The organism is Paenibacillus sp. FSL H7-0940 (genome assembly GCF_037979415.1).
GTDB lineage: Bacteria > Bacillota > Bacilli > Paenibacillales > Paenibacillaceae > Paenibacillus > Paenibacillus amylolyticus.
In genome coordinates this window covers 4,094,387-4,152,057 of the sequence record NZ_CP150280.1, presented here as the reverse complement: position 1 = coordinate 4,152,057, position 57,671 = coordinate 4,094,387, and the positions used below count along the sequence as shown (strand labels likewise).

The 57,671-nt window shown below is 45.6% G+C and carries 43 protein-coding genes (1 of these 43 cut by a window edge); 28 read left to right on the top strand and 15 right to left on the bottom strand.

Annotation, left to right across the window (positions count from 1 at the left end):
• Positions 1–165: 165 nt before the first annotated feature.
• The 3 genes from MHB71_RS18480 to MHB71_RS18470 all read left to right on the top strand — a co-directional run bounded on the left by MHB71_RS18480 (position 166) and on the right by MHB71_RS18470 (position 2,295).
• Positions 166–402 (top strand): hypothetical protein, encoded by a 237-nt coding sequence (locus MHB71_RS18480; RefSeq protein ID WP_340027218.1) that lies wholly within the window; start codon positions 166–168, stop codon positions 400–402.
• 216 nt (positions 403–618) lie between these two features.
• The gene (locus MHB71_RS18475) at positions 619–1,671 is read left to right on the top strand and encodes an NAD(P)/FAD-dependent oxidoreductase (protein ID WP_340027217.1); all 1,053 of its coding nucleotides are present in this window, start codon (positions 619–621) and stop codon (positions 1,669–1,671) included.
• Positions 1,672–1,947: 276 nt separating this feature from the next.
• Positions 1,948–2,295 (top strand): hypothetical protein, encoded by a 348-nt coding sequence (locus MHB71_RS18470; RefSeq protein ID WP_340027216.1) that lies wholly within the window; start codon positions 1,948–1,950, stop codon positions 2,293–2,295.
• A 272-nt stretch (positions 2,296–2,567) separates the two neighbouring features.
• On the opposite strand, the gene MHB71_RS18465 is transcribed toward MHB71_RS18470, so the two are convergent.
• Both MHB71_RS18465 and MHB71_RS18460 read right to left on the bottom strand, forming a co-directional pair.
• On the bottom strand, positions 2,568–3,092 hold the full coding sequence (locus MHB71_RS18465; protein ID WP_340027215.1) for a hypothetical protein: 525 nt from the start codon (positions 3,090–3,092) through the stop codon (positions 2,568–2,570).
• Positions 3,093–3,406: 314 nt separating this feature from the next.
• Complete coding sequence (locus MHB71_RS18460; protein WP_340027214.1) at positions 3,407–6,526, bottom strand: glycoside hydrolase family 2 TIM barrel-domain containing protein; 3,120 nt, start codon at positions 6,524–6,526, stop codon at positions 3,407–3,409.
• A 105-nt stretch (positions 6,527–6,631) separates the two neighbouring features.
• On the opposite strand from MHB71_RS18460, the gene MHB71_RS18455 reads away from it, so the two are divergent.
• Complete coding sequence (locus MHB71_RS18455) at positions 6,632–7,486, top strand: AraC family transcriptional regulator (protein ID WP_340027213.1); 855 nt, start codon at positions 6,632–6,634, stop codon at positions 7,484–7,486.
• Between the two features lie 5 nt (positions 7,487–7,491).
• On the opposite strand, the gene MHB71_RS18450 is transcribed toward MHB71_RS18455, so the two are convergent.
• On the bottom strand, positions 7,492–9,546 hold the full coding sequence (locus MHB71_RS18450; protein ID WP_340027212.1) for a helix-turn-helix domain-containing protein: 2,055 nt from the start codon (positions 9,544–9,546) through the stop codon (positions 7,492–7,494).
• A gap of 495 nt (positions 9,547–10,041) precedes the next feature.
• Here MHB71_RS18450 and MHB71_RS18445 point away from each other — a divergent pair, with 495 nt between their 5' ends.
• The 7 genes from MHB71_RS18445 (at position 10,042) to MHB71_RS18415 (ending at position 16,176) form a co-directional block, all read left to right on the top strand.
• Positions 10,042–11,262, top strand: coding sequence for an amidohydrolase family protein (locus tag MHB71_RS18445; RefSeq protein WP_076251491.1), 1,221 nt, complete (start codon positions 10,042–10,044; stop codon positions 11,260–11,262).
• A gap of 61 nt (positions 11,263–11,323) precedes the next feature.
• The gene (locus MHB71_RS18440) at positions 11,324–12,490 is read left to right on the top strand and encodes a hypothetical protein (RefSeq protein ID WP_036668987.1); all 1,167 of its coding nucleotides are present in this window, start codon (positions 11,324–11,326) and stop codon (positions 12,488–12,490) included.
• 256 nt (positions 12,491–12,746) lie between these two features.
• Positions 12,747–13,682, top strand: a complete 936-nt coding sequence (locus MHB71_RS18435; RefSeq protein ID WP_340027211.1) for a helix-turn-helix domain-containing protein — start codon at positions 12,747–12,749, stop codon at positions 13,680–13,682.
• A 27-nt stretch (positions 13,683–13,709) separates the two neighbouring features.
• Entirely contained in the window at positions 13,710–14,198 is a 489-nt protein-coding gene (locus tag MHB71_RS18430) for a DinB family protein (RefSeq protein ID WP_074093953.1), read from the top strand.
• A 180-nt stretch (positions 14,199–14,378) separates the two neighbouring features.
• Positions 14,379–14,666, top strand: a complete 288-nt coding sequence (locus MHB71_RS18425) for a hypothetical protein (RefSeq protein WP_340027210.1) — start codon at positions 14,379–14,381, stop codon at positions 14,664–14,666.
• A gap of 174 nt (positions 14,667–14,840) precedes the next feature.
• Positions 14,841–15,533, top strand: a complete 693-nt coding sequence (locus MHB71_RS18420) for a hypothetical protein (protein WP_340027209.1) — start codon at positions 14,841–14,843, stop codon at positions 15,531–15,533.
• 121 nt (positions 15,534–15,654) lie between these two features.
• Entirely contained in the window at positions 15,655–16,176 is a 522-nt protein-coding gene (locus MHB71_RS18415) for a GNAT family N-acetyltransferase (protein WP_340027208.1), read from the top strand.
• Positions 16,177–16,229: 53 nt separating this feature from the next.
• Here MHB71_RS18415 and MHB71_RS18410 read toward each other — a convergent pair whose 3' ends face one another.
• A complete protein-coding gene (locus tag MHB71_RS18410; RefSeq protein ID WP_036611232.1) occupies positions 16,230–16,580 on the bottom strand; it encodes a hypothetical protein in 351 nt (116 codons plus the stop codon).
• Positions 16,581–17,017: 437 nt separating this feature from the next.
• Here MHB71_RS18410 and rhaD point away from each other — a divergent pair, with 437 nt between their 5' ends.
• The 8 genes from rhaD (at position 17,018) to MHB71_RS18370 (ending at position 31,256) form a co-directional block, all read left to right on the top strand.
• Positions 17,018–17,863 (top strand): rhamnulose-1-phosphate aldolase, encoded by an 846-nt coding sequence (gene rhaD, locus MHB71_RS18405; RefSeq protein ID WP_340027207.1) that lies wholly within the window; start codon positions 17,018–17,020, stop codon positions 17,861–17,863.
• Positions 17,864–18,141: 278 nt separating this feature from the next.
• On the top strand, positions 18,142–19,959 hold the full coding sequence (locus tag MHB71_RS18400) for an APC family permease (RefSeq protein ID WP_036669004.1): 1,818 nt from the start codon (positions 18,142–18,144) through the stop codon (positions 19,957–19,959).
• A gap of 343 nt (positions 19,960–20,302) precedes the next feature.
• Positions 20,303–21,265 carry a sugar ABC transporter permease gene (locus MHB71_RS18395; protein WP_076327280.1) on the top strand — a complete coding sequence of 321 codons (963 nt, stop codon included), beginning with the start codon at positions 20,303–20,305 and terminating at the stop codon, positions 21,263–21,265.
• On the top strand, positions 21,262–22,083 hold the full coding sequence (locus MHB71_RS18390; RefSeq protein WP_336759487.1) for a carbohydrate ABC transporter permease: 822 nt from the start codon (positions 21,262–21,264) through the stop codon (positions 22,081–22,083). Before MHB71_RS18395 ends, MHB71_RS18390 begins: the two co-directional genes overlap by 4 nt.
• Positions 22,084–22,461: 378 nt before the next feature.
• On the top strand, positions 22,462–23,820 hold the full coding sequence (locus tag MHB71_RS18385) for an ABC transporter substrate-binding protein (protein ID WP_340027206.1): 1,359 nt from the start codon (positions 22,462–22,464) through the stop codon (positions 23,818–23,820).
• Between the two features lie 187 nt (positions 23,821–24,007).
• Positions 24,008–25,162, top strand: a complete 1,155-nt coding sequence (locus MHB71_RS18380; RefSeq protein ID WP_053061476.1) for a copper amine oxidase N-terminal domain-containing protein — start codon at positions 24,008–24,010, stop codon at positions 25,160–25,162.
• Positions 25,163–25,734: 572 nt separating this feature from the next.
• A complete protein-coding gene (locus tag MHB71_RS18375) occupies positions 25,735–30,900 on the top strand; it encodes a 5'-nucleotidase C-terminal domain-containing protein (protein WP_340027205.1) in 5,166 nt (1,721 codons plus the stop codon).
• Positions 30,901–31,037: 137 nt separating this feature from the next.
• Positions 31,038–31,256, top strand: coding sequence for an immunity 17 family protein (locus tag MHB71_RS18370; RefSeq protein WP_017690054.1), 219 nt, complete (start codon positions 31,038–31,040; stop codon positions 31,254–31,256).
• Between the two features lie 623 nt (positions 31,257–31,879).
• Here the strand turns inward: MHB71_RS18370 and MHB71_RS18365 are convergent.
• Together MHB71_RS18365 and MHB71_RS18360 are read right to left on the bottom strand one after the other, a co-directional pair.
• On the bottom strand, positions 31,880–34,468 hold the full coding sequence (locus tag MHB71_RS18365; protein ID WP_340027204.1) for a glycine betaine ABC transporter substrate-binding protein: 2,589 nt from the start codon (positions 34,466–34,468) through the stop codon (positions 31,880–31,882).
• Positions 34,434–35,663, bottom strand: coding sequence for a glycine betaine/L-proline ABC transporter ATP-binding protein (locus tag MHB71_RS18360; RefSeq protein ID WP_036611218.1), 1,230 nt, complete (start codon positions 35,661–35,663; stop codon positions 34,434–34,436). The genes MHB71_RS18365 and MHB71_RS18360 overlap by 35 nt, the downstream gene beginning before the upstream one ends.
• Before the next feature lie 501 nt (positions 35,664–36,164).
• On the opposite strand from MHB71_RS18360, the gene MHB71_RS18355 reads away from it, so the two are divergent.
• Complete coding sequence (locus MHB71_RS18355) at positions 36,165–36,740, top strand: transcriptional regulator (RefSeq protein ID WP_036611216.1); 576 nt, start codon at positions 36,165–36,167, stop codon at positions 36,738–36,740.
• 128 nt (positions 36,741–36,868) lie between these two features.
• Here MHB71_RS18355 and MHB71_RS18350 read toward each other — a convergent pair whose 3' ends face one another.
• Positions 36,869–38,500 (bottom strand): helix-turn-helix domain-containing protein, encoded by a 1,632-nt coding sequence (locus MHB71_RS18350; RefSeq protein WP_340027202.1) that lies wholly within the window; start codon positions 38,498–38,500, stop codon positions 36,869–36,871.
• Positions 38,501–38,686: 186 nt separating this feature from the next.
• A complete protein-coding gene (locus MHB71_RS18345; RefSeq protein WP_340027201.1) occupies positions 38,687–39,973 on the bottom strand; it encodes a DUF5050 domain-containing protein in 1,287 nt (428 codons plus the stop codon).
• 278 nt (positions 39,974–40,251) lie between these two features.
• Between MHB71_RS18345 and MHB71_RS18340 the strand changes: the two genes are divergently transcribed.
• On the top strand, positions 40,252–41,238 hold the full coding sequence (locus MHB71_RS18340) for a Gfo/Idh/MocA family oxidoreductase (RefSeq protein WP_340030192.1): 987 nt from the start codon (positions 40,252–40,254) through the stop codon (positions 41,236–41,238).
• A 3-nt stretch (positions 41,239–41,241) separates the two neighbouring features.
• Here MHB71_RS18340 and MHB71_RS18335 read toward each other — a convergent pair whose 3' ends face one another.
• The 3 genes from MHB71_RS18335 to MHB71_RS18325 form a co-directional block, all read right to left on the bottom strand.
• A complete protein-coding gene (locus MHB71_RS18335) occupies positions 41,242–42,036 on the bottom strand; it encodes a MurR/RpiR family transcriptional regulator (protein WP_340027199.1) in 795 nt (264 codons plus the stop codon).
• Between the two features lie 136 nt (positions 42,037–42,172).
• Complete coding sequence (locus MHB71_RS18330; protein WP_340027198.1) at positions 42,173–43,006, bottom strand: ABC transporter permease; 834 nt, start codon at positions 43,004–43,006, stop codon at positions 42,173–42,175.
• Complete coding sequence (locus tag MHB71_RS18325) at positions 42,999–43,904, bottom strand: ABC transporter ATP-binding protein (protein ID WP_340027197.1); 906 nt, start codon at positions 43,902–43,904, stop codon at positions 42,999–43,001. The genes MHB71_RS18330 and MHB71_RS18325 overlap by 8 nt, the downstream gene beginning before the upstream one ends.
• Positions 43,905–44,351: 447 nt before the next feature.
• On the opposite strand from MHB71_RS18325, the gene MHB71_RS18320 reads away from it, so the two are divergent.
• Positions 44,352–46,187 carry an HSP90 family protein gene (locus tag MHB71_RS18320; RefSeq protein ID WP_340027195.1) on the top strand — a complete coding sequence of 612 codons (1,836 nt, stop codon included), beginning with the start codon at positions 44,352–44,354 and terminating at the stop codon, positions 46,185–46,187.
• Positions 46,187–47,236, top strand: coding sequence for a hypothetical protein (locus MHB71_RS18315; protein WP_340027194.1), 1,050 nt, complete (start codon positions 46,187–46,189; stop codon positions 47,234–47,236). Before MHB71_RS18320 ends, MHB71_RS18315 begins: the two co-directional genes overlap by 1 nt.
• Positions 47,237–47,388: 152 nt before the next feature.
• On the opposite strand, the gene MHB71_RS18310 is transcribed toward MHB71_RS18315, so the two are convergent.
• From MHB71_RS18310 to MHB71_RS18295, 4 genes are all read right to left on the bottom strand, one after another.
• Positions 47,389–49,596, bottom strand: coding sequence for a serine hydrolase (locus tag MHB71_RS18310; RefSeq protein WP_340027193.1), 2,208 nt, complete (start codon positions 49,594–49,596; stop codon positions 47,389–47,391).
• Between the two features lie 50 nt (positions 49,597–49,646).
• On the bottom strand, positions 49,647–50,417 hold the full coding sequence (locus tag MHB71_RS18305; protein WP_076251515.1) for a DUF3169 family protein: 771 nt from the start codon (positions 50,415–50,417) through the stop codon (positions 49,647–49,649).
• Between the two features lies 1 nt (position 50,418).
• The gene (locus MHB71_RS18300) at positions 50,419–50,628 is read right to left on the bottom strand and encodes a helix-turn-helix transcriptional regulator (protein ID WP_036669037.1); all 210 of its coding nucleotides are present in this window, start codon (positions 50,626–50,628) and stop codon (positions 50,419–50,421) included.
• 174 nt (positions 50,629–50,802) lie between these two features.
• Positions 50,803–52,053 (bottom strand): MFS transporter, encoded by a 1,251-nt coding sequence (locus tag MHB71_RS18295; protein ID WP_340027192.1) that lies wholly within the window; start codon positions 52,051–52,053, stop codon positions 50,803–50,805.
• 123 nt (positions 52,054–52,176) lie between these two features.
• Between MHB71_RS18295 and MHB71_RS18290 the strand changes: the two genes are divergently transcribed.
• From MHB71_RS18290 to MHB71_RS18270, 5 genes are all read left to right on the top strand, one after another.
• Positions 52,177–54,060 carry an ABC transporter substrate-binding protein gene (locus MHB71_RS18290; protein ID WP_340027191.1) on the top strand — a complete coding sequence of 628 codons (1,884 nt, stop codon included), beginning with the start codon at positions 52,177–52,179 and terminating at the stop codon, positions 54,058–54,060.
• Between the two features lie 163 nt (positions 54,061–54,223).
• Positions 54,224–55,423: a DUF4367 domain-containing protein gene (locus tag MHB71_RS18285; RefSeq protein WP_340027190.1), complete on the top strand. Its 1,200-nt coding sequence runs from the start codon at positions 54,224–54,226 to the stop codon at positions 55,421–55,423.
• A gap of 394 nt (positions 55,424–55,817) precedes the next feature.
• A complete protein-coding gene (gene alr, locus MHB71_RS18280) occupies positions 55,818–57,005 on the top strand; it encodes an alanine racemase (RefSeq protein ID WP_340027189.1) in 1,188 nt (395 codons plus the stop codon).
• 260 nt (positions 57,006–57,265) lie between these two features.
• The gene (locus MHB71_RS18275; RefSeq protein ID WP_017690037.1) at positions 57,266–57,547 is read left to right on the top strand and encodes a ribbon-helix-helix protein, CopG family; all 282 of its coding nucleotides are present in this window, start codon (positions 57,266–57,268) and stop codon (positions 57,545–57,547) included.
• Between the two features lie 3 nt (positions 57,548–57,550).
• Positions 57,551–57,671: the start of a type II toxin-antitoxin system PemK/MazF family toxin gene (locus MHB71_RS18270; protein ID WP_024630714.1), read on the top strand. Its footprint extends 230 nt past the window's final position; only the first 121 of its 351 coding nucleotides appear in the window; the start codon lies at positions 57,551–57,553; the stop codon falls past the right edge of the window.

Sequence of the window (57,671 nt, the reverse complement as noted above, 5' to 3'; positions counted from 1 at the left end):
GTCGGGCATATTGGATGTTTCTCTTGGAACTGATGTTATTTAAAGATTCGGTAATTCGCTCTAAATGTAGATTTGAAGCCCTGTGATTGAAACCTCGTTCCTATGGTTTCGTATGTACTGTGATACATAGAGAGCTTATCAGTAACGACTTGAGGAGGAAATGATTTGAGAAAGGGTACAAAGTGGACATTATGGATTCTGGGCTTGATGCTCGCTGCAATTTTTATTAACTTCTATATGAATCTATATAGCTTCGCTTATGCGCTAATTACCGTGCTGTTGCTTGCTTTTATGGGGTGGGGTTTCTTAGCGAAATTAAAGAACGACGTTCGTCAGCATGAAGATTACCATAGAAGAGAGCATCAGTATGCGAACGATGACATCGATAGATACACCAGGTAGAATTCAACCAACCTATCATACTTAGCACGTAGCATACATGAGAAGTTATAAGAAACTTGCCCTGAAATGATTAAAGGCTCCCGTGAGGGAGCTTTTTTAATGGATAATCTTGTAAAAGGAAGTAGTGATGTTTTTCTATTGCTAAACAGACAGTTGTTAAGTAAAATAAACATATGAACAAGTGCTCATATATTAAAACATAAAACGATATTGGGGATGATACATATGTACGATGTATTGGTTATCGGAGCTGGGCAGGCAGGCTTGGCAGCAGGTTACTATCTTCAACAGTCGGGGTTAACCTTTTTAATCGTTGATGCTGCCTCATCTATCGGGGAATCTTGGCGTAAACGGTACGATTCCTTGCGTCTTTTTACCCCACGAATGTATGATGGGTTACCGGGAATGCCGCTTAATGGAAATGAAAATAGCCTGCCAAGCAAAGATGAAATTGCAGATTATTTTGAAAACTATGCTAAACAAATGGAGCTTCCAATAAAGTTAAACTGTAAAATCTCCCGTCTCTCGAAGCAAGATGAGGTGTACTATGCTGAAACCAATGATGGAACGATTGAAGCGCGCAATATTATCGTTGCCACGGGGCCTTTCCAGACCAAAAATGTTCCTCATTTTGCTAAAGCATTATCCGAGCATGTGATTCAGCTTCACTCATCAGAATATAAAAATATCTCTCAATTGCTTCCTGGATCAACAGTAGTTGTAGGCGGAGGGAATTCAGGTGCCCAAATCGCCGTAGAGTTGACATCAGATGATAAGCAAACCGTATACATATCCATAGCTCGAAATATTACCTTTAGGCCTTTGCATATTATGAGACGAAGTATATTCTGGTATTTTGAAAAGCTCGGAATATTACGTGCAAGTGCAGATCGTATGGTTGGAAAATGGTTGAGAAATCAGCCTGAGTACGTATATGGCTATGAGTTAAAAGAATTGATGACCCAGGGAAAAGTTAACCTGCGCCCACGTGCCATTAATGCAATAGATGACCGCATCCTATATGAGGATGGTAGTGAGACACGAATAGACAATATTATCTGGGCGACTGGGTTTAAGCGAAATGATAGTTGGATCGATATCAATACTGCTTTTGATGCCCAAGGTGTAATTATACACGAGAGAGGCGTATCACCGGTTGCTGGATTGTACTTTGTAGGGCTACCTTGGCAAACATCACGGGGTTCAGCACTGTTGGGATGGGTTAAATACGATGCTCAGAAAATCGTTAATCATATCATTCAAAGGTAAGACACATTAAACTATATAAATTGAGCTAATCATTTACACGATAACGGAGAGGACAGAAAAAACCTGAAAAAGCAAAGCGTTCGCCTTTATCCCCGGATTTTCCCCTTCGGAAAAGGAATCAAAAAAATCTGGGGATAACAGCGATTGGAAGGTTATTCTGTCATCGTAGTGTCTGTGTAAATAACTTTAGTTCAACTTATATAGATTAGATATCAGGAATGATTAGCAAATATCATAACTCACATTTTTGGGTATATTCCTAAAAGGAGGGATATTATGAAATTATTTAAACTGCCAATGATTCTTTGTGTTATAGTGCTTGTATCTATTGTCTCAGCTTGTGGTGCGGATGATAGACTACACGGAAAGAGCGATAACTGGGATGTTTCTCTACAGAGATCAACAGGGAGCTATAGTATTACTTATATAGGTGATGAAAAGCGTATAAAAGATTTTGTGTTTGACCTTACCGGCAATAATATAAAACAACAGGGGAAGGCGCTTGAGGAGCAAGGGGTACCGTTCAGTATGTCGGGAACGGCTACTGAGGCGGAGAAAACGAAAGACCCGATTACCTTTAAAATGAGTTGGAACAATCAAAGCGAGACTGTAACTTTTGAGTGAAACTCGCATTCGGGAGGTGTTCATCATTGGTTTGGTGGCAACTATTAATTGCGTGGATATGCATTATTTGTTTGATGATCACATTCAAAGACAGGATCAGTAAATGGATATTGTACCCTGTATCGCTGTTTTGTATTGTGGTTACTTTGATATTAGGACTCTTTAATCCCTAAAAAGAAGAGATCAAAATTAAATTTACCTAATCATTTCTATAGTACATATCACACGTTAGGCCGTTCCTTCATGGAGCGGCCTTTTTGCACAATCGCATCTTATCTCGCAACAGTTATTTCAAAAGTAGAGTGCTCAGAATCCTGTACGCTGAAGCGATATTCTAATCCGTTGCGAATAGTCGCTCCATCAAAATCAGACTGATTCACATCACGATCCAATAGACTGATATCCTGGATGACATCTTGTGCATCGTTATACGTGTACTCACTATTGGTTGTGAGAATGAGTGTGGCGATAGCAGTCAAGAAAATTCCACCTGTTGGTTTACGCGTATCACCAGTTGCGGACAACCTGACTTCCTGTATGCTCTTATCTGCATTCGCTGCACCAACCAAATGTAACTCGTCATTGAATATATACTCGAAAGTGCCAGTGCCGTGCTCAGAAGAGTCTTGTATATTCAAGCGGGTAATACTCAACCCATTCAGTCGGTATTTGCCTACGACGCCATTAAACTTGTTTTTAAATTCATCGGTAGTCATGTGGAGGCCAGAAAGTTTAATCTGGGGTGAAGGGGTCTGATCTATTTCAGACTGAGTAGAGTTCGAAGATAAACTCAGCATCCCATACAAACCTATTGAAGCAATTGCAAAACAGGCCGTCGTTAGAAAAATATATCTGATCGGCAACCTATCACCTTTCCGAATAGATAAGATCATCAGAACAACAAATCCCAAGAAAGCGATCAAGCCAAGAATGAAGAGAGCGATAAACAGATATTGCAAAGTCTCACCTCGTAATAGAGTAATAGCTGGTAAAGATCTTTTCTTGCATCTCATTCATTATAATGTTCCCATGACAAAGTTCAAACTCCCACTATTCACTGCCCCAACAAAAAAAGCACTGCCGGCATGCTGCCAGCAGTGCTTGCTTGATGTTATACAGGTCTTACCGTAAAGGTGAAGTGATACGCGCGGTTGGCTGGCAAGGTGTATTCAGCGTGGGTACGTGCACCCCAGCTGTCATCTCCGCCAACACCCATTTGTTTGTAATTGATGCGTGCGATAGTCTGTGTGCTCTGAGGTAATTTGTACACATGGTCGTTTGCTTCCAGTTCCTCCGGTGTCCACGGCAACGCATTGATTTCAAATGGTATGGTGGCTTCAACATGAAGGCCAAGCTGACCATCCGCTGACGTAACTTCAGCAAAGCGTACATCCGTTTTGTTACCACACTCTTGTGGTTTCAGATATGGAACAAATTGATCTCGAACCGCACCTGTGTAATAACCGAGACGTGCACTGGTTAGACGGTCTGCATAATTGTCATGCGGGCCTCTGCCGTACCAAGAGATTGTATCCAAGCGGTTATTCAGTTGCAGCAACATACCGAATTCCGGTAGATCAGGTAAGCCTACGCCTGGAATAAGGGTTTGACTGATTTCCAATACACCATCCGCATCAATTCGGTATGTGATGGACAGCGTACATCCCGGATGTTGATCCCACATATAATCGCTCGTCACGAGAATGCCTTGCTCGTCTGCATGGTGCTCAAAGCGAATTAATCTGCTGGTAGCGTGAGCATCTCTCCAGAAGGCAGAACGCTCGTTCAGGCGGTTCCCCATATCATTGTCTGTCATGGCTCTCCAAAAATTCGGCCGGACAGGTGCGAGCAATTGCTCCTGATTGTTGATCTGATAGGATGTTAACGCGCCAGTGGCTGAATTGAAGCTCAACGTGACTTGGCCTGTAGATACTTTCAATTCATCTTGCAGATCCTGTACCTGCGGCGCATTGTCTAGTCCTTGACGCATCGATTGGAGTGGACGCAATCTCGGAGATACCACGAATTGATCCCAGGCAATCTCATGACCTATTCCTGCCCATTTGGTTGCCACTTTCGTAACGAGAGATACAGTCAGCACCGCTTCCTGGAACAGATCGGAAGATGGCGTATAAGGGATTCGGACTTCAACCGATTCGCCAGGAGGTACCGCGATATCCAACGTACCGTTCTCTACGGATACACCATCTTGTGTTACTGTCCATACGAGTGAATATTCGCTCAGATCCGTGAACAGGAACTGGTTTTTGATGCGCAGCAGGCCGTCTTTGACATCAACGGTTTCCATACGAACGTTCTGATAACATTTCTTCACTTCTTCCAGCTTCGGTGTAACTGTCTTATCGGCCAGAATCAATCCGTTCCCGCAGAAATTGCCATCATGAGGAGATTCACCGAAATCGCCACCATAAGCAAAATATTCTACACCGTCTGCCGTAGTGGTACGAATGGACTGATCAACCCAGTCCCAGATGAATGCACCCTGCAACACATCATATTTATCGAACAAATCCCAATACAGATGCAAACCTCCACAGGAGTTACCCATGGCATGGCTGTATTCGCAGATAATATAAGGTTTCTTCGGACCCTTCATGCGCGCGTATTGCTCCACATCTTGTGGACTGATATACATTGTCGATTCAATATCACTTGCCGAATCAGAAGGGCGATAATGGAAGGTACCTTCATAATGAACGAGACGAGTTGGATCGACTTGTTTCAGATAATCGTACATGGCGATGAAGTTATTTCCGCCGAAGGATTCATTACCCAGAGACCAGATAATAACGGACGCATGGTTTTTGTCCCGCTGGAACATCGAGTTACAGCGATCTATTACGTTATTACGCCATTCCGGTTTGCTCGCGGGAATATTGTTTTCATTCATTTCCTTTTGCCCATATTCCCAGGTGCCGTGAGTTTCCAGATTCGTTTCGTCAATGACATAAAGGCCATATTCATCACACAGTTCGTACCAGAGAGACTGATTCGGATAATGGGATGTACGCACCGCGTTAACGTTATAGGACTTCATCAACTCGATGTCACGGATCATGTCTTCCCGCCCAATGGCTCGACCCTTATCCGGGGAAAATTCATGACGATTGACGCCTTTGAACACAATGCGTTTGCCATTGATTTGCATCAGGCCGTCCTTCAGTTCAAACTTGCGGAATCCGATCCGGCTACGGACTGCTTCCAGTGTTTCGCCTGATTCGTCCTGAATGGACAGCACAAGTGTATACAGGTTAGGGGACTCAGCGCTCCATAGTAGCGGGTTCATAACCTCTGCTGACAACTGGAATGAAAGTTCATCCTCGCCCTGGAAAGTAACGGCCGCAGTAAGTGGTTGCTTCAGCACTGTCTGCTGTTGTGCATCATAGAGCTGCGCCTGAACGGACAATCCCGCAGGGGTCTGCGCGGCATTATGATTAAATAATTTCAAATCCAGCAGGAGCTCCGCATCCTGATACGCGTCATCCAGTTCAGTACGAACAAAGAAATCGGCGATCTGAACCGGTGAAGGTGAATGCAGGTATACACCACGGAAGATGCCGCTTAACCGCCAGAAATCCTGATTCTCCAGCCAGCTCGCATCACACCAGCGATATACCTCCACAGCGAGCTTGTTCTCACCTTCCGTTAGATACGAAGTGATATCAAATTCTGCGGGCGTGAACGTATCTTCGCTATAACCGACCAGCTCCCCGTTCACCCATACATAAAAGGCAGATTCAACGCCCTCAAAATGAAGCAGGACAGGCCGGTCTTTCCAGTCTGCAGGAACAGTAAACGTGCGGATGTACGAACCCACCGGATTATAAGTTGTTGGTGCAAATGGTGGCTTCAATTCAGGCTCACGCTCGACCCACGGATACGTCATATTTGTATAGTGGGGATAATCGTACCCTTGTAGCTGCCAGTTGGAAGGAACGGCGATCTCGTCCCAGTCACTGGCATCATAGTTGTTCTCATAAAAGGATGTAATCCGTTGCTCCGGTGTCTCCGCAAAGGCAAACTTCCATTGACCATTCAGTGATTCGTACCATGGCGATGTGCTGGAATCATTGGACAATGCTTCTGTTATAGATGGAAACGCTACCATAGAAGCATGTGCGGGTAGACGGTTTACTTGAAAAGTCTCGGGATTATTGTTCCATTCCGGGTATCCATTTGCTGGAGGGGTGTGTACCAGTTTCTTTCGCATAACAGCAACTCCTTCTGAAATGTTATAATATTGTCATTATAGAATTGAATGATGACTTAGAGAATAAAGAATATTGCCCATATATATCACAATATGAAACTAACGATGGAGAAAGTGGTGTACTGGATGGATACCCGGATTTTTTTTGGTAAAACAGAAGAAGCTGCTCGCCTGCCGATCTATATGACCACGGTTGGTTACTGGGAACACCAATATGAAACCGAGCGTCCAGAGGGATTCCCGGATTATCAGATCCACCAGATTATTCATGGTCAGGGGAGACTGATTATACAAGAGGACGAGTATATCGTCGGACCGGGTGACGTTTTCTTTCTGTATCCCGATGTTCCGCATCGATATATGCCCATCAGTGACCGTTGGGAACTGGCTTGGGTCTCGTTTCAGGGGAGAGAGGCTAGCCAGTTATTATCTTATGCGGGGATAACCGGTTCACGCGTATGCAGACTCAGGACAGCCACACTGCTGCGTGGCCTGGAGCAACTTCTGGTTAGAGGAGAGAATGGCGGTGATGCGGATTACGCAGATTACGATGTGGAGTGTTCCAAACAATTATATGCCCTGCTGCTGGATCTGAAGCCACTACTCATCGCATCCGCCAATTATAATGATGAACTGGAGCGCTTGAAGCCTGTGCTGCGTTATATCGCAGAGCATCTGGATCGTTCGCTTTCGCTGAAAGAACTGGCCGATGTGGCTGTGGTATCTCCCCAATATTTGTGCAGGCTGTTTCAGAGGGCACTCCATACCAGACCTGTATTTTACGTGAACCAGGAACGGATCAATCGAAGCAAACAACTCATGTTCAGTGAGAGAGAGCTTCGAATATATGAAGTAGCTGATCGGGTGGGTTACGAGAACGCCAGTTATTTCTGTGCGATGTTCAAAAGGCATACAGGCATGAGTCCAGAGCGTTTTCGCAAACTGCACGGACTGAATTGATGGAGTTACAATTTTAGTGCTCCACTTGCGGTAGGAGCAACAGAGTACACTTCACTTAAATGACATGCCAGATACACCTTCATCCAACCCTCGGAATCGTTCAGATCAACACCTAGAATCTCCTCTATTTTGCGCAGGCGCAGGTACAACGTATTGGTATGAATATGCAGACGTTCGGCTGTGGCTTGCACAGATCGATTCGCGGCAATGTAGGTTTTGAGTGTGAGTTCAAGCTCTCCTGATTTTTGCTGTTGAAGAGGGGACAGAATTTCGTTAATGTAGTTCTCGATATCGGAAGGTTCCTGGTTCAGAAACAACCGATTGATCCCGATTTCTTCGTAGAGCATCAGGCCCGCTTTGTTTTGTTTCAGCAAAAAGGACAATGAGCGTGTAGCCTCGTCATTGCTTTTGGACACATACTCAAGCCCTTGATACAGTCCACCGATGCCGATAGATAGGGCAGGAGTCTTGGAGGTGGTCCATTTCTCCACAGCCGTTTCCAGCCTGCTGATGATCCAGTGTCTGACCTTGGGCTCGGATGCAGCAGCCAGAATCGTAATTTTGTGATGTGCGCTGAACAATAGATGTTCGCGGGTGCCCAGCTCCTTTTCGATAAATCCAATCAACTTGCGCACCCAATTTTCAGTTGTTTTCATATCGGGATATTCCCCATAGAGCTGCAATTGAGCGACGAACAAGGACTGATGGGCTGGCAACTGAAAGCTGGAAAGTCGTGCCTCCAACTGCTGTGGTTCTCTATATTGCACGAGATCACTGAAGAAATCATGGTTTTTCCGATAGGACATCTCGGTGAGTGAGTAGGTATTCACCATCTCCAGCATCACAATAGCTCCGCCTTGTTCCAAAATCACATGATCCAACTGACCTAACGGATGATCTAATTGGATGGCAAAACAGCCAAGCACCAGAGATCCGTTCACAATGGGATAGAGGTAATAATCGCTATGATCCGTTCCACCGGATAAGGTGATGGGGTTAAACTGACTGTCCAGAGCAGTATAGATATCGAGCTCACTTAGCAAGATACTTTCCGGGATGAGCGGGTACCAGTCATTTCTCGCCATGTCCACATAATAGGTGGGAAGTTTCAGCATCGACCCAACCGTCTCAATGATATGTCCGAGGCTCACATGTTCAATGGAAAGCGCCGTGAATTGATTATGAATTTCATTACGGCTAACGAGATATCGGTTCGTTTCCAGCAGTTCTGAATACATGGTGGCGTTGGAGATGGCAATGGCTGCCTGATCCGCAAATCCCTGCATCACATTCAGATCATGTGGGGCAAATCGTCTGTTTTGTTCAAATTGGTATACCAGCATTACACCGATTTTGTGGGTGTTCATTGTCACGGGAACGGCGATAAGTCCTTTTGCCATAATACCGTCAGGCAGTGAACTTACAATGATATCCGCATTCACCTGACTAACATTGCCCATATCTTTAAAGGCATCATCCGGTGTGCTATACATTCGGCCAATGCCTTCCTCGTATACTTTTCCCGTAATGCCCTCATCCAGCTCACCCTGATATTGGTACACACTATCCTGAAAACCGACTTTCGCTCTAGGAATCATCTTGCCAGAGTCCGGATCAACCATCATGAACAGCCCGCAGGAAAGGGAGGGGATGACATGGAGCGCATTCTCCATGATTTTGAGTAACAAATCGTTCAGCTCCAGGGAACAGGTCAGCTCCCGCAGTCCGGTCAACCATCGATCATTGTGTGCACGTTCCTTCTCAATCTGCTGCTTCAGCAGTCCTTCCCGAATCAAAGACTCCAGACGTTCACTCTGTAGCAGGGTAAGTTGTTTCTGGGTATCGATAACCACACGAATGTTGATGTTAGACAAAAAAACAAACGTGTACCTGAGAATCTTCCAGGATGACTCAATCTGTTCTTGATCTGTATATTCAGGTAGCTCTCCTTCACGCAACCAGTTATTCCACTGGAAATCATATTCATCCTTGATCCAAATTCCGTACGGAACAGACCCAAAGACTTGAACCATAAATGAGCGAACCGCTTCATGAATCATAGCAAACGTACTCCTTTTGTGTTCACATGGCAAAATGCTTACATATATAACATGATCTTCACTATGCTGTGTGATTTATATTTGTATTGTGTATATCACCATAATTAATATTAGAATGCTGTTGCTATCAACAATGACATTATACATTTGCAACTTATATAATGTCATTAACTTTAACACGATACAATTTCATCGTAGTACAACAGTAGAGCTGTAAATCGAACAGATATACGTAATATTTAAGTTCAACTTAACTTTTTACACGAGAACGGAGAGGACAGAAATAACGTGAAGAAGCAAAGCGTTCGCCTAAAAGCTTTCGCAAGAAAGCTACTTCGGAAGCATACGCTATCCCCGGATTTTCCCTTTGGAGAAGGGAATCAAAAAAAATCTGGGGATAACAGCGATCGGAAGGTTATTCTGTCATCGGAGTGGTCAGTGTAAATATTCTTTAGTTGAACTTACAATCAAGTCTGAAAATGAGGTGGAGTACAGATGAGTCAAATTACTGCTTTTGTAGGTGCATTGTTGATTGATGGACAAGGTGGAGAACCTGTTTCCGATAGTGTGGTCCTGGTTGAGAACGGGAAATTCATAGCAGCGGGTGCAAAAGCAACCGTTCCAATTCCGGAAAATGCCGAGCTTGTTGATGTAACAGGCAAAACGGTGATGCCCGGATTAATCGATGCCCATGTCCATGTACACGGGGCCAAAAATCTGAATATGGCTGCGGTGGCGCTGGAAGCCAATGAACTCCAGATGGGGAGAGCACTTCAGGATCTGCCGAAGCTGATCAACGCCGGATTCACAACCGTCAGGGATGTCGGTAGCCATGTTGCTGTATACATTCGCGATCTGATCAAGGAAGGTGTGGTGAAGGGGCCGCGGATTAAAACTTCCCGTCATATGCTCTCTCAGACGGGTGGACATGCAGATATCCATATGATTCCAACGGAACTGAATATCTTCACCGTGTGTGACGGGGTTCCGGAAGTCATTAAGGCAACACGCACGCAGTTCCGTGAAGGGGCGGATTTCATTAAAGTGTGCTCCACAGGCGGGGTACTTTCGGAGAAAGATGACCCTCGCTGGTCGCAATTCCGCATGGATGAGCTGAAGGCGATCGTGTATGAAGCGGAAGCGGTACAGTCTTATGTGGCTGCACATGCGCAAGGTACACAGGGGATCAAAAATGCGTTGGAAGCGGGCGTACGCACCATTGAACACGGGATCTACATTGATGAAGAAGGCATTGGCATGATGCTGGATCAAAAGGCGGTTCTGGTGCCAACGCTGGCCATTGTACATCGGATCATCAAAGAAGGGCATAAATACGGTGTTCCCGAATTTGGTATCCGCAAAGCCAAAAGTGTATATCAGGAGCATATTGAGAACATGATTATCGCGCGTAAGGCAGGCGTAACCATTGCAGTAGGGACAGACTTCTGCACGTGTGCACCTGTTGAGCATGGCGGGAATGCACTCGAACTTCGATTGCTTGTTGAAGATGTTGGATTTACGCCGATGGAAGCGATCGTAGCCGCAACAAGAGATGCGGCGAGAGCGATGCAGATGGAAGCGGAGATCGGTACGATTGAACCTGGCAAAGCTGCTGATCTGCTGGTATTGAATGTGAATCCGTTGACGGATATTGGACTGCTCGAAAACATAGAGAATATCGAACAGGTCTATTTATCGGGTGAGCGCTTGAAATAAGAAAGATGGTTCTACGTGTACTGAACTGCACTGACAACATAGAGAATGGGGAGAAGCCACCATGTTTAGTCAACCGATATATATCGCCACAGTATTGCTAGTTATTTTAGCTATAGGGGAACTGGTTTCGATCTGGTCCAAAGCGCGAATTCCTTCCTTGCTTGTTATTCTGATCGGATATTTGCTGCTGAACTGGGCGGGGTTATTTCCTAAAGGAGTGGTATCCAGCTCTGCTCTGACGGCGTTCGGGGCTCTCATGGTGGCTCCGCTGATTGTACACATGGGGACATTAATACCGCTGAAATTAATACGTTCCCAATATAAAGCAATACTGATCTCATTGTTCGCATCACTCACGGCGACAGGTCTTATCCTGTTAATCGTATCACCGTTCTATGGTTATCCTACGGCTGTTGCCGGATCAAGTCCGGTTGTTGGTGGCATTATCTCTTATCTGATCACAACCACGAAGTTGCAGGAGATGAATCTGGGTCATCTGATTACAATTCCGGCTGTTATTCTGGGTATTCATTCCCTCGTGGGGATGCCGATTGCAACCAATATGTTGCGCAGATATGCGTTGAAACTGCAGAAGCAGGGCGCTTTTGAGAACAAGGTTGCAGGGGAAGGCCACGTGAACATTAAAGAAGCGAATGCCAAAACATTCCTTCCGCAGCGATTCCAGACTGCACCTATTCTGCTGTTGCTCTTGTTCATTATGGGTAGTCTCTCCATTTATCTAGGTAATGTAACCGGACTTAGCTACAGTATCTGGGCTCTGTTGCTCGGGGTTCTCGGACATCTGATCGGACTGTTCCCATCTCGTATTCTGGATAAAGCAAGTACATCGGGAATTGCCATGATAGGTCTGATCGTAGTCGTTATGACAAGTATGGAGTCGATCACTTTTGATGCGGTGGTTAGTTCCATTATTCCAGTGTTGTTCATTATCGCAATCGGTGTAATTGGGGTGCTGATCGGTGGATTTGTTGGCTCCAAGCTGTTCAAATGGGACCCGCTCAAAGGTCTGCCTGTGGCACTGACTGCACTATTCGGTTTTCCGGGGGACTACATTATCTGTGAGGAAGTAAGCCGTTCAGTTGGACGTGATGAAAATGAACGCAAAGCCATCCTCGATGAGATTTTAACGCCAATGCTGGTAGGTGGATTCACAACGGTCACAACAGCATCCGTGTTAATTGCGTCCATACTGATCAAGACACTTTAAGAGGTTGTCAAAAACGCTCTTTTTGAACACGCACTATAAGAAAAATTGATGTTCTTTTCATCCCAATTTCAGTTTCCATTAAGGTTGGGAAGGTAAGATAAGTCTTGTAAACCCCTTCTCGTGTTAAATAGATGTGTGACTGGCCCTATCGGATTGTCCTCCGGTAGGGCACTTTTTTTTCTTCATTTCTGCGGTTGGTGGTATGATAGATGAATACATAATGTGTAACCAACTCTAGTGGCCGGAGGATGGAATTGTGGATCACAGTTTGCACCCGTTGTTTAAGCCTATTCAGATGAATGGAACGTACCCTGACAGTTATTATGTTGAGAAAGTACCTGCTACTGGTCTGATGGCTTATGTGGCCTGTTATTGGGAATCAGGATCTCTTCCGAACACACATGCGGATGTTGCTAAGAGAGAAGGTCCAGAGCGATCGATGATGACGGTACCTGCCCGGGTATTACCGGATGGTTGCACGGACATGCTGATTACATACGACCCAGTCTGTTCAGAGCACTCCTATGCTTACTGTGGCAATTATACACAGCCGTTCGCTGTACCTGAGCCATCCGATGATGGTTCCCCTGCTGGAGACTACACCTTTGGTGTCCGGTTCTTCCCGGGTGGAGCGCATGTCTTCCATGGCATGCCTCTGGAGTGGTTTACGGATAAGCGAATTGCCCTTCAGGAATGTTGGCCGGAGAAGCTAAACGAGCTTCAGGAACGGATGGCCGAAACGAAAAGTTTTGCAGAGCGAGTAGAGGTTATGAATGCGTACTTGAGTCCGTTGCCCGTGCAGGCAAGCACATCGGAGAACAATTTGATGAAAAACGTGCTGCACCGCATCTTTATCGATGGGGGACGTATGAGTGTCCAAGAGCTGGCGATGCGTGAAGTGATCAGTGAGCGGCAGCTGCATCGCAAGTTCTCTGAGTGGGTCGGAATCAGTCCCAAACGATTCAGTGAGGTGGTTCGTTTTCATCGTGTGTTGAGTGATATTCATCAAGGGAACACGGCAGACTGGGCAATGCTTGCCCAGAATCATGGATTTTTTGACCAAGCCCATCTGATTCGGCAATTTCGCAAGTTTTATGGAGAGACTCCGCTGACGGCAGCTAGGGAGCATGGCAGAATGTTGTCCGATTTGTACAATAGATCTGTAGCACCTTCGGTTATACTGAAGTCGTGAGAATAAAAGATAAGGGAGACATCATATATGAATGGAACATTGCAGATTCGGGATCACTTGTTAAATGAATTGGAAACAGGCGTACGGACGGGGGCTTCGTTAATTCGCTTGATCCGTTCGGAGGATTGGTCGTATCGTCCACAGGAGAATATGCGTTCATTGGTGGAGCTAGTGCATCATTTTATCCAGATTACCGCATCGGATCTTGCCATTATGCAGGAAAAAGGTGAAGCTGAGGTTGGGCTGGTAGAGAATAGCCTGTCGGGGACCCAGGATATCGAGAAGCTTGAAGCAACATTATGGAGCAATTTCGAATCCTACAAAGCCTATATCACGGGATTGAGCGAAGACGACTTTTTGAATCGTTCAACAAAAGCTTTTTATATGGAACATGGTCACTTGCAGGTTCAATGGCAGATTGAAACCGTAACGCATGTATTCCATCACCGTTCGCAGCTGTATAACTATCTCAAGCAGCAGGGCCATGAACTGAACTTTTTCATGCTGTATGCGTAATTAAACTAAAGTAAGCTTAATTGGCTCCACCGGATGGTCCGGTGGGGCTTTTTTGCGTACATTCGTCTATCAATCTATGAAGTCTATCAAAATTGGACATTATGACCCTGGTAATTCACCGTTGCTTTAATAGATTTCAAGCATAGAATACCGTATCAAAGCAAAAAGGAGGTGAATTCAATGGCCATCCTTTTACCGATACAAAATTACAACCTTCCTGCCGGAGTAGGCAAGTCCTACTACGAAAACCTGGCTGGAGGCACAAATGCCAGTGCTACAGTGAACAACGCTGGACCTTTTCCGGTATCTCTCGTGATCACACGTGTTAATGCACCAGTAGTCACTTACGTTGTTCCTGTAAACAGCAGCCTTACCATTTCTGCAGGTGGAGTTCTGGTGTTTGCCTTGTTAGCTAACCTTGGAGGCGCAGCTTCCGGAACAATTCAATTCGCCGTAGCAGATTTGTAATTGATGTGAACTGAATTGGAACGGCCTCTGTCGGACATCTTGTCGGCAGGGGTTTTTCTTTTTTTTATGTGGAACCTTCTGGATTGAAAGTGATATTATACTAGAGTCTTATTATTTGATTAATAGGTTGTTATAAGAATGAATTTCTTATACAGCGAGAGAAAGGGAGATTTGATGTTTAGAAAGATGTTCATCTATATTATGGGGGTAAGCTTAGGATTGTCTGTAATTCTGTTACCACATGTTGCTCAGGCGGCGAATGAAAAGACTACTCTGGAGTATGGCAATGGGGCTACATATTATGGAGAGACCAAAAATGGAAAACCTCACGGGAATGGAACCATGACCTGGGGGAAAACCAAAACCTACAAAGGAAGCTGGGCACAGGGAAAACGTTCGGGACACGGCGTATATAAAGTTATAACACGCGGAGAGGACAGTATTACAGAGTCCAAGTATGATGGGAACTGGAAGAGTGACAAGAAAGATGGTAAAGGTAAACTTCATGTTAACGAAATAGCTTTGACTGGATATATGCTGGAATCGCGAATCCAAACAGGGACATTTGCAAAAGATCAGTGGATTGCAGGCTATGATGTACGAAATGGGGAATATGATCCGCCATATTCGTTTCTTTACAAAGATTCGAAATTGAGATTTGAAATCTTAGGGTATGCCGGAGACATTTGGAATGATTTGAAGAGTGGTTATATATTCTCATTTACATATAAAAAGGGAAAAGTATATAAACATATTGGTGTTGGAGAAGAGTATATTTCCAAGCAATTCAGCTCTTTTATAAAAAGTGTAGAGAAAGAGATCAAGCCTCACATCAATCAATTTGAGAAATTGGCTAAGCAATTATAAGTGTTATTACAAGGGATGAACATGTACACAGATTATAAATGTTGTTTATCCTGACGGTCATTCGATTAATTTAAGGTATAAGCTGCACGTGAACTGGTGTTGGCATACAGGAGGTTAGTCGATGATGAACAGAACAATCTTATTTGAAACTGAACGGTTGGAATGTGCGACTTGGAACGAAGGAGATCGTGCGCTGGCGTTTGCATTGTGGGGCGATCATGAGGTTGCCAAATGGATTAGCGGCAAGGGATTTCTGAGCGAGGATGAAGTAGAAGCGAGATTAACACAGGAGATTCAAAGGCAGAAGGAAGCGGGTGTGCAATATTGGCCCCTTTTTGAGAAAGAGTCGGAGGTGTTTGTCGGTTGCTGTGGCCTGCGTCCGTATTCTCCTGAAGAGGAGATCTATGAATTGGGATTTCATCTAACCCGGGATCACTGGGGTAAAGGGTATGCACAGGAAGCGGCGCGGGCGGTAATTGGTTATGCCTTTGACACAATGAATGTGAAGGCACTGTTTGCCGGGCATCATCCGGATAATGAAGTGTCACGTCACATCTTGATCAAGCTGGGATTTGAGTATACAGGTGATGAACGTTATGAACCGACAGGAAAGATGCATCCATCGTATGTGCTGCGAAAATAAGAAACCCCCGACCAATGAAGGACAGGGATTGAGGGCATCCGGTTTCCTCTTTTTTATAGAACAAGTTCATTCGAAACAATACGATGTGCGGTGACGATTTGCCCGGTGCTGTCTTTTCCCCACACTGAAATTTCAGTTGATGCAGCTGCGCCTCCACCCGTTGTGAATACATATTCGTATCCATCCAGGTTGGCATAGTAGGTTTGAGAGAAGACTTGCCCGGGGGTCAGATTAACGGATTGCAGCACATATAAGGTTCTCGTTCCATTCAGGAAATAACCTTCAATAAGTACATTGGACGTATTGATGGAATCGGTGTTGACCATTTTGATGGTGACCTGTTGTGTAGGCCTGCTGCCACCGGAGAGGTTGTTCTCAATCGGGCCTGTAGAAAGGACTGCCATAGGTCCAACTCCTTTTTTATGAATGACTTTTTCTGAGAAAAGCTAGAATAGCATATGTTAGAATCGACAAAAGCGTTTGGACAAAGAGATATATGTACTGAATGAGAAGGAGGGACTGAATCTTCTGTCCCAAGGAGATATATGTTTTCATGCTTTTTTTATTTCGCTTTCAGCTTCTATTAAGGTAGCAGAGGTAAGATAAGTCTTGTAAACCCCTTCTCGTGTTAAATAGATGTGTGACTGACCCCGCCGGGCGCCGGTGGGGTATTTTTTTGTTTTATTATCAAATAAACAATAATAAACAAAAATAAATAAAAGAATATATCTGTGTTTATTATTGACTACCAAAGATAAACAAAGGTATAATGAATGTGAAATAAAGAACTTACTATGTACGTGGCAAGCCATTTGATTTTCAATATAAGGAGAGATTGATCATGAACGTGACCCTTACCAATGAAACAACGCAGGTTGCAGGTTTCCATATCCCATTTGTTCGTGAGATGGCTGAGATTACACAACATATGTGGAAAAATGGCTGGGATGAGCGTAATGGCGGTAATGTCAGCTATCTGCTGGAGGAAGAGGAAGTTGCCCAATATATCGATATCCTTCATGTGATTCGCAAGATCAAACCAGCATTTTCGGTGCAGGAGCTGGCAGGCAAGTATTTTATCGTGACCGCATCGGGCAAATATTTCAAAAATGTACTCGCTGATCCGGAGAGTAATCTAGGGGTGCTGCGTGTATCGCAGGATGGACAGGAGCTGGAAGTGCTCTGGGGATTGAAGTCGGGGGCGAATCCAACAAGTGAGTTGCCTACACATTTCATGAGCCATATCGAACGTTTGAAACTGGACCCGAACCACCGGGTTGTCATGCACAACCATGCCACTCATGTATTGGCTATGACGTTTATCCACGAATTGGATGAAGCAAAATTCACGAAAACGCTGTGGCAGATGTGCACGGAGTGTGTGGTTGTATTCCCGGATGGGATCGGCATTATTCCATGGATGATTCCTGGATCAAACGAGATTGGACGCGAAACGGCTGAGAAAATGAAAGAATACCACGCGGTCATCTGGCCGCAACATGGCATCTTTGGAACAGGAACAACGATTGACGAGGCATTTGGTCTGATTGAGACCATCGAGAAGGCAGCCCAAGTGTATATGCTGGTTGCTGGTCACGAGATCCGGCAGAGAATTACGGATGAGCAGCTGACCACACTGGCACAAGCGTTTGGTGTTACTCCTCGTCCCGGAATTCTGGGCAGTTAAGGAAAGTTGTATTGTTTTATAGTTAACGCATAGATCAAGGAAGTGGTCTTTGGTTCATTGAACCAAAGGCCATTTCCTTTTTTTTGACGAACAATCGCCATTTTGGTTCAAAAAAGTTCAAATTGCTGAACAAGAATGGCTTTGTTATCGATTATTGAATCGTAGAATGCATTATCACGCGCTGGCGAAATTCGGGTGAAATGACGTATTGTCAACGGCTCTGCGATTTTGCATAATAACAATGCTTCACAGATGAGAGACGGAAGGAAGTTATGATCATGCTTGGCAAAATGAAGAGAATCTTAATAGGCAAGCCCATGAAATCGGCTGAACTGGATGGAGAAAAATTGGGGAAATGGAAGGCACTCGCCATCCTGTCCTCGGATGCCCTATCGTCCGTTGCCTACGGTACGGAACAGATTTTGCTGGTGCTCGTTGCGGCCGGATTCGCCGCCCTGTGGTACTCCGTTCCGATTTCCATCGCCGTGCTGGGATTACTCGTCATTTTAATTTTTTCCTATCGCCAGACGATATTTGCTTATCCAACAGGGGGCGGCGCTTATATCGTAGCCAAGGATAACCTGGGTACAACATCCAGTCTGATTGCCGGAGGATCTCTGCTGGTCGATTATATTTTGACCGTTGCGGTAAGTTCGTCCGCAGGGACGGATGCGATTACGTCGGCTTTTCCTATGCTGCATGACTACAGTGTTGTGATTGCTCTGATTATGATTGTTTTTCTAACCATTATGAATTTGCGGGGAGTGACGGAGTCAGCGTCTGTGCTGGCGATCCCCATTTATCTATTTATCTTTTCGATTGCGGTTCTGATTATCTCGGGTGGAATCAAATTTCTTGCCGGGGGGATGGAAGCAGCTGCACCAGAATTCGGAACAAGTCTATCCCATGTGAGTATGTTTCTGTTATTAAAAGCATTCAGCTCCGGTTGTTCGGCCTTGACTGGCGTGGAAGCGGTAAGTAACGCGATCCCAAACTTCAAGCAGCCTGCTGAGAAAAATGCCGCGGGTACATTACTGCTCATGGGTTGTATATTGGGAGCCATGTTCATCGGCATCACCTTACTGGCTTATGGGTACGGAGTGAAGCCTGATCCCAAAGCAACGGTTATTTCCCAGATTGCTGAAGCGACGTTTGGCAGGGGCACGATGTATTTTATCATCCAAGGTGTAACGGCACTGATCCTGTTCCTCGCAGCCAACACAGCTTATTCGGCTTTTCCGCTGTTATCCTTCATGATGGCAAAGGATAAATACATGCCGCATGCATTTATGGTCAGAGGAGACCGCCTTGGTTTCTCAAACGGGATCATTTTTCTTAGTGTGATGTCTGCGCTGCTGGTGGTCGGGTTCAAAGGTAATACGGAAAGCCTGATTCCGCTCTATGCGGTAGGGGTGTTCATTCCATTTACGCTGTCACAGCTCGGTATGATGATTCGCTGGATCAAAGTCAAACCGTCTGGCTGGCAGATGAAGTTGCTGGTCAATACCGTCGGTATGCTGACTACATTATCGATTACTCTGATCTTTATTTTCACCAAGTTCACACAGACATGGGTCATCTTTATCTTTTTGCCGCTCGTTGTTTATGTGTTCATGCGTATTCACCGTCATTATTGCAACATTGCAGATGAGCTACGGATTGATATTCAGGTCGATAAGCCAGCTAAAAAAGGCAATACGATAGTCATTCCTGTTGCGGGCATTACCCGGGTTGTTATGAATACGATCAGTTACGCCCAGACGATGTCGGATCACGTGGTCGCACTTTACATTGGCTTCGATGATGAGGCCATACGCAAGATGGAGCAGAAGTGGGAAGAATGGAATCCAGGTGTTCGTCTGGTTGTGATCAAATCGAGATACCGTAGCATTATGGGGCCGCTGAAGAAATTTATTGATACAGTAGAGTGGAAAACGGCCGAGACCGATCACATCACCATATTGATTCCACAATTCATCACTAAGCACTGGTGGCAAAATGTACTGCACAACCAGACCAGCTTCATGATCCGGGCCTATCTGATCAATTACAAAGACGTGATTGTCACCACGGTGCCATATCATCTTAATCGTTAACTCAAACGGTTAATCGCTTCACCTCGTTTGGAAGATTTACAGATTATTGTAAAATGAGTCGCTTTTATTAATAAGCAAACGTTCATATTCCATTTACACATCAAACCGCAGGGACATCTCCAAACAGGGGAGTTCCTGCGGTTTTTTGTCATGAAATCTAATTCTAATTCCGGCGTAGAGTTGATCCCTGGTTCCGTAAAGTCCCTTGTCCATGATTAACGTTACGTTGATTCAGAATGAATTTTGCTGTGACATTCGACTCTTACACTAGATAACGTGGTGCTGAAGTTGATCTAACATTTCACACACACTGAATGCGTGAAACAAGGGGGAAGAAAATCCGATGAGTGAGCTTGATAACCGGATCAGCTTGCCCGCCGCCAAACGGCGCGTATCCGGTACGAGTGAGCGCCGGACAGCCTCGCTGCGTGTGCAGCGAATGCGGGAGAATCTGCTGGCCTATGGTTTCCTGGCACCATCGCTGCTTTTGTTTGCAGTGTTTCTGTTTTACCCGATGTTTAAGTCCGTGTACCTGAGTCTGCATTCCACAGATCCGACGGGGCAGATTGCGGCTTATGTAGGACTGGATAACTTCAAGGCCGTGTTCCAATCAGGACTGTTTATGCAAGGGATGAAAGTGACATTACTATTTGTACTGTTTACAGTGCCTACGGGCATGCTGGCTGCTCTGATTCTGGCTGCACTGACTCACAACCGGTTCAAGGGAATGCGTGTATTCCAATTTGTATTCTCTCTGCCCGTGGTGTTATCCGTCGGTTCGTCAGCGGTGATCTGGAAGTTTCTATTCCATCCGACCCTGGGCATGCTGAATTATCTGCTTGGCAAAGTAGGCATGGATCCAATTCCCTGGCTCACCAGCCCGGATTGGGCATTGATCTCAATTTCCATCATGACAATTTGGATGAACCTTGGATTCAACTACATTATTCTATCCAGTGGTTTGGCGGGCATCCCGGATGAGATCTACGAGAGCGCCAAGATTGACGGTGCAGGACCATTGCTGACGTTTCGCAAAATTTCGATGCCGCTACTGTCACCAACGTTGTTCTTTGTCACGGTTGTATCAATCATTGGTGCTTTTCAATCGTTCGGTCAGATCAACATTCTAACCCGGGGTGGTCCGATGGACAGTACAAATGTTTTTGTATATTCCATCTATCAGGAAGCCTTCGTTAATTTCCGCTTTGGTACAGGTAGTGCACAGGCACTGATCCTGTTCGTGGTGATTATGCTGCTGACCCTGATCCAGTTCAAATGGGTAGAAAGGAAAGTGCATTACCAATGAGTGCGACATGGACCAAAACGCTGTTGTATGTATTACTGACGATCTGTGCAGCGCTTGTGCTGTATCCGGTGATGTACACCTTTTTCATGGCCGTGATGACGCCGGAAGATGCGAGTGCTTATCCGCCACATATCATTCCAAATTCCATCGATCTGTCCAACTTTAGCGAAGTATTTGATATTGTTCCGATCGGTCGATTTATCGGCAATACCTTTCTTGTCGCAGGACTGACAACGCTTGGTCAATTGATTACAGCGAGTATGGCAGCCTATGCTTTTGCGAAAATGCAGTTCAAAGGCAAAAACGTCATCTTCAGCATGTTTGTCGCCACCATGATGATTCCATGGGAAGTGACGATGATCCCCAACTACCTGACGGTTCGCAGTTGGGGCTGGCTAGATAGTTACCAGGGGCTTACCGTGCCGTTTCTGGCAACGGCGTTTGGTACATTCCTGCTAAGACAGTTCTTCATGCAGCTACCCAAGGAATTGTTCGAGGCGGCGAAGATCGACGGTTGTGGTCATATTCGCTATTTCATATCGCATGTCTTGCCTTTGTCCCGTCCGGCACTTGGAACACTGGCAATCTATTCATTCTTAAGCATGTACAATTCGTATCTCTGGCCGCTGCTGGTGACAAACACACCGGAAATGAGAACCGCACAGATCGGAATCTCGATGCTGGAGTTCCAGGAATCCACAGCGTGGAATCTTGTATTTGCCGGAACAGCCATGGTCATTCTACCATCCTTACTGCTATTGATTTTCGGGTTGAAACAGCTTGTCCGCGGAATGGCCGCAGGCGCACTGAAGGGGTAGGAAGAGAAAGTTTTACAAGTATTTAATTGAAGTGGAAGCTCTGAAGGTTTTGATCTAAAGATTTTAATTTAGAGGTTTTGAATTAAACCTTGTATCTTCTTACAAGGTCCACGGTTTGGATACCAGGAGCGAATAAAATGAGGCTCGTGCTTCAAATAAAATGTTGAAATGAACGACGGTAGTAGTGGAGGGGACGAAATCGATTCTGAAGAAGCAAAGCGTTCGCCTTTATCCCCGGATTTTCCCCTTTGAGAGGGGGAATGAGAAAAATCCGGGAATAACAGCGATCAAAAGAACGATTCGTAACCGTAACGGCCACACCGCGTCATCCCCAAGATTTTATTGTACGCGAGCCATATAAAAGGAGAGCGATTTCGTTTGAAAAAAAGAGGAACATTCGCATTAATGCTGGCTGCACTCATGTTGGTCATTTCCGCTTGCGGAACAAAAGCTGAAACAAGTAGCCCGGCAAGTGGAGCACAAGCAGAAGCGGCCGCAGCTGAAACAATACAATTGACGTGGTGGCATTCCATGTCTGGCGCTGGGGAGAAAGCCATTAACCAACTCGCTTCCGATTTTAACGCTAGCCATCCCGACATTCAGGTGAAACCCATCTATCAAGGGAAGTACGATGAAAGTCTGAACAAACTCAAAGCATCCATGGGCTCAGACAGCGGTCCAGACATTATCCAAGTCTATGAGATTGGTAGCAAGTTCATGATCGATTCGGGCATGATTACGCCAGTACAACAGTTCATCGACAAGGATCAGTTCGACCTGTCCCAACTGGAGCCAAACATCATCCGATACTACACCATCGATGGCAAATTGAACGCCATGCCGTTTAACACATCCAACCCGATCCTGTATTACAACAAGGATATGTTCAAAGCAGCAGGTCTGGACCCGGAGAACCCGCCGAAGACGTATGAAGAGTTTGAGCAAGTAGCAAAAGCACTGGCGAAAGACGGTAAGCCAGGTGCATCCATGGCGATCTACGGCTGGTTTATGGAACAGTTCTTTGCAAACCAGAATGCAGATTATGTAAACAATGGAAACGGAAGAAATGAAGCAGCTACAGAGTCTCTGCTGAACTCCGAAGCTGGAGTGAAGACTTTAACGTGGTGGAAAAAGATGATTGATGAGAAGACTCTCTCCAATCTGGGACGTAGCACAGACGATACAACAGCAGCATTTACCGCTCAGCAAATCGGTATGACCCTAGATTCCACGGCTGGCCTGCGTAAAATCGTAGAAGGTTCAGGTGGCAAGTTTGAACTGGGAACAGGTTTCCTGCCTCGTCCAGCGGATGCCAAAGAAGGCGGCGTTGTAGTGGGTGGAGCGAGCTTGTACATCATGAACAACAAATCCGAAGCACAACAACAAGCGGCATGGGAATTCATCAAGTACTTGGCTACACCAGAGGTACAAGCGAACTGGAGTGTTGCGACAGGATACTTCCCTATTACGACAGCAGCCTACAATGAGCAAGTATTAAAGGATAATATGGCGAAGTACCCGCAATTCCAGACAGCAGTCGATCAATTGCACGCTTCCGCCGATTCGACAGCAACATCCGGGGCATTAATGGGTGTATTCCCGGAAGCCAGACAACTTGTCGAAGGAGCGATTGAAACGGTCCTGAATGGACAAGGTACACCACAGGAAGCACTGGATGCAGCAGCCAAACAAATTACAGACAAGATTGCGCAGTATAACAGCACGGTGAAGAAATAATTTAATTCATATCCATGTTGAATGCAGTGATTAAGCTGCATTCAATTTTTTTGTTTTACTAAAAAGAAAGACTAACATTTTTTGTTAATGATTCCGAAAATAGAATAGGAAGCTGAAAGGGGTATCCCAATACATGGATTCATGAAAAGCAATGGACAATATTAAAAATAAGAAGGAGTACAAGTGAATGAAAAGAGTAACGGTTCTAATGATGGCATTTATGTTGTTGTTTGTTTCAAGTGTTTATGCGGAGGAACTTAAAGTTAAAGATATTGAACTCATCCCTAATACTTCAGTTTCGGTCGGTGGTAAGATTAATCTTAATATAGTTGTTGTGTATGATGACGAAAATTCAATACATAGCGATAACGATCCATACTACAGAAGAAATACAGGTCTTACAAAAACAGATTATACGATAAGTGAACCTCATATACTTCAAGTGCTGAGCACTGGGATGGTAAAGGTAATAGGTGTAGGTTCTTCAACAATTACTGTTAAAGTCGAAAATGTTGAAAGATCAGTTACTATTTCAGGTAGTTTGGATGAAGCAATTGATGGAGGATACATAAAAAATGGTGTGACTCTTGTTCCGATGAAAGAGGTATTTAAGGCACTGGGAGGGAGTGTTAGTTATATTGCTCAACAGGACGCCTTCGAGATTAAAGTTGGTTCTACCAAACTAACTCTCCCGAAAACGGGAACAAAAGCAACGTTAAATGGAGAGCCATTAACTCTCAAGTCCCCGTTGCTTGTTCAAAATGGCGTAACTTTGTTTCCTGCTTCTGTTCTCTCAGATGCTCTGGATGGAACTGTGACTTATAACTCTAAAGCTAAGCAGATGCAAGTATCCATTGGTAAAGGTAAAATGACTATTAATATTGAACAACCTCAAAAACAAAACAGTGTAACAGGAACAACTCCAACAAAAGGGAAACTTTATGCTGTGCCAGCTACTGGAGATATGAAAGGGTGGAGCATTCTCAAGGGTCATCCTTACGAAAAAAGCATCCGTGTGTACTTCAAAATCAATGGGTCAAATGTACAAATATATACTAAGGATATAAGGAAGGTAGATCTGAATAAAAAAGTAACATGGACCGATTTAGAGGGGAAAAAACACACAAATACGGTAAAACAGTTATATACTGTTTTTGGGGAATTAAGTAATGAATATACTAGTGACATACTATATAAAATGTTTGGAAAAACATATTCAGACTGGATCGGGTCAACTTCACTGAATGCAGATCGATACGTTGACCAATACTTGGAGCAACAAGGATTAATTGAACCCTATGGAAGTAATATTACTCTGACACCAGACACAGAAGTGTATTGAAAACCGTCTGTAACATTTCGAAAAAGTGAAATTAGTATCATTTTTCATATTTTATATTATCCCACAAGAAAGTCTCTGAGAGTAATTGGAGATGTTCTTGTGGTTTTTTTTTAACATTCTATTAACTCATACTGATTTTGCGCTTAATAGTTCTCTTTTATACTCAGTTAATGTGGTGATCTAAAGTGATCCGTACATATCGTTTTATCATGTGAAAATGCATGTCTTAAGACTCAGGTTTTAGTGGGTTTAAAGAAATGAGTACTGTTACTAAATGTCGAATTCGTATATATATTCAGTATAAATGTCAATTTAATTAACGTTAAGTAACCGTATATCTAACATTTATATAACTTTAATAGGCTTAATAACGTGTTTTTAGTTAAAAGTTAGTACTATTTATTCATTATTATAGAGGTTAGTTTAGAAAATGTGATATAAGTGTTCTATTTTCTTTCATAACGAAGAAATATTGTTTACACGAGTCTGTTATTCAGTTATCTTATATTTGAACTAATGTACAAGCTGTCTGAACAAATGATTGCCAAGTTGAAAACATGGGGGTAGGACGAATGAACAACAAGCAAGTGAAACGTTGGGCACAAGGGTTTCTGGTTTTCGTTCTTGTCGTTACAGGTGCGGCACCAATAGGTGGATTAAGTAGCACCGCATATGCTGATGAGGAAAGTGTAGTAGCGGAAGAGCAGCACACAAGTGATCAGGAGACCTCCATACCGAATACTGTCCCAACTGAAGAATCGTCAGACCTCGAGGGGACAGAGTCACCAACTAACGAAGATGGTGATTTTGATGGAACTGAAAGTGAAGAACCAGTTGAGACGGATAACTCAGAAGTACAGGAAGCAGACGAGACTGGAATCATATCCATTGCTGATGCGAGAGTCCTTGCACCAAATACAAATGTAGCCGTTTCAGGTGTCGTAACGTACAGTGAGCTCTCCGGAGAATTTACGAATTATTATATTCAAGACGAAGAAGCTGGCATTGTAGTCCGAGCGAAGAATCAGGTTGATGTGGGGGATCGCATTGAAGTGTATGGTCCAATTACCCACTACAGCGGACTCGTCCAGATCGAGAAGGATAAGTCAGGTTTTACCGAAGGATACATGAAGGTAACTGAGCAAAATGTAACACTCCCCGGACCCAAAAATATGGTGTCCACAGACTTTGTCAGACCAGCAGACCAAAGTAATAAAGGTCCGGGCGAAAAGTATGAGGGAATGTTTGTCGAAGTAAGAGATATTCAGGTAACACGGGGCAGTAGTTCGACGTTTTACGCTACGGATAGTCATGGTGCTGAGATGACGATTTATGCCAAAAACTCTCCTACCGCGCTAACTGTTGGCAAAACCTACGAATATGTGCAGGGTGTTCTGACATTCAACAGTAATTACGGATTAGAGATTTTGCCTAGAACAGCCGCAGATGTTGTAGAAAATAGCCTGTCTGTGATGGCAAGTGTTCCATCTGGCGGGATTCCCCGGAACAATGAAGTCACATTAACCTCTCCAGCCAAGAGTGCAGTTGTACATTACACGACGGATAATACAGAGCCTACTTCTTCTTCCGCCGTGTATAGTAGTCCAATATTGATTGATCAAGACATCGTAATCAAGGCTGTTGCCATTCTTAATGGACAATCCAGTGCAGTGTACACCTTTACGTATCAAGTACTTCCTGATAAAGAAAACGTGCGTATCCATGATATTCAGGGCGCAGGACATACCTCTGTTTTTAACGGATACGATGTTAAGGATATTGAAGGTATTGTTACCTCTGTCAGTACAAGCAGTTTTTACATGCAAGAGCTTCCGGGCGAGATGGACGATGATAACCGGACATCCGAAGCCATTCAGGTTTATAAACCAAGTCATGGAGTTATCGTTGGCAATCAGGTGAAGGTATCTGGGAAAGTTGCGGAATATGGGGCGGTTAACGAATTAACCACCACGCAGATTACGGCGAGTGCCATTGTAAAAGTAATAGATAAGGTAGATCTACCTGCACCTGTGAAGTTGGGTGTCAATGGACGTGTAATTCCAACCGTCATTGACTCAGACTCTTTTGCAGAATTTAATCCCGAGACGGATGCTATAGACTTTTTTGAAAGTTTGGAAGGCATGCGTGTTGAACTGGAAAAGCCTGAAATTATAGGTCCTTACTCCAGTCAACCGGGTCTGGCCGTTGTTGTGGATAATGGTGAGAATAATCCACTTCGCACACCTAACGGTGGTGTTATTCTGACCGATAACAAGAAAGATATGAATGAGAGTGATCTCAATCCGCAGCGTCTATTTATCGGCAAGAAACCTTCCAAAGCAGTAAAAACAGGCGATAAGTTGGATGGTAATGTAGTCGGAGTAATGACCTACTCTAGTGGAAATTTCAAGGTGAGTCCTGAAGGGAATTTACCAGCAGTTATCCCGGGAGAAACGAAACAAGCGACTACTTCCATTGAACAAGCGGCAGATAAACTGACCATTGCTACGTTTAATGTGGAGAACTTCAGCAAAAAAGATTCAACACGAGCCAATAAAATCGGTAAAATCATCGTGGATAATCTGAACACGCCAGACATCATTGGCATCATGGAAGTTCAGGATAACGATGGCGATGCCGACACGGGCACAACAGCGTCCAATGAGAGTTTTCAGACGCTAATTGATGCAATCAAAACGAACAACGGACCAACATATCGATATAGTGAGATTTCTCCGGAAAATAACAAGGATGGCGGGGCACCTGGTGCCAATATTCGTGTAGGGTTCCTTTATCAGCCGAACCGTGTATCGTTGGCTAATGGTATCGGAAAAGGAAATGCTACGACAGCGATCACAGTCAAAGCTGACGGCAGTCTCTCCAATAATCCGGGTCGTATTGCACCAGGGGACGAGGCGTTCGCCAGCTCCCGCAAACCGCTCGCTGCTGAATTCGAATTCAATGGTGAACGTGTAGTGGTGATTGCCAATCACTTCAATTCGAAAGGTGGAGACCTGAAACCTTTTGGAAGTATACAACCTGCCACTCGAAGCAGTGAAGTTCAACGTGCGAAGCAAGCTGCATTGGTGAATGGGTTTGTGAAAGAGTTACTGAACAAAGACCATGAGGTAAATGTCGCTGTTCTTGGTGATTTTAATGATTTCCAATTCTCGAATACTTTGAACATTGTTGAAGGTAATGAACTGGACAATCTGGTAAACGAACTGCCAGAAAATCAGCGGTATTCCTACATCTATGATGGAAACTCCCAGACACTGGATCACATTCTGGTGAGTAAAAATCTGACTGAGACGGCAGCCATCGAAGTGGTACATGTGAATGCCGATTTTGAGACAGCAGATGGACGAGTGAGCGACCATGATCCATTGCTTGCACAATTGAGTATTGGAGATCCAGTGGAAGAAGGCGACTTCAACCTACGCGTACTGCACACAAACGACACGCATGCGCATCTGGATAACATCGCGCGCCGAGTAACGGCAATTAAGGAAGCACGTAATGATAGTACCCTGGTGCTGGATGCGGGGGATGTATTCTCTGGTACATTGTACTTCAATCTGTTTAATGGTCTGGCTGACCTGGAGTTCATGAACATGATCGGATATGATGCCATGACTTTTGGTAACCATGAGTTTGATAAAGGTCCAAGCGTACTGAGAGCATTTATTGAAAAAGCAGAGTTCCCGTTTGTAAGTGCTAATATTGATTATTCAAAGGATGCGAGCTTGAGTGGTTTGTACAACAATAACATCGGTGATCCGGGTGAGAAAGCTGAAATCTATCCGGCGATTATTACGGAAGTGAATGGTGAGCGAGTCGGTATTTTCGGACTGACGACACCGGACACAGTATCTCTTTCTTCACCGGGAGATGACTTGAAGTTTGTAGATTATAAGGCAAGTGCACAAGCAACTGTAGAGATGCTGCAAAATGAAGGTATCAATAAAATCATTGCTTTGACTCACCTTGGCTATTCAGAGGATCTCAAATTGGCTGAAGCCGTAGAAGGGATAGATATTGTGGTAGGTGGTCATTCACACACCATTCTGAAGGAACCGATTGTTGTGGGTAGCCTGGATGAGCCAACATTGGTTGTGCAAACCGGGGAATATGACGTTTCTCTTGGTCAATTGGATGTTACGTTTGATGAAGCGGGTATATTGAAGAAGTGGAACGGCAAATTGTTGAGTCTGGATGCGAAAGATGCTGCCAACCAATTCATTTATGCTGATGATGTGGAAGCTGCAAACAAGTTGAAAGAATATGCCCCTCAGTTGGAACAATTCAAGAAAACGATTATCGGTAAAACAAATGTCTTCCTGGATGGAGAACGTGGCACTGTGCGGAAACAGGAAACCAATTTAGGAAACCTGATGACAGACGGTATGCTGGAGAAAGTGAAATCCATTGTGCAGGAAAACGACGTCAAAGGATACGTGGCGATCCAGAACGGTGGTGGCATTCGTGCTTCATTCCAGACAGGTGATATTACGCTGGGCAATCTCCTGACTGTGATGCCGTTCGCTAATAATCTGTCTGCGTTGAAAATGACAGGCAAAGAAATCACAGCCGCGTTGGAAAATGGCGTTAGTGGTGTGGAAACGGGAGAAGGGCGTTTTCCGCAAGTAGCGGGTATGCGTTTCTACTACGATTCCACGAAACCAGGCGAGAAAATTGATGCAACGACCAATACCGTGACCCAAGTCGGTCAACGTGTGATCAAAGTTCAGATTAAGAATACAGATGGTACCTACTCGGATATCGATCCGAACGGGTATTATATCGTCGCTACCAATTCGTTCATGGCTAATGGTGGAGACTTCTATCGTGCTATGAGAATAGCGAAAGATGATAATCGATTCTACGAATTGAATCTGGTCGATTATGAAATCTTCCATGAACATCTGGACCGTGTAGGTACAGTCGATCAAAAGACGGAAGGACGCAGTATGGATTTGAAGGGAGCGCCACTTCCGGGGGAAGGAAATGGAAGCAATCCTGGTAATGGTGGCGGGAATAATGGAAGTAATCCGGGCAGTGGTAACAGTGGTGGAGGTTCTACAACACCTACCCCGCCTGTAACTCCAACCACACCGACTACACCAACCAATCCTACAGACCCAACTACGCCAACCGTTCCGGGTAATGGAGGAAGTCCTAATCCAACCACACCGGTTGTGGACCTGAAGGACATCGGAAATCACTGGGCGGCGGCTGCCATTGGACAGGCCATTTCCCGGGGAATTGTGAACGGATATCAGGATGGTAATTTCCGTCCGAATGCACCAGCGACACGCGCCGAATTCATTGTGATGTTGGGAAGAGCATTTGAACTTCCAGCCAGCAACAAGTCATTGACGTTTAAGGATGCTGCTGGGATACCTGCATGGGCACAATCCTTTATTGCTCAGGCAGTGGATCAAGGCATCATTAGTGGGTACACGGATGATACGTTCCGTTCATCGGGTAAAGTATCGCGGGTAGAGATGACGGTTATGCTCGTCAGAGCACTCGGCCTTCCAGTGGAGTCCGATCCGGCACTGAGTTTCGCGGATGCAGATAAAGTACCGGCATGGGCTGTTCCATATATCGCTGCTGCATATGATGTAGGACTGGTGAAGGGAACAGGCAAAAATATGTTTAACCCACTAGCCGAAGCAACACGTGCTGAAGTGGTGACCTTGTTATTGTCGGCAAGCGAGTTGCAAAAAAAATAAAAAAAACACATGATACAAACGTATTTGAACAGCTTGCAGACTTCCATCTGCAAGCTGTTTTTTTCTAATTTATGCCTGTTAATTTTCACCAAGTGAAGGTATAGTAGACAGGATTATATTGAAGGAGTGTTGACGAAATGCAAGATCAACCCGTTTTAATCGCACTATTTGCCATAGCGGCAGGAATTTTTAGTTTGCTCGGTGGTATCAACAATTGGGACTGGTTTATGAAGAGTTTTAGAGCAGGGATTTTTGTGAAGACCATTGGACGTCAGGGTGCAAGAGTGGTATATGGTATTCTCGGTGTTGTCATGATTGCCATTGGTGTACTATTGTTGCTGATTGGTAAAGTGTAGGAATATAAAAAGGAAAAATTTACAGAACCTGAGTACATAATTCAGTTTCACAGCCTTTAATGTAGAAGGTAACGATTAGTACGTTTAGCTTTATGCTTGAGATTTTCGAAGTTAGTTAGGGTGTGGAGATTAGCATTTTAAAATGTCTTGAAGCCCAAGCCTTCATACCCTGGGAAAGGGGTACCATTTTCTAAGGAACTCAGGACGCCTTATTTCGCCTTTAGCTCTTCTTTTTACAAAGTAAGGAACATCAGACACGTTATTTACTGGAATTCCTTGCAAAAACACAGCAAACGACTGTTTTATTCTGATATAGCGTGTCTCAGATTCTTTAGATTTCTGGAATCACTTCATATCCTTGAATAAGACGTCTCCGATTCGTTAGCGCTTGTATTTGCTCTGCTCTAACCGTGAGTGAGTATCTGACTCCTGATCCTATCCTATCCAGAGCGAAGCTTTTCATTAAAAGGGAGAAAATCCACTTTAACGGCACTTCAGGTAAATTCGGGCTTTCATTAGGTTTGAAGACATTCCCATTCCCAAGTAACAGTTACACTCAAAAAGACCACCGAAAAATTTCGGTGGTCTTTTACCAAATTCAGGTTTATCCATCTCAATCTGGTTTAATTATCTTTTAAGTCTTCAACAGAGTTGATATCCATGTACGTTGGAACAACCAGACCTTGTTTAACTCCTGTCATGCTGACAGCGATATCTTCAATCTTGTCTCCATATGTCTTCCAGTAGTCCCCATGTGTAAGCGGGAGCCAAACGGCTGGAGAAGCATCGATATCACCTGCTGCCAAGCCCGCCCACATGGGACCAGCTTCGACTTGCAGTGCTTTGACTGTGTAACCCAGATCCGTCTCAAGCACATACTTCATCAGGTTGGTACTCGCAATTTCAGAGTCCCATGCAACATAACCTAGACGTAAATTGTCACCTTTAACCGGGGTTAACCCCTTGGTCCATTCTTCAATTTGGTCCGGATGTTTTTCCGCATAAGTCTTGGCAGCTTCTTCAGGCGAAACGCCCTTTTGAATGTCTACCATGATTTCACTCATTTGATCCGCAGTCCAATTAAAACGAGAGAAGAACTCATAGGCAACGGGATGATCTTCTTTGATTCCCTTACGTCCAACCGTGTGAACTTCCTCTGCATCGCCGAAAATTAAGTCGGGATCATCCAAATACTTCAGATCATACTGATTGAACATCCAGTGCGGAGTCCAACCCGTAACGATGATGGGTTCTTCATTTTTATAAGCTTTGTCCAATGATGCAGTCATTGCTGCTCCAGAACCTTCAATCAGATTCCAGTTAGACAATTCATAATGTTTAATGGCGTTTGCTGTGGCCTTCATCAGACCTGCACCCGGGTCAATACCAACAATCTGGTGATTAACCTCTTCGCCCACATTAGCACTTGCCGATGGAGTGGAAGAAGCTGCACCGGTCTCCAGATCTGCAATCGAGTTTACTTCAGTCATGTACTTAGGAACCACGAGGCCTGTACGTACACCTGTCATATTAGCCCCCAGATCATCCACCTGGTCTTTGTAACGTTCCCAGTAGTCTGCGTGTGTCAATGGCAGCCAAGCTGCTGGAGAGGCATCTACGTCGCCTGAGGCAACACCCGTCCACATTGGTCCGGCTTCGACTTGCAGAGCGTTAACTTTATAACCCAATTCGTTTTCCATCACATATTTCAGCAAGTTTGTACTTGCGATTTCGGAATCCCAAGCCACATAGCTGAGTTTGAATGCATCACCGTTCACTGGAGTCAGACCTTTGGTCCACTCAGCAATCTGATCGGCATGTTTCTCAGCATAAGCTTTAGCTGCTTCTTCTGCGGATGTGCCATCTTGGATAGCAGTCATCATTTCACCCATTTCATCCGATGTCCATTGGAAACGGGACAGGAATTCAAACGCAACAGGGTGATCTTTTTTCAGACCTTTACGGGCGATGGTATGAATTTCTTCAGCATCACCGAAAGATTTCTCTGGATCTTCCAGATATTTCAGATCATATTTGTTGAACATCCAGTGTGGAGTCCAACCTGTAATAATGATTGGGTCTTCATTTTTGATGGCTTTGTCCAGCGTGGCCGTCATGGCTGCACCAGAGCCTTCAATCAGAGTCCAGTCAGTCAGTTTATAGTCTTCGATCGCTTTTGCAGCAGACTTCATGATACCAGCCCCTGGATCGATACCAATAATCTGATAATTCACTTCTTGACCTACAGCATTGGCTGCTGAATTGTTGCCACCAGCCGAAGTTGTGCCACCAACGAAGTATTGTGAGAAACCAGCTACAAGCACAAGGAATGTTGCCGCAGCAGTGATCCATGCTTTTTGCTTGGCTGTAATGCGTGAAGTCTTTTTACGACCTGGCATAAACACATTTTGTGTAAAACGGTCCAGAACAATCGCGAGTACAACAACGGCCAGACCGGCTTCGAAACCTTTACCGATTTGAAGCTGTGTTACAGCACGATAGACTTCCGCACCAATACCTTGTGCACCGATCATGGATGCAATAACAACCATGGACAGTGATAGCATGATGGTCTGGTTAATACCGGACATCACGGTAGGCAAAGCGAGTGGAAGCTGTACTTTGAACAACTTTTGCATGGAAGTTGAGCCGAATGCATCAGCTGCTTCAACCAATTCGCCAGATACCTGTCTGATACCGAGGTGAGTCAGACGAATCGTTGGCGGAATCGCAAATATAACAGAAGCGATAACACCTGGAACGACACCTAGACTAAAGAATGTGACCGCAGGCAGCAAGTAGACAAATGCAGGCATCGTCTGCATGAAGTCAAGCAGCGGTGTAATGATACGCGCCGCAGTTTTACTGTATGCGAGCCAGATTCCGACAGGTACACCAAGCAGGATCGAAACCAATCCTGAAGTGATAACCAGGCCGAGTGTGTCCATCGATTGGGACCAGTATCCCAAGTTATCTACGAGCAAGAACCCGATAACCGTAAATAGTGTCAGTGGGAGTCGTCCTACGAGGAACGCAAGAACACCCAATATGGCAATGAACAGGAGTGGATGGGGCAGCATGAACAGCCCGGAGAAGAATCCAACTACTGCCTGAATAACAATAGAGATTACATTAAACAATCCGGAGAGCGAGGAGCTCATCCAGTCAACGATGGATTCAATCCACGATGCTAGTGGTATTTTGGGAATCATTCTCAAGTTCCTCCTTTACTGCAACTTCACCGCTAAGTGCACCCAGCAGGGCACCGCGGACGATAACACCTTGCAGACGGCCATTCTCACCAACAACAGCGAGCGGCACATGGGCAGAACTTACAATCTCAAACAATTCATGAATCAGGGTCTCAGGTGACACTGTCGGCCCGTCCGTGATCAGAATGTCATTTAATACTTTATTTTCGCGCATTGCACGGGTTGCATCTTCTGCAGTAATGACACCAAGTAGCTTCTTCGAACGGTCAATGACAAACAGATTAGAGACACCATTTTCGCGCATGAGTTCGAGGGCTACCCGAGGACCGCGGTCAAGTGTGATTGTCTCAGGGCGACGCATGACGTGAGCGGCAGTGAGGACCTTGGACAGATCCACGTCTTCGACGAAGCGGGCCACATATGAGTTGGCCGGTTGAATCATGATTTCTTCCGGTGTACCGATCTGCACAACTGCGCCGTCTTTCATGAGGGCAATACGATCGCCGATGCGCAGCGCTTCGTCCAAGTCATGGGTAATGAAAATGATGGTCTTTTTCATTTTATCCTGAAGCTCGATCAACTCGTCTTGCATATCACGGCGAATCAATGGATCAAGTGCACTGAAGGCTTCATCCATCAGTAGTACTTCCGGGTCATTGGCAAGTGCACGCGCCAAGCCGACACGTTGCTGCATCCCGCCACTGAGTTCATCTGGCATTTTGTCTTCCCAGCCCTTAAGGCCAACCAGCTCAAGTGAGGTTTTTGCCTTCTCCCGGCGTACTTCCTTATCTACTTTTTGTATTTCCAATCCATACTCCACATTATCAAGAACGGTACGGTGCGGGAACAACGCAAACTTCTGGAAGACCATGCTAATCGTTTTCCGGCGCACTTCGCGCAATTGTTCTTTGTTCATCTTGCGTAGATCCTTACCATGGACCAGAATTTCTCCGGATGTTGGTTCAATCAGACGATTGAACATCCGAACCAGTGTGGACTTACCACTCCCGGACAGTCCCATAATAACGAAAATCTCGCCTTCCTTAATGTCCATGTTGACCCGGTTGACACCAACCGTTATCTGTTTTTCTTTGGCCAACTTTTCTTTACCCCAACCTTGCTCCAGTAATTGCAGACCTTGCTCGGTTTGGGGTCCAAACAATTTACTTACGTTTTTCACTTCAAGTATGGTCATGTTTTCACCCCTTCTGATGTGTTGTGCACTTCGAACGGCTTTCAGCATCCATAAGCCCATACACTTATGCGCCCAGCCACGAAATCCGGTAATTGTTGCTTCGCTTCCCGTCTTTCTGGGTAACGTTTTTAAGTCTAACAATACTTAACCAGTATATCAACCGAATAAACAGTACATAATGTTTGTACAGTAAAAACTGTACAAAGTTTTTCGTCCAAATACTCCGTCATTCTCCTTATTCTGGCTAATAAGGCAGCTTTACATTTGACATTGCTTTTCCTACAATAGAAAATGAGCTGAATTGAAGCTGAATTTTTTGGTTAAAAGATAGTCATAGGCAATTGTAGCCTGGTAAAGTTCCCATTTTCATACATTGGGTGAATGAAAGCCCTCTGGCATATATGATGTCCGGCCGAGTGCTTTCCCATGTAAGCAGGACTTTTAAAGTGTTGCAATTATTTCGCCAAAGACTGTGGAATGTTCAGAATGGAGGTTGCAAGCATGGGCTTGGACCATTTACAAGAGGAACAGCAGGCAACCGTGCTGAAGATTCGTAAGCGCGTCATTGAAGCCATTGGACGTAATATGGATCTTTACGGCGTTACGCTGTCGACGGGACACTTATATGGATTGCTATTTTTTGCAGACAAACCAATGACCCTTGACGATATGGGACGGGAAATGGAAATGAGCAAAACGAGTATGAGTACAGGTGTACGAACACTGCTGGATTTGAAAATGGTAAATAAAGTGTGGAGCAAGGGCTCCAGAAAAGACCTATATGAAGTGGAATACGACTGGCATCAGACGTTTACGGATTATTTTGCGATTAAATGGAGAAAAGCCGTGGAGAGTAACCTTCAGATTCTACGCAAATCAATTGAAGAACTGAATCGGTTAGTCGAAGGTCTGGATGAGCAGGCAGACGCTGAACTTATCCACATTCTGATGGAAGACAAACACAAAGTTTTGCAAGCGGAAGCATATTACAAATGGTTGGATCGGTTGATTGATACCATGGAAAATGAAGAGATATACAAGCTGGTTCCGAAGGAAGAGATTAAGGAACATTCATAATTACATGCAAAGGGCCCTTTCCGTTATAGGAGAGGGTCCTTTGGCCTGTGCAATATCTTACTGAATTATTAATGAAGGAACACGATGTAAAAGATAATCTTGCCCATCGTATCGACCTATGTTCACATCTAATGTCCGATCAGACCCGCCTGAGGAAAGACTACAGACTGCTGAGTAATCTGTTCCAGTTCGTTCAGAATCTGCAACCGGCCACCCGGGGTCCAGCATAACCGTTGCCAGTTCGAAATATCGTGAACGTTACCATACAATACAGCAGGGGATCGATTCCACGATGCCGTTTGTTTCATGCGTCGGAACACCTTTTCACTGACAGGCTGAAGCGAAGCACGATGGATCAACAGGTAATCCGTGTCCAGCACGGGAATACTATCCGCTACATACTCATTTCTGGAGCTTTCGGGAGATACGAGCTGAGCAGGCTGAAGTCCCAATTCAGCATACAACAAGTGATTTAATGGATGCTCGCCAGTCCCTTGTAAGCGAATGGACTGATTCGTAACCTCCATCAGAGCCAACCGTTTTTGTCCGAAATAGGGTTGCAGGTTCAGGCTTGCTTCAAGCTTGCGAAACTCAAGTTCTTTGAAATTCAGCAACGCTTGTTTCTCACGTCCGACTAGTTCGGCTATGCTAATATGGTTCTCTTTCCAGTCATCAGTGGACTCCAAGATGATGGTGGGTGCAATACTTTTCAGGCGATCGTAATAGGGCTTGTGGTAAAAGTCACCGATGATCAAGTCTGGCTTCGCCTGCCGAAGTTGATCGAATTGTCTGGTTAATCGGCGTTCTTGTTCATATTCATCCGATTCTCGGTCAAACACACCTTCACCTTCCAGCACAGCTACCGGGCGCAGTCCAAGCGAGGCCAAGTTCTCATGGAATCCCATAATGGATGCTGTAGCTACGCGAAGTTGATCTCTTTTCATATATACGCTGGGAGCAATCCCCAAGGTTTGTTTGAATTTTCGGCTAAAATAATACTCATTACCATACCCGACAGATACCGCGACGTCTTTGAGGATACAGGATTCCTCTGTCAGCTGTTTTTTGGCTTCGTTTATACGTAAACGATTCAGGTAATCGGTCGGTGACATGCCTTTGGCCTTCTTGAAACTGCGTGAATAAGAGCTGGGGGTGAGTCCAGCAATCTTGGCAAGCTGATCCATGCTGATTCCTTCACTCATGTAACGTCGCATATACATAATGCTGCGTTCCAAGGCAGGGTCCACTTTCTCATGATTGGCTTCCAGCCTGTTCTCTGAGAGAAATTGCAACAGCTCATGCAGCTGGCTATGTATGCTGATAAAGTGATCCGGTTGAAGACCGCGATAGGTTTCATAGAGTTGTTCGAAATGTAATTTAGCCTGCTGCTCGTGACGAACCAGCAACCTGCCTGTCTCCCAATCCAGCGGGAAGGCAGGTGATGAGGTCATTTTCCATTCACCGCGCACTTGCTGCAAACAAACCGTATCCATGCTTAGTAATATACATTCGGTCATATTCGAGCGTGCAGCGGCCTCGATGGTTGTTCCTGGCTTCAGTACAAACAAGCTGCCCGCTTGAGCCGTGTAGACTGTATCATTCAGGACCAGAACACCGTCTCCTTGCAAAATAAGACAGAGCATGGGCCGTGACACCGTCTTGCCTTGCACACGGAAATTCTCCCCACGACGCACACGGCACATGGAGGAGAGGAGCGGTAGAGATGAGGTTTCAGCAATGAAGGGAAACTGTTCAGTCATACGGACCATCCTTTTGTCTTATTTTCTTAATGATAACAATTATCATTCTCATATGGAAGATGTTTTTGAAAAATAGTTTTCGACAACCAAAAAAGGACTACCAAGAGCCGTTATGGCTGCATGGTAATCCTTTTTGTTTTGGACATGTCCGTTGAATGGGCTATACGCCTGAATCAACATGATATGTTAGTACGGTGTCACCAATAGAATATTGTCGAGGAAAACGTCACTCATAACTTTTTTCCCTGTTCCACCCGTTTGCACGTGATACAAGCGATATTGATCTTTGGCATTGATGTAGAAGAGGCCTTCAACATCATCTCTGATATGGAATGCATCCCATTCGTCCCCGGTAAGTTTCGTTACCTTGAGAGCTGTATTAATCGAATAGAGTCCATTGTTGCCCGAGATGTATGCAGCCGTAGATGTACCATTGGTCAATTGATTCGCCACATACGTTACATTGTTCAGGTTCAGATTGGCAGACTTGGTCACTTTGTTGCCCGAGACCGTTTTGGCATAAGCCTTTTTGTCTGCATCAATAAGGACAACCTTGTCTGTACCTAAGGCACTTACTTCACGAACGCTTTTGTTATGAAGTTGAAGTGTTTTGGCTGAAGTGGTTAACGCAAACGCTTTGCCTTTGGCATAATTGTAATCCTTATTGCTGTCGAGAACGATTCCCTTGTTATACACGTAAAGATTGTTTCCCCAACCACCGGAATATACAGCATTCACATCCAGTTTGGCTTTGGGATTTACCGCAGTTGCTTTGCCAGTGTTGTATTTCACCTTATACATGACAACAGCATTGGTGGAATAGAAATCCTCGTAGGGGTCTGTATTTACCATCAGTTGCAGTTCGTTTTTGGCTTGATTCGTAAAATAACGTCCTTCCACTGCGCCTGCGGCAATCCGCTGCACAGCTCCAGCACCGTTGGACGTTTTGGACACGATCCACGTGTTTCCATTAACTAACGCATTATAGTAGGCGCGCCCTTTGGTTACCAGGAGGAATGGGAAGTCGGTATCAGCCTTGTCAGCAATCTTGGTGACAGATGAAGCGTCACTATTGCCATTCGCGCGATAAATGGTACCTGTAGCATCCAGATAATAGATAAATCCGTTATCCGTGTAATAGCTGAGTACATCTGTAGCAAATGTCTCTGCCGCATCGCTGGACCCGTCATTCGGAACCCGAAGCAAGGTTGTGGAAGAAGCAGTCTGCGTGTAGTAGAGATAAGAGCCTGCCGCGAGCAAGTCCACACCTTGGAAATCAATTAATACTTCTGTTGTATTGCTGCCATCCGCGGATACTTTGTACAAAACTCCGTCGGACTCATAATACACTGTGGATTGGTTAAGTGAAGCTGCCTCGGCTGCGGTTCCACCTCCCAATGTCACTGCTGCAATGAGTGTAAATAACAGCAATGTACAGATGGTGCGTTGTACGTATGTATACCTTGTTTTCATTCGTTCATCGTCCCCTTCGTTCTTCTATATGTATGTCGTTAATTCCTTATGTTATATCGGTAAACTATGGAAGATATGTTAGCTCTCAAACATGAAAAAAAGAAGAGGATGAAATTGAATTTCATAGTCATTCAAACCTGAAATCAAATTGCGCATGATGCTGCCAATCCCGTCCCAAAGCATTCTCCGCCTGACTTGATCGTGATAACATTACACTCAACCAGAGCAGCGAAGAGAGCCAACTGACAAACAACTAACGACAGGAGCGAAACGATATGATGAATATAGCAACGATTGGTACAGGGTCCATTGTGGATGCCATTTTATCTGCGATCAATGAACTGGAAGATGTTACGTGTACAGCGATGTACTCCCGGAAGAGAGAGACAGCACAGGAGCTTGCGGGTAAGTATGGGGTCGATACCATCTATACGGACCTGGAATCCCTATTTTCAGATACAAATGTAGATCTCGTATATATTGCTTCACCAAACAGCATGCATTACGAACAGGCCTATCAGGCACTTCAACATGGCAAACATGTCGTCTGCGAAAAACCGTTCACGTCCACGCTTCAGGAAGCAGAAACGCTGATTGCACTTGCAAAAGAAAAGAATCTGTTGCTGTTTGAAGCCATCTCCAACATTCATCTGCCCAATATTAAAGTCATACAGGAGCAACTACCAAAGCTTGGTCCGATCAAACTCATCCAGTGTAACTACAGTCAATACTCGCGCAAATACAATGATCTGCTTGCAGGGGAAACGCCGAACGTATTCAATCCACATTTCTCTGGTGGCGCGCTGATGGATATCAATATTTATAATCTGCATCTGGTCATGAATCTGTTTGGCAGTCCGAATATCGTATCGTATACCGCGAACCAGCATGCAAACGGCATTGATACGTCAGGTGTAGTGGTTCTTAAGTATCCGGAGTTTATTGCGGAATGTGTAGGTGCCAAAGACACAAACAGCATGAACTTTGTGCTCATTCAGGGGGAGAAAGGTTATCTTCAGGTTGTGGGAGGAGCAAACGGTTGCCGGGAGATCAAGCTTCAGATCGGGAATGAGCCTGCTGTGGCGTATAATGCGCAGACCAAATTGAATTGGCTGTACTATGAGTGGGAAGCGTTCAGGGACATCCATGCAAGTGGTGATCACAAACGGTGTTACGAACTGCTCGAACACAGCCAGTCTGTAATGAGTGTACTTATGAGTGCACGTAAGGATGCCGGGATTGTATTTGCAGCAGATCAACGGTAATCGTTAATACGTATCGCTAATGCTCCCCATGTACAACATGTCGAAAATGTAGAGTACCGAGACCATCGAAGACATTTTGGATAGCCTTAATTGTTCATTGTATCCGTAAGCCAGTAACGTTTCATCACAATGTCTGGACAGGGTTGAATGGTTGTTGCCCGTGACTGCGATGACTTTCATCTGTTTGTTGCTCAGCACTTTGGCGGCTTCAATCATGGATTGGTTCTCACCTGTGTGTGAGATAACAAAAGACAGCGTCCGGCTGTTGGGGTTCATCGTGTTCAAGTAATGCATGTTGGGACTATTATGAGCAATCGCAGATATGCCGAGTTCATTCCACTTGGCACAAGCCTGCTGAGCCAGATAATAATTCATATCACTGCCATAGATATCGATACGTACGGATTCTTTGACCCAGCTCGCTATTCGTAGCAAAACAGGAGCATTTAACATCCGGCGGGTAGCCTCCAGCGCTTGCTGGTACAGGTAAGGAACCGAGTCGATGGCAGCCAGCACGTTGCCTTGTTCTGCAATTGCATGATCCTGCGTTTGCAACGCGGAAGGTATCTGTTGATATTCAAGAGCAAGCTTGAGCTGAAAGTCTGGGTACCCCTTGGTACCCAGCTTTTTGCATAAGCGAACAATGGTGGATGAGCTTGTATAGGTCTGCTGAGCCAGTTCATGGGCTGTAGAATCAAATACAACTTCGGGATTGCTTAGGATATAGTCCACAATATGCTTCTCCTGTGCCGTTAATTGTGAAGCATATTTTAATTTTTGAAGTAGTTTGGATTCCATACCGTTGTTCCATTCCTCTCTATAATCATCCCATAGCATATATCTCCACATCATAACCTGCACTTATTTATTTCTCAATCTGTATAGCGAAGCGACAGTGTAGTTTGTTGAATTTCGTCGCTACACTCCACATCATTCAGATCTGACTTTCCGCCAGTTGCTGACGACTATTCCACGACGTGACCAGACGATGAAGAATCACACTTATGAGCAGGAGCACTGCTCCAATCATGAGTAACATCCAAGGACCAATCAGCAGCATGCCACTGGCTTGACCAGCGACTAAGGCGATGAGGGGAAGGACAATTAATCCGCCGAGTTGATAGGCTTCCTGGAACCCACGGACCTTGGCCGAGATCAGGACGTTTAATAAAATGACCATAAGACTGCAAGCGGGAACAACCCACACGACAAGTATGATCCAGTTCAGATTGGGAAACATCAACGTTCCAAACATGGGGTACATCAGAATATTGGCTATGATTCCATAGATCAGGAAAGTAACCCAGGATAATAGAATGGAAGGGATCAGGGCAGCTAGCACTTTGCCTTTAAAAAGAGTGTTCATGCTGATCGGTGTGAACAACAATCCTTCCAGCGTCTTGCGTTCCTTCTCACCAGCGAAACTATTGGCCGTCAGAATACTGGAGGCCATCACCGGAATAATGAGAAACAAGGGAGCGAACATATACATGGCCAAGTAATAGACAATACGATGATTATCTGTAGGCATGGAAGCAAGCTGAGGAATCTGTCCACCATGGGTTAACGCATCCAATGATTCGAGCAGAAAGCTGATGTTGCCCAGAGAACGAAGTTCCATTCTGGAGGCCGCCCACAGGAGGGCGGAGGGCATAATGATTCCGATAATCAGTGGAACGATCAACATGGGCAACCAGAGCTGAACGCTGGCTGTGACGGACCGAATATCTTTACGTACCAGTGCACGTATGGCTTGGCGGTTATTCATGGTGGTGTTCCTCCCTTATGGCAAAATAGATACTTTCCAGATCACTGCCCGTGATGCGGGCCTGATAGACTTGACCGTGCTGCGTTAATTGTCTTAGCAGTAATGGAATATCTTCACGCGATGTAAGCTGAAATACTGCTTGATGTGCGGAGATTATTTCAGGTGTAAAGTCGGTTGCCGTGTGCCATCCTTCTGGCATATCAGCTTCTACTTCGAGCTTCGGAGTGGACAGGTACCGGCTAACAATCTCCTGTTCCGTGCCTTCCTCCACGATGCGCCCCTTTTCCATGAAAATATAATGATCACAGACGGCTGACAGTTGGGACAGCACATGGGATGAGACCAGGATTGTCATCTTTTCTTCCTTATTTAACTGACGGATAATGCGTAGCACCATCTGAATTCCATCCGGATCCAGGCCATTGGTGGGTTCATCCAGAAACAGGATGGAAGGACGGTGCAAGAGTACTCGTGCAAGGCCCAAGCGTTTCTTCATGCCTGTACTATAAGTGCCGACTTTTCGATGCTGATAATCCTGCAACTCGAACAGAATTACAAGCTCGTCAATTCGTTTATTGGCATGCTTCAGGCCAAAAACATCTGCGAAGAAAGTCAGATTGTCACGCCCGCTCATATTTTCATATAATCCACTTTGCTCGGTAAGGGTGCCGCACATGGCCAGTACTTTCTCCGCCTCACGAGCGGCGTCCAATCCGTTAATGGTTACCTGTCCACCGGAAGCGCCCAAGACCCCATTCATGATACGGATCAGTGTGGTTTTGCCCGAACCGTTGGGTCCAATCAACCCGGTGACACTGCCTTGTTTAACTGTAAAACTGACATCATCCAGTGCTTGATGCACCTTGAATTGCTTGGATATGTTGCGTACTTCGATCATGTATATTCACCATCCGATCTGAGTTTGGAGATTATACGTGTGGTAGGCTGATATCGTTCAAATGGACGACAAAAAAGATATATTCCTCCTTCAATAGTCCCGAATGTTGGATGCACAATTACCCTGAAGTCTGTCTGAAATCGGGTCTCAGGTTTGTTTTCACTCTGCCTTGTAACATGTATCCTTATTTTAGGGTAGAACATCCGTTTCATTGCTATTCATAACGTGGTAATGGAAGATAAGGCCATATGTCTCATGAATGACTGAAATATGCATATAACGCCGGTCTTGGTTATCCAGGGCCGGCTTGACGTGATGTTGTGTGGCGTGCCTGTCACGGGGAACGTCTGTTTTTAACGATTACATAATGAATTCGTCTAACACATCTATATGAATACATCGTATGGGTACATATTGTGTTTGGACGTAGAGGAAGGTGAGTGAGTCATGACAGCATCCAATGAATATCGTTTTCAAGTGAACCTGAGCGGGATGATCCAGATTTTATCCAATCATCTATATAGCAGTCCTAAGGTGTTCTTGCGTGAACTGATGCAGAATGCGACGGATGCGATTACCGCACGAACGGAGGCGGAGCCAGGGTATCAGGGTGAAGTGCGTGTTGAACTAACGGGAACAGGTGAGCAACTCACCATGATGGTGGAGGACAACGGCATCGGCTTGACCGAAGCTGACATCCATGAATTCCTAGCGATGATTGGACAATCCTCGAAGAGGGGGCAGCAAGCGCTGCTGGATGGAGAGACTTCGTTTATCGGGCGTTTCGGGATTGGGTTGTTATCCTGTTTCATGGTGAGTCACGAAATTGTCATGCTGACGCAATCCGCGAAGGGCGGCCCTTCGATGGAGTGGCGGGGCAAGCCGGATGGCACCTATACGATTCGACAATTGGACACACAGCTGTCCCCGGGGACCAAAGTATATCTGCGTTGCACACCGGACGCGGCGCACTACTTTGAACCGGATTATGTGAAAGAAGCTCTGTTCTATTACGGAGCATTATTGCCGTATCCGGTCACGCTTTATCATGACGGCGTGCAACATGTGGTGAATAGCGAGACCCCGATCTGGCTGATGGACCCTGCACTCGCACGTTCACGCAGATCGGAGGTATTGGCATTTGGTGAACGTCTGCTTGGTGAGCAGTTCCAAGACTTCATTCCGTTGACGACAGCTTCAGGCCGTACCGGAGGTATTGCTTTTGTACTGCCACACGCGGTTAATCTGAATGCCAAGCGTTCTCACCGGGTTTACCTGAAGCGAATGCTGATTTCGGAGAAGGCTGAGAACATTTTGCCAGAGTGGGCTTTCTTCGTGAAATGTCTGATCTGGACAGATGAGCTTCAACCGACGGCATCACGGGAACATTTCTATGAAAATGAGAAGCTGGAGGAAGTTCGCTCCGAACTCGGAGACGCACTTCGCAAGGGACTGGCCGACATGGCTGAGAGCCAGACGGAACGGCTTCAGAAGCTGATTCGTCTGCATGCTCTGTCCATGAAGGCATTGGCTGTGCAGGATCAAGCATTCTACGCGATGATTCATCGCTGGTTGCCATTTGAGAGTACGAGGGGTCACCGTGAATTGGGTGAGTTAATTGATGAAGGAGAGACATTGTATTTCACGTCCTCTGTTGATGAGTACCGTCAGATTCATCATGTAGCTTCCGCACAATCGATGCTGGTAATTAACGGTGGTTATATTTATGACAGCGATTTGATGGCGACACTGCCGATGACCGTGCACAACGTACACACGGAGCGGCTACAGCCGGATCAGGTCTCGATGAGTTTCACCGATGTGCCACCCGCTGAGCGTAATCAGTATTATGATGCGTTGCGACTGGCCGATTCTGCCTTACAGCGCTTCCGTTGTCGGGCTGAGGTGAAAGGATTTAAGCCATCGGATCTGCCGGTGTTGTTCACGCTGTCTCAGGAATCCTCAACACTTCGTGCGCTTGAAAAAGCAAGCGAGGAGAGTACGGAATTGTTCTCGTCTGTTCTGGGTTCATTGTCTTCTGGCATGAGTTCAGCAGGGTACTCAACCTTGTATTTGAACGTGAGTAATCCGATCATTCAGCGGGTACTGACATCACCGGATGACCAGATGACACCGATTGCCATCGAAATGTTATACGTCAATGCACTGATGATGGGGCATTATGCCATGAGCAAGCAGGAGCTTGAAGTGTTAAATCAGGGCATTGTTCGTTTTATTGATTGGGGTTTGCGTGCAAATACAGATCGTAAGGGGGAAGCCTGATGAAGACAGAGATGGATTTTGAAGAACTGATGGACGAAGCCTATGGTTTGCCCAATGGTCCGGCGAAGCTTGGTATGCTGGAGGAAGCGGCAAGAGTTGCCGATGTGAACGGCATGGAGGAAGAGGCATATGAAGCAAGATCGGAGATTGTGGAGACAGCAACATTCTGTGGTTATCCGATGAAAGCACTGATTGCTTTTTCCTGGCAGCTGGGCAAGTTCGACCAACAGCCCGAAGAATATGATGAAGAAACGTTAATGTGGTCGTACAAATGGATATTGGGCAAGATGCCCGACTTCCCGGAAATATCACGCGAGAAGATCCTGGAGCTGTTGGAGGATTTCGGACGGCGCTTCAAGTCCTACGGTTACAGCGAACGCTCCTACTGGTATTATCGGTTCCGGATCTTTATGGATTTTGGGGAGCTGAAGGAAGCGGGACGCAGTTATGATCGATTCAGAACGATGGATCGTGACTTTATGAGTGACTGCGAAGCCTGTGAGCAGGATGAGATTATGCGATATTTCTTGTTAAAAGGAGACGATGAGAAGGTGTTGGTGGCGGCACAGCCTATCCTGAAAGGGCGTATGAGCTGTGCGGAGATTCCCCATCTGACTTTATCTGAAATTTTGATGCCGCTATATCGACTGGGGCGGACTGCGGAAGCAGATAAACATCAGACCAAGGGATATCGCCTGATCAAAGGCCAGAACGATTTTGTGCAGAGTTTTGCGGAGCAGATGGATTATCTCACACGTACGAATCCGGCAAAAGGCATTGATGTGCTGGAGGATACACTGGTGTTTGCTGCTGATCATGAAGATCCTTACGCCAAAATGTTGTTTTATGCCAGAGCAGCATCGTTGCTTCGCCGCTGGGTGGAAGAATCTCCAGAATACCGATTGCGTCTGCCAGCATCCTTCCCGTATGAAGGTGACCCGGGCGACCTGCTCAAGCTGGCCGATTACTTTGCGGAGCATGCTCAGACCGCTGCAGCCAAGTTTGATGAGCGCAACGGGAACCTCCATGTATCTTCGTTGATCGAATAGAGACGGATATAACTTAGTAACAGATCGCTATAATAAGTTATGAAAAGTTACGAAACAGGCTTGTTCAAGAAGGATCGTATCCTTCTGAACAAGCCTGTTTTTTCTTGCATCATAAGCATGATCAATCTAATCGGTATGAAGATATTTTATTTTTATTGTGCTGAAGTCACAGAAGGGACCGGCGCTGGTACTGGAACCGGTGCAGTTTCAGATGCCTCCGCTGGAGCTTCGGCTTCTTCAGCAGGTTCTGCTTGCGGCTGCTGAGCAGCCATCAGTTCAGCGACGATTTGATCTGTTGGTTGGGTAAGCAGCGCATACATGATCGCAGCCTCTTCCTGACGAATCAGAGGTTTGCGGGAAAGGAAATCAACAGAACCATCCTCCATTACCTTCACCTCGGGTCCATGGATACCAAGCTTCGCCATCATCTGAATGGCTGGTACAGCCCATGCATCTGTGTGCCCCGCAAGTTTCACATCATTAAACAGTTCGCTAGGATATTGCAGTTGCATAATTCTCCACATCATGACCATTGCTTCCTGTCGGATAATCACTTGATCCGGCTTAAACTGCTGTTCGTCCGTGCCAGTAATCATACCCAACTCATATCCGAGTTGAATATATCCGGCCGCTGTATGGTCTGCCCAGTCGGTGTCAGCAGGAGGCGTAGTTTTGCTGGGCTTCAATCCACTCAGTTTAAGGGTGTTCTCAATAAATTCAGCTCGTGTTACACCTGTTTTTGGTTGGAAAGACTTGTTGCCATCATTCTCATAATATCCAAGAGATTGTATGGCGTAGATGGCTTCAGCATAAGGACTGTTCTCACGAACATCCCGGAAGCCCATAGGCTTTTGACCTTTTTTCTCATAACCCATAGGGTTGAGGTAAGGTTCTTTCATGTATGTGGTGCCATCTGCATATTCTTTGAATGCTGTGAATTGACCAGTCAATTCATCTTTGAAGAGATTATCTTCCACCTGAATCAGGTTGCGTTGACCTAGGAATACATCGTTAATGCTCAGTTGTCCTGGCTGATCCCCGCCACCTTTCAGGGAACTTACAATCGTGCTAAGTCGAAGATCGGCGTACAATCCGGTGAAGCGTTGCAGCTCAGCTGCGGATTGCGGCGTGTAATCCTTGAACTGTACAGGCTCTGCATATTGTGGGAAGAAGCTCTGAATGAATGCAGGGTAGAACAGATTACGAAGTGCTCCATTTTGATTATACGTCAGGAAAACGCCTGTATTTTGCTCGGGAATAAGGAAGAGATAAGAGCTGAATCCGGTCAGGTCGCCTCCTTTTGTAATAACTTTTGGACTACTTCCTGCTCCGGGAAGCTGGAATGCAGCTTCGAATCCATACGTGGTGTTTGGTAACAGTGGATGAATGGAAGAACGGTACTGTTCCATGCTTTTCACTGTGGATTCCTTGAAAATTCGCTTGTTGTCCTTCACGCCATCATTCAGGAACGCAATCATGAACTTCCCGATGTCCTCAGCGGTAGACAGCATGCCACCTTGAGGCATTGGTGTTGGAGAGATGGTGTACAGATCAAGCGGATTGTGTGCCGCATCATAGCCTGTAGCCAGCTGCTTTTGGAACTTTTTGTCCAGCATGAAACTGCTATTATCCATTCCTAGCGGTTTGAAGATATGTTGTTGCATGTAGGTTTCAAAGGGCTCACCGCTTACATTCTCAACAATCATGCCAAGCAGCAAAAACGAGAAATTATCGTACATATAGGCTCTACCAGGCTCGCGAACGACAGGAGGCATGTGTTGCTTAGCGTAATCCTCCATCGCTATGTACTTGTCGAAATCAGTATGGATGTCTTCCTGCTGCGGATCACGAATCTCGAATCCGGTCGTGTGTGTGAGCAGGTTCTCCACAGTTACAGGTTTGTCAAAAGGATTATCGAATTCGAGCCCTTTCACATAGGTCTGAAAATCAGCTTGCAGATCAACCTTGCCTTGCTCCACTAGCTGCATTACAGCAGCTGAAGTGAACGTTTTGGATACAGAGGCTACACGGAAGGCCGTATTTTTCGGATCGATCGCTGTTTTACTCTCCACATCGGAGAAGCCATATCCTTTTTCCGCCAGAACTTTGCCATCCTTCACAACAACAACGGAGGCTCCCACATAATGGGGTTTTGCCTCAGGTGAATCGAAGAATGAATCCAGAAAAGCTGTAGCCGATTCAGTTGTCAGCGCTTTCGTCTTTCCTTGTTCAGCAGCTACTGGAGTCGCGGTCTCCGCCTGAACTGCGGGTACCCACAGACTGAGAGACAGAACCGCAGCCATAAAAGCTCCTGTTAGGGAGGTGAACCTGAAACGGGTCTTTCGTTTGGATAAATGCATGCAAACACTCCTTTATGAAAATATTTACAAAATAGTTACCTACCCATGTATTACTGATTACTCGCACGATAGGTTTCACGATAATAGATTCCAATGTTGGCAATCCAGATCACAGAGAGCATCACAATTGGGAATGGAGCAAAGGTAAAGAGCATCGAATATAGAACCATAGAGACCATTCCAACACCAAGAAGTACATTCATCATCTGAAAAGAACGATAGGCTGCGCGATAGACAATCCATTTCTCGCCTTCATCCAGCTTCTCAAAATGATCCTTCTTCATGTTGCGCGAGTTCAGATCCAGAGTGCGCTCAGGATAATAACGGTTGTATCGCTTCACAGTCAGAGTTTGCACGACCACAACGATGATAATAGAGATACACGAAGCAACAAAATTCAAGAGGTTGAACAGTTCTGGAGAATTCGGCATGGTTCGGTTGGATGCATACAAGGACAAGGCAAGTGCTGCCCAGGTAAACGTAAGAATAACGCTGAATCCGCTGAGGATCATCGCTTTTCCGAGGGAGCGCTCTGCGGGTGAGATGAGTGAATCGGAATCTCCATAAGCATCATCTTCCATGGGAGGGACAGATGGCGTGCGGGAGAGACTGAAGATGTTCCACACCGTCATAACTACCACAAGAGCCGCCAGGATTGCGAATAAAAGATCATAGTCATAATACACGGACAGCGTCCAGTTCAAGTCAGAAGGGAGTTTACTCACTCCGCTAGCGCCGAGAAAACCAACTACAGCGCCACCGGCTGCATACAAGGGAAGACGCAACCGCTTTTTAATGGACGAGGATGATGAATTTTTCATTTTAATCTCCACCTTTCAGTTCAAAGATTTTTTCGACAGGTTCACGAAATACATGTGCTATTTTTAGTGCCAGAACGACCGACGGAGAGTAATCTCCACGCTCAATCAGGGCAATGGTTTGACGGGATGCACCAATGAGTTTGGCCAGTTCTGCTTGGGATATCCGGTCTCTGGCTCGTAACTCCCGAACGTGATTGTGTAATTCTTCCACTTGCTCACCTCCATGAACCCAATGTACATGATATTTGACTAAATGTAAACTATAATATACAAAATGTTAAAGATCATTTACTTATAAACGTTGATAGTGGACATGAAAAAGAGAGCCAGTTGGGCTCCCTAGGATGATTATTTTGTTTTCGGAAAAGTTGCCAGAAAAGTGAAATCAAGATGCATCTGCACACGGCAGATGTTGATTCTGTTCCTCTGCCTTCCGAAGTAACATTCGGAAAAAGATGAGCGCTCCAAGCCCCATCAAGATATACAGACCAGCCATCGCATAGGAGGGCAGAAAGGCTCCAATGGTTAACCCGAGACTGCCGAGAAGGGCAGCGGCGTTGTAACTCAACCCGTCAGCAGCCATATAGGCAGCACGGTCCGAATCTGGAATCATGCCCGCGAGCATGACCTGACGAACAGGGGCGTACATCAATTCTCCAATCGTTAGCAATATAGCGGATGAGATGAGTAACCAGGCCCAGTTGCTGAAAGCAAGTACGGTGAAACCTGCGGTATAGAGGAGCATACCAACAGTCATAATAGATCGGGACTGGAAGCGACCTATCCATCTGGAGAATGGAATGGCAACCAAAGCGACCATAACGGTGTTAATGACCATGATCAGGCTGAACATATGCAGACCTGAGATATCTGAGCCGAACAGTTGGGCGGTGAATTCATTTTTTAGACGAACAGCGATGTATTTATCCAACTGAAATTCCAGGGAGACTGCAAGTACAGTAGCCGTGAAAAATATCATGAAACGTTTGTCCTGAAAGACCGCCCAGTACGTTTTCAGTATGTTCCTCTGGATGGGAGTATCGCCATAACCTAATTCACGTTTATCCATTGTTTCACGAATCATAAAGATCAAAATAAACAGGGTAGCTAGGCTTTCAAGGCATACCAGACTGAACAATAGGAAACGAAATGATTCGAAAAACAGCCCGCCCATCAGTGCACCAAAAGTTACAGCAACATTTGTTGTCCAATATTGCAACCCATATACATAATGACGTTCATGTTCACTGCTCACGTCGACAATCATGGCATTAGCAATCGGCACGGTGATCCCTGAACTGAGACTGCTGAGCAGAAACATGAGGCAAGTGACGATGATCGAATCCATCCACGGCGAATTGGCGATGGCCAAGCCGAGTAGAGCCATGACTTGGAGACTTTGTGCGATCACCATTAATTTTTTTCGTCCAATTCGGTCAGACCAATATCCTGCCCACAATCCCACAATCATGGAAGCCACAATATTGACCGTCAGCAATAACCCCGCCAAACCTGCGCCAATCTGAATACTCAGATAGATCGCCATGAATGGAATGATGGACTTTTGGGTCAGATCGGTGAAAAAATCAGTAATGATACGTATCCTGATGTTCGGGTGCAGATCGGCGTATTTCATAAATCGTTGTTCTTCCTTCCCACAGGTCATGTTGATGTTACTGAGTATAATGGAGGAAAACCTGAAGAAAAACTGTAGAAGCATCCGGATGGATTTCGTATTTTAGCAGAAGGTAGGGTATATATGGACGTATCAGAACATTACATTCAACTGCGATTAAACTTTCCACATGTACATGATGAACAAGAAGTACTTACAACGGTAGGTGAACTTGCCGATCTTTTATGTTGTACCATGCGCAATATGAACCTCATTATGAACAAATTCAAGGAGAACGGATGGGTCAGGTGGAACCCGCAGCGCGGAAGAGGCAAAAAATCGATGCTGGTATTTTGTGTCCCGTTGCTTGAAGTGGCGCGTGAACGATTTGACCATCTCCTGGATGGGAACAGGATGGAGGACGCCTATGAACTGGCCGCCACCTTACCAATTACGATGAGAGAACATCTGATGCAGCAAATGCAGCATCAATTTGGTCTGCGTTCGAATGGAGGGGACAGAGGACGAGTGGATACATTGCGGATTCCACGGAATATCCCTTTTAAGACATTGGATCCCACGCAGACGGCCATGTGGGGAGAAGTTTTTATTGTTGCGGAGGTTTTTGATCGTTTGGTTCGTTATAATGCTGAACACCAGGTCTGTGAACCGAGTCTGGCTGTGGCATGGGAGAGTCATTCAGAGGGGAGCGAATGGACCTTTTATCTGCACAAAGGTATACCCTTTCATCATGGCAGAATATTGGATTCAGAGGACGTGAAGTTTACCTTTGATCGTATTATCTCTGACAATAGTAACCCGTGCAGGCCTCTGTTTGGATCTATTGAGCGCATAGAGACGTTGGACGAATTGACTGTACGTTTTGTGTTAAACAAGCCTAACTTCATGTTCCCGGATCTGATGAGTAGTATGTCTGCATCGATCTTGCCGAGAGATGTGGAGATGAATCCGCTCCATCCGATTGGAACAGGACCTTATCGGTTGACGCGTCATGATTCCAAGCTGCTTGTGTTGGAAGTATTCCCTTCCTACTTCCGAGGCCGAGCCTATATTGACCGCGTTGAAATATGGCAACTTCCCCATTCTGGGAGGGTGGAGTCCGTCATCAAGCATAATATATTTCCGGATGCGGAGCCTCGTGCCGTGCAGCATGAGATGCAGGGTGGCATGTATATGACGTTTAATATGCAGAAGGAAGGGCCGCAGCATGAGGTGAATTTTCGCCGGGCTGTTCAACAGCTATTGAATGCGCAGGAGTTGTCGCAAGCGCTCGGAAGCACGAACACGCAGGCTGCCTATAGTCTGATTCGAGGACGAGAACAGCAACCTTTAAAGGTGGGTTCAGATCAAGGGGAGCCATGGAAACAGCAATCGGAACAAATAGAATGTTCGGTCACACCTGTTCCTGACCTTTTCGTGGAGACCTCACTGGCGCGGGCCTCAGCATTATTGCGTCATAGCTCTTACCAAGGGCAGAGTTTAAGTCTGTGGGTGGAAGAAGGCGAGAAGATGGAGATGGATATGGTCTGGTTTGCAGAGAGATGTAAACAGATTGGCCTACATATCAACATTATGCCGGGAGATCCGATCCATGCAGTCTATCAAGATGGGTTCGGGGATTGTGATCTGATCTATACAGGAGAAATCTTCAATGATCATGTCGTGCTGAGTCTCGTGACGATGTACACCTTCCAGAACACGTTATTCCTGATTGCGATGAATGATTACTGGAGACATGAACTGGAACAGGAATGTGGACGAGTGGTCATGATCCAGGAACCTGCGGAGCGGTTGAATAGATTGATTCGGCTAGAAGATCGACTGATTCAGGAGGCATTGCTTCTGCCCACATACAGCTTCAAGGAAGAACACACCCATCATGATTCGCTGAGAGATTATCGTCTTGCGGGGTATGGTCTGCCTGATCTGCGCAGATTGTGGGTGAAGAGAAGCCCTGGGGCCGCTGAAGAGGATACGAGTTATCCGGTGTATATTCCGTTGTGGTAGGACTATGCAAGCGTAGCAATGCCGTATTAACGGACTTCACCGATTGCTTGTCAAACTAGTCCGCATATATCGAACAAGTCCCTCATAACATGTACTAATCAAGTAGGGATTCTGCTGCAAGCACAATCCTGAAGTGAAAACATGTGCTAAAGGGGATGATGTCATGCGCCGAATATCATGGATGCTTGCCATGGTATTGGTCTTATCGGTCTTGCTTGCCGCCTGCGGGAAGAAGGATGCGGCAGCTGTGGTCAAAGATCTGAACGAAGTCGTAGGAGAGATGGAAAGTTACCAGGGGGCAGGCGTGATGACGCTGCATACCGGAGATACGCCGCAGCAGTACAAGGTCGAGGTATGGCATCAGAAGCCTTCCTATTATCGTATTGCGTTAACGAATGCCAAAAAGGATGTAACACAGATTGTACTGCGTAACGATGAAGGCGTGTTTGTTTTGACACCGAGCCAGAACAAAAGCTTCCGTTTTCAGAGCAATTGGCCAGATAATCAAGGACAGGTATATCTCTATGAAACATTGATTCGGAGTATTACGGGGGATACAACCCGTCAGTTTGCGGATGAGAAGGAGAGCTATGTTTTTGATGTAGCTGCCAATTATAATACACATGCACTCGTCAGACAGAAGATCTGGCTGAACAAAAGTGATTACGCACCGAAACAGGTTGAGGTATCCGACTCCAATGCCAATGTGGTCGTGGATGTGAAGTTTGATTCCTTCAAATTTGGTGCTGCATTTGAGAAAGACGCCTTTGACATGCAACGTAACATGACAGCAGCTACAAAAGAGGGCGGCCAAACAGGAACGGATTCTGGTGTAACTCCTGCGGAGCAAACAGGTAATGAGGGCGGTAAAGAACCTGCCAATCCTCAGACGGCGCCAGAACCAGACGGAGCTGTCACTGATGGACAGTCGGGTATAGGTGGTGACACAGAGCAGCAAGGTACAGAGGGTGCTGCAACAGGTCAGGAAGGCGAAGAGCCGACACTTGCAGAACCGGAAGGGGCAGACAGCTTCGGCGTGATTCAGCCGACTTATGCGCCGGAAGGCGTGCAGCTCAAGGACGATCAGATTCTGGAAGAAGCGGGAGACTATTCGGTTATGCTTCGTTATGAAGGAACATATAATTACACGATATTCGAAGCCAGACCACAGGATCGAGCTGTATCACTTGCTCCATCCAGTGTAGTGGATCTTGGATTCACGCTGGGGATGATCAGCGGGGATGCATTGAAGACTCTGACATGGATGACAGATGGCATAGAATATCGGATCACCAGTGCCGACCTGCCTCAGAACGAAATGGCACGCATTGCAACATCGATGCAGGAAGAGTCAGGCAAATGATTTTTGAACAAATGAACGAATAGTAGCATAAACATAAGGAATGCTAAGAAGCATCGGAGACCTGTTCTCCGGTGCTTTGCTTTGATGTAAGAAAGGTATTTATTTAGCGCTGTTTTTCTTACCCGATACACTCAATAAAGCAAAATGCGCTTCTACGCAGAGGGAACCGGGTAAATAATCGATATAAGCAGATTTTGCTTGGGTGAAAAGTGGGATTTTGCCCTGCTAATCTCGCTTATCGGTCTTCTTCTGTGTTCGCATTTGTTCTTCAAAAGGCGCACCTTACATCTGTTTTTGGATGCGAAACTTCGGTTCATTTGACAGTCACATGCTGGAGCATTACGATGGAGTCTGACGTGAGCCGGATTAAGATGATTAGAGAAGGTGACTTAACGTGCAAGGACAATATCGGCCGACCCAAGCGGAGATCAATTTGGATCATTTGTGTACTAACGTAGAAGCTTTCCGCGAGGCATTGCCTCAGGGCATGAAATTCCTCGCCTGTGTGAAGGCCAATGCCTATGGACACGGAGCGGTGGAGACGGCTAGGGAACTGGAACGAGTGGGTGTGGATTACTTAAGTGTGGCTTTTCTTGACGAAGCTCTGGAACTGCGACAACATGGGATTACGATTCCAATCCTGGTACTGGGATATACGCCGCCTGAAGGAATCGCTGTTGCATGGCAACATGATGTGACCGTCACACTGTTCAGCAGGGAAGTGCTTGACGCCATTCGACATCTGGATGCGAGCACATTCGCTAACCAACTGAAGGTTCATATTAAAATCGACAGCGGCATGGGCCGATTAGGTCTGTTGCCTGGCGATGAGGCATTGGCTTTCATTCAGGAAGTAGCTTCGCTCAATCAGGTGATGCTGGAAGGTATGTTTACCCATTTTGCCAGAGCAGATGAAGAAGACAAAACCTATACACTGGAGCAGTATAGACGGTTCCAAAGCGTAGTTCATGCGCTCAGGGATCAGGGATGTTCCATCCCGATTATACATACGGCGAACAGCGCCGCTGCCATTGATACACCGGAATTGTCCTATGACATGGTACGTGTGGGAATAAGCCTGTACGGACTGTATCCTTCGGCTGAAGTGAATCATCAGGTGGTGAAGCTGTCCCCGGTATTGACGCTGAAGACAAAAGCGGTTCTGGTCAAAACACTGCCACCCCATTGGGGGATCAGTTACGGAACCCGTTATTTTACGCAAGGTTACGAACGAATAGCGACCCTGCCGATCGGATATGCAGACGGATTCTCCAGAATGCTGACAGGTAAAGCAGAAGTGCTTGTACGCGGACGCCGCGTCCCTGTCGTCGGTACAATCTGCATGGATCAGTGTATGGTGTCGTTACAATCTTTCGCGGAAGAGGCGGAAGAAATTCAAGTCGGCGAAGAGGTTGTCCTCATCGGTCATCAGTCTGGTGGCGTAATAACCTCAGACGAGGTGGCATCCCAGCTCGGTACGATTGCTTATGAAGTGATCTGCATGATGGCGCACCGCATTCCACGGGTATATACCCGCGGTGGAGCAGTAGTCGCCAGAATCAATCCACTTTTGACATCCTGACAGGTAAACTGGACGTCATTCCCAATAAACTTTTTTTCAGAACAGAAGGAAAACTGTCGGAGCATCTCGAATTATGTATGACGGTAAGGATTTAATTCCTGAATTGAGATGTTTGGTCTGTACGAATATTGTTCCCCGTGTTTATAATGGAGTACAGCATACTTGATATACTCGGGGCATATATATTCCTTTGTATAAAAGTTCTGGAAAAACGTAATACTGGTTCACAATGGCGAAAGGTTTGTGGGGGTGGAAGAAAGGTGGCCAACTTGCAGAACACCAAGCGGATCATGATCAGTTTACCTGATTATCTTTTGCAGGAAGTGGATGGCATCGTAGCGCTGGAGAATTCCAACCGCAGCGAATTGATTAGGCAGGCTATGAAGCTGTATTTAACGGAGCGTAAGAAACGTTACATCCGTGAAACGATGCAGCGAGGGTACATGGAGATGGCAAAAATTAATCTGACCATGGCATCCGAAGCCTTTCATGCGGAGGAAGATGCGGACAGCACTCTGGACCGCTTAGTTAGCGGGGTGTAGACATTGATCGTAAAACGTGGTGACGTTTTTTTTGCGGATCTTTCTCCCGTTGTCGGTTCCGAGCAAGGTGGAGTCAGGCCGGTTCTGGTGATCCAGAATGATATCGGCAACCGGTTCAGTCCGA

Excerpts from the sequence above, each read along its gene's own strand:
- MHB71_RS18475 (WP_340027217.1), top strand. The coding sequence starts at position 619 with ATGATACATATGTACGATGTATTGGTTATCGGAGCTGGGCAGGCAGGC.
- MHB71_RS18470 (WP_340027216.1), top strand. The coding sequence starts at position 1,948 with ATGAAATTATTTAAACTGCCAATGATTCTTTGTGTTATAGTGCTTGTA.
- MHB71_RS18465 (WP_340027215.1), bottom strand. The coding sequence starts at position 3,092 with ATGCTGAGTTTATCTTCGAACTCTACTCAGTCTGAAATAGATCAGACC.
- MHB71_RS18460 (WP_340027214.1), bottom strand. The coding sequence starts at position 6,526 with ATGCGAAAGAAACTGGTACACACCCCTCCAGCAAATGGATACCCGGAA.
- MHB71_RS18455 (WP_340027213.1), top strand. The coding sequence starts at position 6,632 with ATGGAGAAAGTGGTGTACTGGATGGATACCCGGATTTTTTTTGGTAAA.
- MHB71_RS18450 (WP_340027212.1), bottom strand. The coding sequence starts at position 9,546 with ATGATTCATGAAGCGGTTCGCTCATTTATGGTTCAAGTCTTTGGGTCT.
- MHB71_RS18445 (WP_076251491.1), top strand. The coding sequence starts at position 10,042 with ATGAGTCAAATTACTGCTTTTGTAGGTGCATTGTTGATTGATGGACAA.
- MHB71_RS18440 (WP_036668987.1), top strand. The coding sequence starts at position 11,324 with ATGTTTAGTCAACCGATATATATCGCCACAGTATTGCTAGTTATTTTA.
- MHB71_RS18430 (WP_074093953.1), top strand. The coding sequence starts at position 13,710 with ATGAATGGAACATTGCAGATTCGGGATCACTTGTTAAATGAATTGGAA.
- MHB71_RS18425 (WP_340027210.1), top strand. The coding sequence starts at position 14,379 with ATGGCCATCCTTTTACCGATACAAAATTACAACCTTCCTGCCGGAGTA.
- MHB71_RS18420 (WP_340027209.1), top strand. The coding sequence starts at position 14,841 with ATGTTTAGAAAGATGTTCATCTATATTATGGGGGTAAGCTTAGGATTG.
- MHB71_RS18415 (WP_340027208.1), top strand. The coding sequence starts at position 15,655 with ATGATGAACAGAACAATCTTATTTGAAACTGAACGGTTGGAATGTGCG.
- MHB71_RS18410 (WP_036611232.1), bottom strand. The coding sequence starts at position 16,580 with ATGGCAGTCCTTTCTACAGGCCCGATTGAGAACAACCTCTCCGGTGGC.
- rhaD (WP_340027207.1), top strand. The coding sequence starts at position 17,018 with ATGAACGTGACCCTTACCAATGAAACAACGCAGGTTGCAGGTTTCCAT.
- MHB71_RS18400 (WP_036669004.1), top strand. The coding sequence starts at position 18,142 with ATGCTTGGCAAAATGAAGAGAATCTTAATAGGCAAGCCCATGAAATCG.
- MHB71_RS18395 (WP_076327280.1), top strand. The coding sequence starts at position 20,303 with ATGAGTGAGCTTGATAACCGGATCAGCTTGCCCGCCGCCAAACGGCGC.
- MHB71_RS18390 (WP_336759487.1), top strand. The coding sequence starts at position 21,262 with ATGAGTGCGACATGGACCAAAACGCTGTTGTATGTATTACTGACGATC.
- MHB71_RS18380 (WP_053061476.1), top strand. The coding sequence starts at position 24,008 with ATGAAAAGAGTAACGGTTCTAATGATGGCATTTATGTTGTTGTTTGTT.
- MHB71_RS18375 (WP_340027205.1), top strand. The coding sequence starts at position 25,735 with ATGAACAACAAGCAAGTGAAACGTTGGGCACAAGGGTTTCTGGTTTTC.
- MHB71_RS18370 (WP_017690054.1), top strand. The coding sequence starts at position 31,038 with ATGCAAGATCAACCCGTTTTAATCGCACTATTTGCCATAGCGGCAGGA.
- MHB71_RS18365 (WP_340027204.1), bottom strand. The coding sequence starts at position 34,468 with ATGATTCCCAAAATACCACTAGCATCGTGGATTGAATCCATCGTTGAC.
- MHB71_RS18360 (WP_036611218.1), bottom strand. The coding sequence starts at position 35,663 with ATGACCATACTTGAAGTGAAAAACGTAAGTAAATTGTTTGGACCCCAA.
- MHB71_RS18355 (WP_036611216.1), top strand. The coding sequence starts at position 36,165 with ATGGGCTTGGACCATTTACAAGAGGAACAGCAGGCAACCGTGCTGAAG.
- MHB71_RS18350 (WP_340027202.1), bottom strand. The coding sequence starts at position 38,500 with ATGACTGAACAGTTTCCCTTCATTGCTGAAACCTCATCTCTACCGCTC.
- MHB71_RS18345 (WP_340027201.1), bottom strand. The coding sequence starts at position 39,973 with ATGAAAACAAGGTATACATACGTACAACGCACCATCTGTACATTGCTG.
- MHB71_RS18340 (WP_340030192.1), top strand. The coding sequence starts at position 40,252 with ATGAATATAGCAACGATTGGTACAGGGTCCATTGTGGATGCCATTTTA.
- MHB71_RS18335 (WP_340027199.1), bottom strand. The coding sequence starts at position 42,036 with ATGGAATCCAAACTACTTCAAAAATTAAAATATGCTTCACAATTAACG.
- MHB71_RS18330 (WP_340027198.1), bottom strand. The coding sequence starts at position 43,006 with ATGAATAACCGCCAAGCCATACGTGCACTGGTACGTAAAGATATTCGG.
- MHB71_RS18325 (WP_340027197.1), bottom strand. The coding sequence starts at position 43,904 with ATGATCGAAGTACGCAACATATCCAAGCAATTCAAGGTGCATCAAGCA.
- MHB71_RS18320 (WP_340027195.1), top strand. The coding sequence starts at position 44,352 with ATGACAGCATCCAATGAATATCGTTTTCAAGTGAACCTGAGCGGGATG.
- MHB71_RS18315 (WP_340027194.1), top strand. The coding sequence starts at position 46,187 with ATGAAGACAGAGATGGATTTTGAAGAACTGATGGACGAAGCCTATGGT.
- MHB71_RS18310 (WP_340027193.1), bottom strand. The coding sequence starts at position 49,596 with ATGCATTTATCCAAACGAAAGACCCGTTTCAGGTTCACCTCCCTAACA.
- MHB71_RS18305 (WP_076251515.1), bottom strand. The coding sequence starts at position 50,417 with ATGAAAAATTCATCATCCTCGTCCATTAAAAAGCGGTTGCGTCTTCCC.
- MHB71_RS18295 (WP_340027192.1), bottom strand. The coding sequence starts at position 52,053 with ATGAAATACGCCGATCTGCACCCGAACATCAGGATACGTATCATTACT.
- MHB71_RS18290 (WP_340027191.1), top strand. The coding sequence starts at position 52,177 with ATGGACGTATCAGAACATTACATTCAACTGCGATTAAACTTTCCACAT.
- MHB71_RS18285 (WP_340027190.1), top strand. The coding sequence starts at position 54,224 with ATGCGCCGAATATCATGGATGCTTGCCATGGTATTGGTCTTATCGGTC.